This window comes from Enterobacter sp. GD03975 (genome assembly GCF_029838645.1).
Classification (GTDB): Bacteria; Pseudomonadota; Gammaproteobacteria; order Enterobacterales; family Enterobacteriaceae; genus Enterobacter; species Enterobacter quasihormaechei.
On record NZ_JAOBZC010000011.1, the window covers coordinates 1 to 57,368 of the forward strand.

Here is a 57,368-nt window from a genome sequence, read left to right on the forward strand (position 1 = left end):
CCGGCGACGCGCAGGCGCGACAGCCCAGCTCGGCGGCCTCCTGCAAGGAGAGCTCGTGGTTGGCGAAACGCGCGCCGATGGTCTGCACCTTACCCGCATCTTCCCCCACGGTCGGCGGCAGCGTCGCCCCGCCCGGCACCAGAATGGTCGGCAGGTCGTGCATCGAAGCCAGCGCAATCATGGTAGCGGGCAGCCCCTTATCGCAGGTGGCCACGCCGATCACCGCCCGGCGCGTGGGCAGGGAGCGGATCAGACGACGAAACACGATCGCCGCGTCGTTGCGGTACGGCAGCGAGTCGAACATGCCGTGCGTGCCCTGAGAGCGCCCGTCGCACGGATCGCTGACGAAGGCCGCAAACGGGATCCCGCCGTTGCGGGTGATCTCCTTCGCCGCCGCCTGCATCTGCATGCCGATCTCCCAGTGTCCGGTGTGGTAGCCCAGCGCAACCGGGCGTCCGTCCCCGGCGCGAATACCGCCCTGGGTACCGATAATCAGCACCTCTTTGCCGGTCAGCTTATTGACGTCCCAGCCCATCCCGGCGTTCTGCGTCATGCCGAACAGGTTGCCGCTGGGGGATTCCATCAGCATCTGCGGGGTCAGCGGCAGCGCGCCCTGCGGTCCCGCCGCATGGGTGATCACCGCATAAAACGCATCGTCCTGTGGGGTGAAAATTTTCTCAATGGTCATCGGTATCGTCCGGCTCAGCAGAGCTTGAGCTGTTGTAACAGGGTTTTCAGCTGCGCCTTACGCGGCTCGTCCAGCGCTGACGCGGGCGGTAGCACGTGCGTGGAAATCGGGCGGCCGCAGAGCACAATCGCCTCTTTAATGACGTTCACAAACGGCGTATCCAGCTGATACATCTGCGGGATTTGCAGCAGAGTCTGATGATACTCAGCCGCTTTCGCCACGTCTTTATCCCGCCAGGCTTTCAGAAGATTCACCGACACCTGCGGAGCAAAGTTGCCGCTGGCCGAAATCGCCCCGTCGCCGCCGAGCAGCAGGGTATTAAACAGATGATCGTCGTAGCCGCACAGCACGGTGAAGTGCGGATGAGCGGCTTTAACGGTGAGGATCATGCTGCGCAGGTGGGCGACGGAGTCGATGGTGTCTTTAATGCCAATAATATTGCTGCGCGAGTCGGCGAGGGTTTTGACCAGCGCCGGAGTCAGATCCTGCCCGGTCAGCGCCGGGAAGTTATAGAGCATCACCGGCAGCGCGACGCTGTCGGCCACCTGCTCGAAATAGCGGATCAGGTTAGCTTCCGACACCTTCCAGTAGTAGGGGTTGATCACCACGATGCCGTCCGCGCCCGCCTGCTGCGCGTGCTGGCTGAGTTCAATGGTTTCCCGGGCGTTGGTGCCGCCGGTGCCGATCAGCACCGGCACCCGACGATCGACGTGATCGATAGCAAAGCGGGCAATGGTCTTACGCTCTTCGGCGCTAAGCTGGGAGAACTCGCCGCCGCTGCCCAGGAAGAACAGGCCGTCAACGCCCGCTGCGATCAGATCGTCGATCAGCGCGGCGGTACCCTCCTTATCAAGCTGGCCGTCGGCGGTAAAAATGGTGGAGACAGGGGGAATGATCCCCGTGAACAACGCGGACTGCGGCATGAGATCTCCTTGTTGAATCATTTTGTTCTATATTATAGAACAGCGTTCATTAATTTAACGATCATACTATGACGCAGAAAAAGGGGAGGTAAATGGGAAGGGAAGAAGGAGTGTAGGAAGTTTAAGCTGGATCACATATTGTCCGCTAACCCCTCACCCCGGCCCTCTCCCCAAAGGGGAGAGGGTTAGGGTGAGGGGTAAAGAATTACTCCACCAGCATTTTAACAACCACTTTCCTGACCTTAGCAGGCTCCCCCACCGCGCACAGCGGCTTATGCACTTCGCCCGGGTAAAACACCACGAAATCCCCTTCGCTCAGCACCACGGTTTTCTCCTGCCCGCCTTCCGGCAGGAACGCGATGTCTTTGTCCGCCAGCCAGTCGGTGTCCGGGGTGCCGTGCGGCAGGGTGCTGAACGTCATCCCTTCCTGACCTTTCAGCACAATCTGGATATCCAGATAGCGCGCGTGGTACTCGGCGCGGCGCTCGGCGAAAGGCTGGGTCATGTCTTCTGACACCAGATAAAACAGGCGGTCGCCGTTGATGTCGTGCTTGCCGGTCGGCGTCGCGTCGGTAACGTGCGCCTTAACGTGCTCAATGGCCTGGCGCAGTTCTTCTGGTAGCCAGGACTGGAGATGATGAATGTTGCCCACGATCATGGTATAGCCCTCAAATTAAAACAGCGTTTCATTTCTATCTTTTATACGAAAATTGTTCTCCCCCCGCCAGCCCTTTTTAGGCAACTTTTGCGCAAGCGCATGTTTATCGGGAAATGTGTTAATTTGCTGTTAATCGCAGTCAGGCATTTATGCAGTGGTTATGCATAACCTCACCCGACTCTCGCCATTGAATCAATATAACCCATTGAAATTACAGCCTAAAACATAAAACCTGCGGCCACGTCACACTTTACCACTCTGGTTATTTCCTTTATAACGCCATAATTATTTATTGATTTTTCTTAAGTCCAAAATAGTTAATTGCATTAATTGCATAGCCATTCTTATCTTGATATTTTATCTTTTAAAATCAGAAGCATAACTAAATATGTCTAAATGTGCAATTCTACAAAATAATAACAACCTCAAATAATGCCACCCGTTTCCGCTTAGCTATTCATCCTTCGATAATAACAATTTAATCATTATCTGATGCGAATCATGCAAATGAAAACAAACGCCTTAATATCGTTTTTCGCGTGAGCAATGTCACAATAACCGTTATTTAAGCGCCTACTATGAATCACGAAATCAATTGAGCTTAGCCGCCATTTAATTAAACACATCACATGGCGCATGCCCTTTTTATTCTGAAAAAACAGTTAAAGGAATAATTATGGAAAAGCATTACGTCGGTTCTGAAATTGGTCAATTGCGTAGCGTTATGCTGCACCGCCCTAATTTAAGCCTGAAGCGGTTAACCCCCTCAAACTGTCAGGAGCTGTTATTTGATGATGTACTGTCGGTTGAACGGGCGGGTGAAGAGCATGACATCTTCGCAAACACGCTGCGCGAGCAGGGTGTGGAAGTCCTGCTGTTGACCGACCTGCTCACGCAAACGCTTGATATTGCAGAAGCGAAAGCCTGGCTTCTTGAAACGCAAATTTCCGACTATCGCCTCGGTCCAACCTTTGCCGGCGACGTGCGCGGCTGGCTGGCGGATATGCCGCACCGCGAACTGGCGCGGCGATTAAGCGGGGGATTAACCTACGGCGAAATTCCGGCAGCCATTAAAAATATGGTAGTGGATACCCACACGGCGAATGATTTTATTATGAAGCCGCTGCCGAACCACTTATTTACCCGCGATACCTCCTGCTGGATTTATAACGGCGTGTCCATTAACCCGATGGCGAAACCCGCCCGCCAGCGTGAAACCAATAATCTGCGCGCGATATATCGCTGGCATCCGGCATTTGCCGACGGCGATTTTATTAAGTATTTCGGCGACGAGAATATTAATTACGACCACGCCACCTTAGAAGGCGGTGACGTACTGGTGATTGGCCGCGGGGCGGTATTGATCGGCATGTCCGAGCGCACGACGCCGCAGGGCGTGGAGTTCCTCGCCAACAGCCTGTTTAAACACCGTCAGGCCGAACGCGTGATTGCCGTTGAGCTGCCAAAACACCGCTCCTGCATGCACCTCGATACGGTGATGACCCACATCGACGTGGACACCTTCTCCGTCTATCCGGAAGTGGTGCGCAAAGACGCCCAGTGCTGGACGCTCACCCCAGACGGACGCGGCGGCCTGCTGCGCACGCAAGAAACCGACCTGCTGCACGCCATTGAGAAAGCCCTCGGCATTAACCAGGTCCGCCTGATCACCACCGGCGGCGACGCCTTTGAAGCCGAACGCGAGCAGTGGAACGACGCCAATAACGTCCTGACCATCCGCCCGGGCGTGGTGATCGGCTACGAGCGTAACGTCTGGACCAACGAGAAGTACGACAAAGCGGGCATCACCGTGCTGCCGATCCCCGGCGACGAACTGGGACGCGGTCGCGGCGGCGCGCGCTGCATGAGCTGCCCACTGGAACGCGACGGAATTTAAGGAGCCATCATGGAACGAAAACCCACTCTGGTTGTGGCCCTGGGCGGCAACGCGCTGCTCAAGCGCGGCGAGCCGCTGGAAGCGGATATTCAGCGTCAGAACATTGAGCAGGCCGCCCGCACCATCGCCGGATTAACAGAACAGTGGCGCGTGGTGCTGGTGCACGGCAACGGGCCGCAGGTCGGGCTGCTGGCATTGCAGAACAGCGCCTACGACAAAGTGACGCCCTACCCGCTGGACGTTCTCGGCGCGGAAAGCCAGGGGATGATCGGCTACATGCTCCAGCAGGCGCTGAAAAACAATCTGCCGCAGCGCGAGGTGAGCGTTCTGCTCACTCAGGTAGAGGTGGACGCCGCCGACCCGGCCTTCAGCAACCCGACCAAATACATCGGCCCGGTGTACAGCGAAGCGCAGGCGAAAGCGCTGGCCGCAGAAAAAGGCTGGACGTTCAGGGCCGACGGCGCCTATTTCCGCCGCGTGGTGCCCTCTCCACAGCCGAAGCGCATCGTCGAGAGCGACGCCATTACGGCGCTGATCCAGCGTGACCACCTGGTGATCTGCAACGGCGGCGGTGGCGTGCCGGTAGTGGAAAACGCCAACGGCTATCGCGGCGTTGAGGCGGTGATCGACAAAGACCTCTCCGCTGCCCTGCTGGCGCGCCAGATCGAGGCCGATGCCCTGCTGATCCTCACCGATGCCGACGCGGTGTACCTCGACTGGGGCAAGCCGACCCAGCGCCCGCTGGCGCAGGTGACGCCGGAACTGCTTAAAGACATGACGTTCGACGCCGGATCGATGGGGCCGAAGGTCGCCGCCTGCCGCGAATTTGTTGAGGCCTGCGGCGGGATTGCCGGGATCGGCGCGCTGGCCGACGGCGCGGAGATCCTGACGGGCGAGAAAGGCACGCTGATTCGTAACTGAACTCTCATTTAAAAAGGATTTACCCATGACCATCAACCTGAAAAACCGCAACTTTCTTAAACTGCTGGACTACACCCCGGCGGAGATCCAGTACCTGATCGACCTTGCCATCGAGCTGAAGGCGGCCAAAAAAGCCGGGCGCGAAAAGCAGACGCTGGTCGGAAAAAACATCGCCCTGATCTTTGAAAAAACCTCCACCCGCACCCGCTGCGCCTTCGAAGTGGGCGCGTTTGACCAGGGCGCGCAGGTTACCTACCTCGGCCCAAGCGGGTCGCAGATCGGTCACAAAGAGTCGATGAAAGACACCGCCCGCGTGCTGGGCCGCATGTATGACGGCATCGAGTACCGCGGCTACGGCCAGGCCATCGTCGAGGAGCTGGGCGAGTACGCGGGCGTGCCGGTGTGGAACGGCCTGACCGACGAGTTCCACCCGACGCAAATTCTGGCGGATCTGATGACCATGCTGGAGCACTCCCCGGGCAAAACCCTGCCGGAGCTGAGCTTTGCCTACCTGGGCGACGCGCGTAACAACATGGGCAACTCCCTGATGGTCGGCGCGGCCAAAATGGGGATGGATATCCGCCTCGTCGCGCCCAAATCCTTCTGGCCAGAAGCCGGGCTGGTTGAGCAGTGCCGCGCCATCGCCAAAGAAACGGGCGCGCGCATCACCCTTACCGACGACGTGGAAGAAGGCGTGCACGGCACCGATTTCCTCTACACCGACGTGTGGGTCTCCATGGGAGAGCCGAAGGAGGCCTGGGCCGAGCGCGTCAGCCTGATGAAGCCGTATCAAATCAACGCGGACGTCATGAAGGCCACCGGCAACCCGAACGTCAAGTTCATGCACTGCCTGCCGGCATTCCACAACGAGCACACCAAAGTGGGCCGCGAAATCGAGGTGGCGTACGGCCTGAAGGGGCTGGAAGTGACGGAAGAGGTCTTTGAATCACCGAACTCCATCGTCTTCGACGAAGCAGAGAACCGCATGCACACCATTAAAGCGGTCATGGTGGCGACACTCGGCGACTAATCACCGCCCGGCGCGCCGCGGGGTGCGCCGGGTTTCAGGAGAACATCATGGGCAAGTTCAAGTTTCCCTCCGCTTACACCATTCTCTTTTTTCTGATTGCCGTGGTTGCCGTGCTGACGTGGATTGTTCCGGCCGGGCAGTACCATATGGCGATGAACGAGGCGCTCGGCAAAGAGGTGCCGGTCGCCGGCACCTATGCGCACGTGGCATCGCACCCGCAGGGGCTGGTGTCGGTGCTGATGGCCCCGATAGCCGGGCTGTACGATCCGGAGTCCGGCCAGGCCGGGGCGATCGACGTCGCGCTGTTTATTCTGATCATCGGGGGATTTCTCGGGATCGTCACCAAAACCGGGGCAATTGACGCCGGGATCGAGCGCGTCACCACTAAGCTGCGCGGACGCGAAGAGTGGATGATCCCGATCCTGATGGCGCTGTTTGCCGCAGGTGGCACCATTTACGGCATGGCCGAAGAGTCGCTGCCCTTCTATACCTTACTGGTGCCGGTGATGCTGGCGGCTCGGTTCGATCCGGTGGTTGCCGCGTCCACCGTGCTGCTCGGGGCGGGGATCGGCACGCTCGGCTCTACTATAAACCCGTTCGCCACGGTGATCGCCGCCAACGCCGCCGGGATCCCCTTCACCAACGGGATCATGCTGCGCATCGCGCTGCTGGTCATCGGCTGGATCATCTGCGTGGCGTGGGTGATGCGCTACGCCCGTAAGGTGCGCAAAGATCCGTCGCTGTCGATCGTGGCGGATAAACAGGAAGAGAACCGCGCCCATTTTCTCGGCAACAAGGGCGAGCAGTCCCTGGAATTTACCCCGGTGCGCAAACTCATCCTGGCGATCTTCGCCCTCGCCTTCGCGGTGATGATCTACGGCGTGGCGGTGCGGGGCTGGTGGATGGCAGAGATCTCGGCAGTGTTCCTCGCCAGCGCCATTATCGTTGGGCTTATCGCCCGCATGAGCGAAGAGGAGCTGACCTCAACCTTTATCAACGGCGCACGAGATTTGCTGGGCGTCGCGCTGATTATCGGCATCGCGCGCGGTATCGTAGTAATGATGGATAAGGGCATGATTACCCACACCATTTTGCACAGCGCCGAGGGGATGGTTACCGGATTATCGACGGTGGCGTTCATTAACGTGATGTACTGGCTGGAGGTGGTGCTGTCGTTTCTTGTGCCTTCTTCGTCCGGCCTGGCCGTTCTGACGATGCCGATCATGGCACCCCTTGCCGATTTCGCTAACGTCAACCGCGACCTGGTGGTTACGGCTTACCAGTCGGCGTCCGGCCTCGTTAACCTTGTCACCCCCACCTCTGCCGTCGTGATGGGCGGGCTGGCTATCGCCCGCGTGCCCTACGTGCGCTATCTGAAATGGGTCGCGCCGCTGCTGGGGATTTTGACGGTGGTGATTATGGTGGCGTTAAGCCTGGGCGCGTTGTTGTGATTTGCCGGATGGCGCTGCGCTCATCCGGCCTACGGATCGGTGCGGTGCCACCGGTTATTTCGGGAATTGATATGGGAACTATGATGGATTACGAAGAGTACTCTCCCAAAGAGCAACTACAGCTAACGGTCTGCCAGCGTCTGATCGCGGAAAAGAGCTATCTCTCTCAGGAAGAGATCCGCCGCGACTTGCAGGAGCGGGGTTTTGAGACCATCAGCCAGTCCACCGTTTCACGTCTGCTCAAGCTGCTCGGCGTCATAAAAATTCGCAATGCCAAAGGGCTAAAGATTTATTCGCTGAATCCCCAGCTGCGCCCTGCCCCCGACGCCGCGCGCACCGTCTCCGAAATGGTGGTCAGCGTGGAGCACAATAGCGAATTTATCCTTATTCATACCGTCGCCGGATATGGCCGCGCGGTGGCGCGTATTCTGGATTATCACCAGTTACCGGAAATTTTAGGCGTGGTGGCGGGAAGCAGTATCGTCTGGGTCGCGCCCCGGGTGGTGAAGCGTACCGCGCTGGTGCATAAGCAAATTAATTATTTACTCAGAATGCATTAATATTCATAAAGAACCGTTTGCATTGAGTAAAGCGTGCATTAAATCGCTTGATCCCAAAAACGAGGTGCGTATAATGGCCGACAATTTGCCGGGAGGAAGCATGGTCAAGCGTGTACGACATAACGTCTTACCGCGTCTGAAATCAGACGCTGGCCTGCCGTTTTTCTTCCCGTTGCTAAACCTATTCCCAGAGCCCCTCATTTGAGGGGCTTTTTTTTGCCCGGCGTCAGGAGATAAACATGAATCCGCTTTATCAAAAACACATCATTTCCATAAACGACCTCAGCCGCGAAGAGCTGGAACTGGTTCTGGAAACCGCGGCAAAACTGAAGGCCAATCCGCAGCCGGAGCTGCTGAAGCACAAGGTGATCGCGAGCTGTTTCTTTGAAGCGTCGACGCGCACCCGCCTCTCCTTTGAAACCTCCATGCACCGCCTGGGCGCGAGCGTGGTGGGCTTCTCGGACAGCAGCAACACGTCGCTGGGCAAAAAAGGCGAAACCCTGGCGGATACCATTTCAGTGATCAGCACCTACGTGGACGCGATTGTGATGCGCCACCCGCAGGAGGGCGCGGCGCGCCTGGCAACCGAGTTTTCCGGCGGCATTCCGGTGCTGAACGCCGGTGACGGCGCCAACCAGCATCCGACGCAGACCCTGCTGGATCTGTTCACCATTCAGGAGACGCAGGGCACGCTTGAAAACCTGAACATCGCCATGGTCGGCGACCTGAAGTACGGTCGCACCGTCCACTCCCTGACCCAGGCGCTGGCGAAATTTAGCGGCAACCGCTTCTTCTTCATCGCCCCGGACGCGCTGGCGATGCCGCAGTACATCCTCGACATGCTGGACGAGAAAGGCATTGCGTGGAGCCTGCACGCCAGCATCGAAGAGGTGGTGGGCAACGTGGATATTCTCTATATGACCCGCGTGCAGAAAGAGCGTCTGGATCCGTCCGAATACGCCAACGTGAAGGCGCAGTTCGTGCTGCGCGCCAGCGACCTCGACGGCGCGCGCGACAACATGAAGGTGCTGCACCCGCTGCCGCGCATCGATGAGATTGCCACCGACGTGGATAAAACGCCGCACGCCTGGTACTTCCAGCAGGCCGGGAACGGCATCTTCGCTCGCCAGGCGTTACTGGCACTGGTTCTGAATCGCGAATTAGCTCTGTAAGGGGAGACGACCATGACACACGATAACAAACTCCAGGTTGAAGCCATCAAGCGTGGCACCGTGATTGACCACATCCCTGCGCAGGTGGGCTTTAAGCTGCTGACGCTGTTCAAACTGACCGAAACCGACCAGCGCATCACCATCGGCCTGAACCTGCCGTCCGGCGAAATGGGCCGTAAAGATCTGATCAAAATCGAAAACACCTTCCTGACCGACGAACAGGTCAACCAGCTGTCGCTGTATGCGCCGGACGCCACGGTTAACCGCATCGACGATTACGACGTGGTGGGCAAATCCCGCCCGAGCCTGCCGGAGCGTATCGAAAGCGTGCTGGTCTGCCCGAACAGCAATTGCATCAGCCACGCCGAGCCGGTCTCCTCCAGCTTTGCAGTGAAAAAGCGCGCCAATGACATCGCGCTCAAATGCAAATACTGCGAAAAAGAGTTTTCCCATTATGTGGTGCTGGCCAACTAATTGAGGTTGGTAATGAAATCCCGGCTGTTATAATGGCCGGGAACATTCTTAACGCTGTAATTCTGGAGAAAAAATGAGCAAAGTACTCGCGACGGAAAATGCACCAGCGGCCATTGGCCCATACGTTCAGGGCGTTGATCTGGGCAGCATGATCATCACCTCTGGCCAGATCCCGGTAAACCCGAAAACCGGTGAAGTGCCGGCCGACGTGGCGGCGCAGGCGCGTCAGTCGCTGGAAAACGTGCAGGCTATCGTTGAATCTGCGGGCCTGAAAGTGGGTGATATCGTCAAAACGACGGTGTTCGTGAAAGATCTGAACGACTTCGCCACCGTTAACGCCACGTACGAAGCGTTCTTCACCGAGCACAACGCCACCTTCCCGGCGCGCTCCTGCGTGGAAGTAGCGCGTCTGCCAAAAGACGTGAAAATTGAAATTGAAGCGATCGCCGTACGTCGCTAATTTATTTCAATAAATAAAAGGCAGCGCTCGCTGCCTTTATTATTGCGACCATTTTTACTCTCTGTACGAAATGACATATTACTTGTCCGATTATTAGAATCCCCCCGCCTAGTAATATTCTCTTTTTTATGGATGAGTAATGAAACTTTCAAAAATCGCACTTGCGCTCGCAACATTGACCGTTGCGTCTTCCGCATTTGCCCACGGATATATTGAATCTCCTGCCAGCCGCGCCTATATGTGTAAGCTGGGTCAAAATATTGATTGCGGAGCCGTACAGTATGAACCGCAGAGCGTAGAGAAAACCTCCGGCTTCCCGACTGGGGCAGAGCCAGCAGACGGACACCTCGCCAGCGCGGGTATCTCACAATATTCTCAGCTGGATAAGCAGAGCCTGAATGCGTGGACTAAAAACCCAATGACCGCAGGCCCGCATGAATTTGTCTGGCACCATACTGCGCCGCACAAAACCACCAACTGGCGTTATTACATTACCAAACAAAACTGGGACCCAAATAAGCCGCTCACTCGCGATCAGTTTGAATTAACCCCGTTCTGTACAATTAACGGAAATAGCCAGGCGCCAGCCGTAACTAAATCCATGACCTGTAATGTTCCTGAGCGCACGGGCTATCAGGTCATTTACGGCGTATGGGAAATTGCAGATACTTCAAACAGCTTCTATCAGGCTATCGACGTTGATTTCGGCAATGGCGGCAACGTGACCCCGGACGAAACGCCTGCGATCGTATCCGAGTGGAGCAAAACCCTGAGCGGCCAGATTGCCGGTAATAACCTGAACGTGGGTGATAAGGTTATCGCACGCTTCTTCGACGCCCACGGCGAAGTGACCGCCATGCGCACCGAGATGACCATCGGCTCTGCTGAGCAGGGCGACGCTAACCAGTGGTCCTACGATCTGGCGCAGAAGATCAACACCGCGCAGCACGACGTGCGCGTCGGCGTGAAGGATGAGGCCGGTGACATCAGCCCGGTTCACGGCGCCAACAGCGTCTTCGTGAAAGACGGCAGCACCTTACAGTCCGTTGCTATCTCTTATGAAGAGCAGAAAGCGCAGGTGAGCGAGAGCATCGCCGTTACCGATCTGCAATACAGCAAAATCGAACATGGCAACGCGACCGTGACCTTCCACGTTAACACCCAGGGCGACGTGAATTTTGAAGCACACGTGATGAACCACCACGGTGCGGAAAAAGGCTACCTGAAGCAGGACATGAACAACAGCAATCAGGACGTCACCATGACCCTGACCGACGTGACCGCCGGCCACCACATGCTGAAATACTACGCGACCAATAAAGACGGCACGATGTTCGCGCAGGACGTACTGAACCTGATGCTGGAAAGCGATGCAGCCGCGGACAGCACCGGCCACCACGACTTTACCTTCCCTGACAATATCGCGTCTTACAAGGCAGGTACCGTGGTGCTTCAGCCTAAAGACGGTAAGACCTACGAATGTAAGCCTTTCCCGTACAGCGGCTACTGCGTGCAGTACAGCCCAACCGCAAACCAGTATGAGCCAGGCGTTGGCGCACACTGGAAAGAGGCATGGGTTCTGAAGAACTGAGTAGCCTTTACGCCCGGCGGCACTTCGTTTGCCGGGCCTACACGCCACCGGGCATGTGTGTTACTGATTCCGCGTGGCGCGTAGCAGCGTCTCCAGCGGATAGACCGCCGCAATCACCACTTCGTCCTGAATCTTCGCCGCGCTGTCCAGCTCGCTCTGGATCGAGGCTATCTCTTTGTCGTCCAGCGTCCCCTGACGCGCCACCAGATCCGTCAGCCTCAGGCCAATCGAGGCCAGCTTATCCACCTCCTGAATCACCGGCTTAATAGCCTTCAGCTGATAGCTGTTTTCGCTCAAGGCCAGCACGTCGCTGGTGTTGTTCTGCCAGCGGTTAAAGACGTGGCGCAGCGCCTCGGCGCTTTCCGTGTCTTCCGCGTCGCTGACCAGACGGTCGGCCCATTTATTCATCTGACGCACGGTAGCACTTTCAGCGTTTAGCGCGTCCGCGAGCCGGTTAAGCGGCTCGAACTGATGATAGTTTCCGGCCTGGAACTTGAGATGCTGGCGGGTGTAATACTGCGCCGGCTCGAGCGCCTGAGCGAGGATTTGCAGCGGCAGGGTATCCGCATTATTTGCCAGCCGCGTGAACTGTACCTGCTGCTGGGTATGCTGCTGTAGCCCAACCGACACCGTGGACCAGCTGTCCATCGCCTGTAGCCGGGTATACATGTTGTCGACGTCGTTCACGTCCTTCGCCGACCACAGCCGCTCCGCCACCGCAAAGGCGCGCGGCCACAGGCGGATATCCAGCACCGGCGCGACCACGTTTTCCGCCCACAGCGCGGCTTCACCGCCGAGCAGATTGGCCTCGTTCGCCGGGTCCGGCACCACGGACGGTATGCCTTTTGGCACCTCGTCCAGACGCGTTCCGTCAATCGGGTAGCGCGCGTTGCCCACCAGGAAATAACCGCTGAGCTTATCGTTCGCAACTGAAACGACCGGGCGCGTTTCACCCATCCAGGTGTCAACGGTAAACGTCACCTGGTTGTCGCCTCGCCACTGAATGTTATTCACCGCCCGACGCGATTTCCCGGCAAAATCAATGAATCCGCGCCAGCCAGCATCGCCTTTCACCAGCGTAAAGCTGCCTTCCACCGGCTTGCCCTTCAGGCGCGGCATGGAGAAAGTCCAACTCTGAGCGCTGTCGGTGTCCGCTATCACATCCACGCCATTCAGCCCCTGCGGCACGATTTCGTTGCGGTAGTGATAGGCGGTGGACTGCGGCTGGTCGAGGTAGAAGCCGGTTGAGAGAATGCCCTTATAGCCGTTCTGCGCCACCTGCCCCAGCGCGTCCTGCCCCTGCCAGGACTGGATCAGAATGCTTTTCGGCAGATCGGGATGGTAGATCTCGTCCCAGCCGACCATCTGGCGGTGGTGCTTCTCAAGGATCGTCTCCAGCTTGCGGTTGAAATACGCCTGCAACGCGTGGCTGTCCGCCAGTTTGTTGTCGCGCATAAATCGCTGGATCGCCGCGTTCGCCTTCCACTGGCTGTCGTCCACTTCATCGCCGCCGATATGCAGATACGGATCGGGGAAGATCGCCGCCAGTTCGCTGACCATCGCGTCGGCAAAGGTGTAAGTCGCCTCTTTGGTGGGATCCAGCACCGGCTTCAGCACGCCCCAGTGGCGCTCCATGGCGTACGGCCCCGGCGCGCTCATCAGTTCCGGATAGGCGACGGCGATCGCTGAGGCGTGGCCCGGCATATCGATCTCCGGCACCACGCGTATGCCGCGTTCGGCAGCGTAACGCACAATCTCGCGCATCTGCTCAGGGGTGTAGAACAGCCCGTCGCTGGCAAGCTGGGTTAATTTTGGATAACGCTTCGAGGTAAAGCGCCAGCCCTGATCGTCTGTCAGATGCCAGTGCAGGACGTTGAGCTTAGCCGCGGCCATACCGTCGATCTGGCGTTTGATATCGGGTATCGGGATGAAATGGCGCGCCGAATCGAGCAGCAGCCCGCGCCACGGGAAGCGCGGCGAATCTGCAATGGTAACCCACGGAATCGAAGTGTTTTCGGCACCGTTCTGCATCAGCTGGAGCAGGGTTTCCATTGCGCGCAATGCGCCAAAGCGGGTGTTAGCGGAGATGTTCACGCCGTTGGCATCGACCTTCAGCGTATAGCTTTCATCGCTGTCCGGCAGCGGCTGCGGCTTCACCTTTTTAGCGATGGCGATGCGGATGGTCGGCTTGTCAGGTTTTTCGGCCTGCGGCTGTAGCGTCCAGCCGGTTTGCAGCGCAATGCGCTGGCGCAGGCGGTTGACCGCATCCCCCAGATCGTCGCCGCTGACGCTCACGGAGAGTTGATTGTTAAGCACCAGCGCGCCCTGAGTCGTCGGGCGTTCCACCTTCGCAGGCCAGGGCATCAGGGGAAGGTCGCCTGCCGGCGCGGCAAAAGCGGAGGCGCCGAGCATAAGCCCGGCGGTTAAGAGACTGTACCGTAACATGAATGATCCTTATCTGACGGGCCAAATAAAGGCAAAACATTCTGTTAACATGCGTACAAATTGTCGTCAAGCGAATGCGCCGACGGAGATCACAGGTTGTTGAATTTGGGAGGAAAGCCAGATGCCGGGTGGCGGCTTCGCCTTACCCGGCCTACGTCTGGATTGTGGCAAAATGAGCTTACTGCCACCCATATCGACGCGCATAGAATCCTTTCACCATCTGCGTCAGCACCATATAGCCCGCGAGGATCGCCACCAGCCACGGGAAGTAGCTCAGCGGCAGCGCCTGAAGTTGCAGGTAACCTGCAAGAGGCGAGAACGGCAGCGCGATCCCGAGCGCCATCACAATGCCCGTCATCACAATCAGCGGCCACGCGGCACGGCTCTGAATAAACGGAATGCGGCGGGTGCGGATCATGTGCACAATCAGCGTCTGGGACAGCAGCCCTACCACGAACCAGCCGGACTGGAACAGCGTCTGGTGTTCCGGCGTGTTGGCGTGGAACACAAACCACATCAGGCAGAAGGTCAGAATGTCGAAGATGGAGCTGATCGGCCCAAAGAACAGCATAAAGCGCCCCAGATCGGCGGGGTTCCAGCGCTGCGGCTTCTGGATCTGCTCGTCGTCCACGTTATCAAACGGGATCGCTACCTGAGAGACATCGTACATCAGGTTCTGGATCAGCAGGTGCAGCGGCAGCATCGGCAGGAACGGCAGAAACGCGCTCGCCACCAGCACGCTGAAGACGTTACCGAAGTTGGAGCTGGCGGTCATTTTGATGTACTTCAGCATGTTGGCGAAGGTGCGACGCCCTTCGATGACGCCCTCCTCCAGCACCATCAGGCTCTTTTCCAGCAGGATGATATCCGCCGCCTCGCGGGCAATATCCACCGCGCCGTCCACGGAGATGCCAATGTCCGCCGCACGCAGGGCCGGCGCATCGTTGATGCCGTCGCCCATAAAGCCCACCACGTGCCCTTCACGACGCAGCAGCGTCACAATGCGCTCTTTGTGCATCGGCGTCAGGCGGGCAAACAGCGTGGTGCGCTGGGCAAGCTGCGCCAGCTCGTCGTCAGAAAGCGTTTCGATGTCGCTCCCCACCACCACGTCGCCCGCGTCCAGCCCCACTTCGGAGCACACTTTGGCCGCCACCAGCTCGCTGTCTCCGGTCAGGATTTTGACGGTAATACCGCTCGCCTTCAGCGCCTTCAGCGCGGGGGCGGTGGTCTCTTTCGGCGGATCGAGGAAGGCGATGTAACCTTCGAGGATCAGGTCGGATTCGTCGATACGCTGATAGTCACCCTCGCGCGCGGGCAGGAATTTGCTCGCCACCGCCACCACGCGCAGCCCCTGACGGTTCAGGCTATCGGTGACGCGCTTGATGCGGCGCAGCATGGTGTCGTCCAGCGGCACGATCTCCCCGTTATGGCGCACCTGCGTTGAAACGTTCAGGATCTCCTGCAACGCCCCCTTGCAGATCAGCTGATGCACGTCCGGCTGCTCGCTCACCACCACCGACATGCGGCGGCGCTCAAAGTCGAACGGGATTTCGTCCACCTTCTGCCAGCGCCCAGAGAGCATGCGGGCAGACTCTTCATCCACGCCTTCCAGCACCGCCACGTCGAGCAGGTTTTTCAGCCCGGTCTGGTAATGGCTGTTCAGCCACGCGCTGTACAGCACGCGCTCGCTGGTCTTCCCGGCAATATCGGTATGATTCTCCAGCACGATTTTGTCCTGGGTCAGGGTGCCGGTTTTATCGGTGCAGAGAATGTCCATCGCGCCAAAGTTCTGGATGGCGTCGAGGTGTTTGACGATCACCTTTTGTTTAGAGAGTTTGACCGCCCCGCGCGCCAGCGTGGAGGTAACGATCATCGGCAGCATTTCCGGCGTCAGGCCGACGGCCACGGAGAGCGCGAACAGCGCCGCTTCCCACCAGTCGCCTTTGGTGTAGCCGTTGATCAGCAGGACAATCGGCGTCATGACCATCATAAAGCGGATCAGCAGCATGCTGACGCGGCCAATGCCTTTCTGGAACGCATTCGGCTCGCTCTCCTGCTCGCTGACGCGCCCGGCCAGCTGCCCAAACCAGGTGTTGCCGCCGGTGGCGGTGACAATTGCCTGCGCCGTGCCGCTGACCACCGTGGTGCCCATAAAGCACAGGGTGTCGCACTCGAGCGGGTTCATCTGCTGCGGGTCGCGGGTCCGCGCGACCTTCTCCACGGGCAGGGATTCACCGGTCAGTGAGGCCTGGGCGACGAACAGATCCCGCGCCTGGATGATGCGTAAATCCGCCGGGATCATGTCCCCCGCCGCCAGCTTCACCAGATCGCCCGGCACCAGCTGGTCAATGGGCAGCTCAACCCAGGCGTTTTCGCCGAGATCGTTAATCACGCGCGAGACGGTCGCGGTGTTGCTGACCATCGCCTTCAGGGCGTCCGCCGCTTTGGTGGAGCGCGCTTCCTGAATAAAGTTAAGCAGCGTGGAGATGCCCACCATCAGGGCGATCACGCCTGCGGCAAACAGATCTTCAGTGGCGTAAGAGATAATTCCGAGCACCGTCAGCAGCAGGTTGAACGGGTTGCGATAGCAGAGCCACAGGTGGACCCACCAGGGAGAGGGTTTCTGCGCCGGGATTTGGTTGTCGCCATGTTCCGCGCGGCTTTTTAACACTTCTTGCGCGTTCAGCCCTTCCGGGTGGCCGCCAAAGGCGCGCCAGACTTCGTTTTCATCCATCGCCGCCACGTTCAGGCAGCGCTCGGTCAGGGAAGCGGGAATCGTCGCTCCCGCCATGGTGTTGGCATTTGGCAGCGGATCGCGCGCAATCAGGCGGCGTGGCAGATGGCGGCTCAGCTGAGTAAACAGCTGCCGGGTGATATTTTTCAGCATAGTCATTCCCCCGCATCCGCAAAGGCGGACGCAGTCTTTCCCGCAGGCGTGGCAAAGCCTTACCTGTCAGGCACTTTATTTAACAAGCAGGAACGTATGAACGTTGCTGCCTCACGCCGGTGAGACAGCAAAAGGCTGGCTTACCGGAAAGAAGGTTTTCTCCTGGTCAGGAGAGGTACGGGATCGGGATCCATGTGGCCTCCGGTAAGTAAAAAGTAGAGTGTCGGCACGCAGTATAGAGATTTATCCATACCGTTTGTGGCTAATCGGGCGGTATTATAACGCCCTGCAAATAAACCAAACGTAAACCAGACTTTGCCCATAGCGAATTCGCAGGATAGCATTAGGCTCAATTGACCATTTTATCGTTGTTACAGGGAATACAGCATGCAGAACCGCCTTACGATTAAAGATATCGCGCGTTTAAGCGGCGTGGGGAAATCGACCGTCTCACGCGTGCTGAACAACGAAAGCGGTGTCAGCGAGCGCACCCGCGAGCGCGTCGAGGCGGTGATGAATCAGCACGGTTTTTCCCCTTCCCGCTCCGCGCGCGCCATGCGCGGGCAGAGCGATAAAGTGGTCGCCATTATTGTCTCGCGTCTGGATTCCCTCTCCGAAAACCTCGCCGTGCAGACCATGCTTCCCGCCTTTTACGAGCAGGGCTACGATCCGATCATGATGGAGAGCCAGTTCTCCGCGCAAATGGTGGAGGAGCATCTGGGTATGCTTCAGCGCCGCAACATTGACGGCGTGGTGCTGTTCGGGTTTACCGGCCTGAAAGAGGACGTGCTGAAGCCCTGGCAGCCGTCGCTGGTGCTGCTGGCGCGCGACGCCAGCGGGTTTGCCTCCGTTTGTTACGATGACGAAGGGGCGATAGTGATCCTGATGCAGCGCCTGTATGAACAGGGCCATCGGCATATCAGCTATCTCGGCGTGCCGCATGCCGACGTCACCACCGGCAAGCGTCGCCATGAAGCGTATCTGGCGTTTTGTAAAAAAAACAACCTCCCTGCCGTGGCCGCGCTGCCGGGGCTGGGCATGAAGCAGGGATATGAGCAGGTCGCCAGCGTGCTAACCCCGCACACCACCGCCCTGGTGTGCGCCACGGATACCCTTGCATTAGGCGCGAGCAAATATTTGCAGGAGCAGCGCATCGGGGAGCTGCAATTAGCGAGCGTGGGAAACACGCCGCTGATGAAGTTCTTACACCCGGAGATTATCAGCGTTGACCCCGGCTACGGCGAGTCTGGCCGTCAGGCTGCCGCGCAGCTGATCGAGCAGATCAACGGTCGTGCAGAGCCACGTCAGATCGTTATTCCTGCCCACCTCTCATAACCTCCTTGAATGGATTATTGTGATCTCCGCCCGATTTCGGGAACGTTCCCATTTTCGCCGTCACGCTGAAAGAGTAGGCTTGCGCTCAGGTCATTACCCCTATCAACCGGTCATGAGGTTTCATGATGAGTAAAGTCAAACAAGCAGATATCGATCGGCTTATCGTTCTTGTCGGCGGACGCGAAAACATCGCCACCGTCAGCCACTGCATTACCCGCCTGCGCTTCGTGCTGAACGATCCGGCCAAGGCCGATCCAAAGGCGATTGAAGAGCTCAAGATGGTTAAAGGCTGCTTCACCAATGCCGGGCAATTCCAGGTGGTGATTGGTACCGAAGTGGGCGATTACTATCAGGCTCTGCTGGCGACTACCGGGCACACTTCCGCCGATAAAGAGCAGGCGAAGAAGGCGGCGCGCCAGAATATGAAATGGCACGAGCAGCTGATTTCCCACTTCGCGGAGATCTTCTTCCCGCTGCTGCCGGCGCTGATCAGCGGGGGCTTAATTCTCGGCTTCCGTAACGTCATCGGCGACGTGCCGATGAGCGACGGCAAAACCCTGGCGCAGATGTACCCGGCGCTGCAAAGCATCTATGACTTCCTGTGGCTGATTGGCGAGGCGATCTTCTTCTATCTGCCGGTCGGGATTTGCTGGTCGGCGGTGCGCAAGATGGGCGGCACGCCTATTCTGGGCATCGTACTGGGCGTTACGCTGGTCTCTCCGCAGTTAATGAACGCTTACTTACTTGGTCAGCAGGTGCCGGAAGTGTGGAACTTTGGCCTGTTTACCATCGCCAAGGTGGGCTATCAGGCGCAGGTGATCCCGGCGCTGCTGGCGGGTCTGGCGCTGGGCTTTATTGAAACGCGCCTGAAGCGCATCGTGCCGGATTACCTCTATCTGGTGGTGGTCCCGGTCTGCTCGCTGATCCTGGCGGTGTTCCTGGCGCATGCCTTTATCGGTCCGTTTGGCCGCATGATTGGCGACGGCGTGGCCTTCGCGGTCCGTCACCTGATGACCGGCAGCTTCGCGCCAATCGGTGCCGCGCTGTTCGGCTTCCTGTACGCTCCGCTGGTGATCACCGGCGTGCACCAGACCACGCTGGCCATCGATATGCAGATGATTCAAAGCCTCGGCGGTACGCCGGTCTGGCCAATTATCGCCCTGTCTAATATCGCGCAGGCGTCTGCGGTCACCGGCATCATCATCGTCAGCCGTAAGCACAACGAGCGTGAGATCTCCGTTCCGGCGGCTATTTCCGCCTATCTCGGCGTCACCGAACCGGCGATGTACGGCATCAACCTGAAGTACCGCTTCCCGATGCTCTGCGCGATGATCGGCTCTGGTCTGGCGGGCCTGCTGTGCGGCCTGAATAGCGTGATGGCGAACGGGATTGGCGTCGGCGGCCTGCCGGGTATCCTCTCCATTCAGCCCGCTTTCTGGCAGGTATTTGCGCTGGCCATGGCGGTGGCGATTATCATCCCAATGGTGCTAACCACCGTGGTTTACCAGCGTAAGTTCCGTCAGGGCACGTTGCAGATTGTTTAATTCCCTCTTTCGGGGCGCAGTTGCGCCCCTTCGCATTTGCAGGAAAGCACTATGAATACCCTTCCTCACTGGTGGCAGAACGGCGTTATCTATCAGATTTACCCAAAGAGTTTCCAGGACACGACCGGCAGCGGCACGGGCGATCTGCGCGGCGTGACGCAGCGCCTGGACTACCTGAAAACCCTCGGCATTGGCGCCATCTGGCTGACGCCGTTCTACATCTCCCCGCAGGTGGATAACGGTTACGACGTGGCGAACTACACCGCCATCGACCCGACCTACGGCACGCTGGACGACTTTGACGAGCTGGTTGCCGAGGCGCACGGTCGCGGCATCCGCATCGTGCTGGATATGGTCTTTAACCATACCTCCACGCAGCACGCCTGGTTCCGCGAATCACTGAACAAAGAGAGTCCGTACCGCCAGTTTTACATCTGGCGCGACGGTACGCCGGACGTGCTTCCCAACAACTGGCGCTCGAAATTTGGCGGCAACGCCTGGCGCTGGCACGCTGAAAGCGAGCAGTATTATCTGCATCTCTTCGCGCCGGAGCAGGCGGATCTCAACTGGGAAAACCCGGCGGTGCGTGCCGAGCTGAAAAAAGTGTGCGAGTTCTGGGCCGATCGCGGCGTGGACGGTTTGCGTCTCGACGTCATCAACCTGATTTCGAAAGATCAGACCTTCCCGGACGATCCCTTCGGCGATGGTCGTCGCTTCTACACCGACGGGCCGCGCATTCACGAATATCTTCAGGAGATGAGCCGCGATGTCTTTACCCCGCGCAACCTGATGACGGTGGGCGAGATGTCTTCCACCTCGCTGGAGAACTGCCAGCAGTACGCGGCGCTCGACGGGCGCGAGCTGTCGATGACCTTTAACTTCCACCACCTGAAGGTGGACTATCCCGGCGGCGAAAAGTGGACGCTGGCGAAGCCGGACTTCGTGGCGCTGAAAACCCTCTTCCACCACTGGCAGCAGGGAATGCACAACAAAGCGTGGAACGCGCTGTTCTGGTGTAACCACGATCAGCCGCGCATCGTGTCGCGTTTTGGCGACGAAGGTGAACACCGCCTGGCGGCGGCGAAAATGCTCGGCATGGTGCTGCACGGCATGCAGGGCACGCCGTACATCTATCAGGGTGAAGAGCTGGGTATGACCAACCCGCACTTCAGCCGCATCACCGACTACCGCGATGTGGAAAGCCTGAACATGTTCGCCGAACAGCGGGCTAACGGCCGCGATACCGATGAACTCCTGGCGATTCTGGCGAGTAAATCCCGGGATAATGGCCGTACGCCGATGCAGTGGGATGCCTCGCACGGCGCGGGCTTTACCGCAGGCGAACCGTGGATTGGCGTCTGTGATAATTACGAAACGGTGAACGCCAGCGCGGCGCTGGACGACCCCGGTTCGGTGTTCTACACCTATCAGTCGCTGATTCGCCTGCGCAAATCTCTGTCGGTGCTGACGTGGGGGGATTATGAGGATCTCCTGCCTGAACACCCTTCCCTGTGGTGCTATCGCCGCCAGTGGCAGGGGCAAACGCTGATGGTGGTGGCGAACCTGAGCCGCGAGCGCCAGCAGTGGCAGCCGGCCCCGGTAGAGGGAGCATGGCGGGTGGCGCTCAGTAACTATGAAGAGGCTCCCTCCCGACCCGATACGCTGCAACTGCGCCCGTTTGAAGCCATCTGGTGGGTGCAGGAATAAATATCAGGAGGGACAGCATGCTGTCTCTCTTTTTTTATGTTTAGCGATACGCTAAATGTACGACGATAGCTTTTACATCATGGCATGCCAAAAATAAAAATAGCCCTGCTAATTAATAACCTCGGCAGGACATGATGAAAAAGACAATTATTAAAGTAACGTGTATTAGCGCATTATTATTGAGCACACAGGGATGGTGCGGAAATACGTCCGTCGACCTTCGCTTTGGCCATAATACGCGCTCTGACGTAAATGATTCACGTATTAAGGTTATGCATCAGGCGGATAACGGTTTTTACTTTTCCGTTGAAGCTGCACAAAACCACAACGATACTTTTTTTGGTGATACCGACCGAAATAACCCTGATGACAAAGGATTAACGGAGGCGGCACAGGAGATTGAAACGCGCTGGCGCTTCAATCTGGGCAATGGCTTTGCCGTTGCGCCTGGCATGGTGACGGTTTTCACCCCCAGTAATACCCACTATCGCCCCTTCATTCAGGGCTGGAAAGCGTTCGATAACGGTCTGAACCTCTCTGCCCGCTATCGTTATAACACCATTAATGACGCACACAGCGACAAAGAACTCGACGGCAGCGGCTATACCCGCCGTCAGTCACACCAGTTCGACATTTGGTTCGCCTATAACATTGGCAAATTCGGTATGTCCTATAACCCACGCTTCCGCTGGCAGGATAACGTCGATCAGGGAACCGGGGATGACACCTACTGGGAACATACCGTCGCGTTCAACTACAGCCTTGACGACGGCTGGACGCCTTACGTTGAGCTGGTGTCACTGGATAAAACCTATATCAACAATGACGGCAACCATGAAAATGATTATGCCGTACGTCTGGGGATAGTGAAGCAACTCTGACGGCCTGGCTACACCGTATCGTGCTGTAGCAACCTACAGCCGATACGGTCCACGGCGCTTAACAGTTCAAGCTGTCCTTCCCGCTGATACAGCGATACCGCGTTAATGTCGATCACTAGCGGCCAGCATAGCGATGAGATCGCCGCCAGCGTCGACCCCTCGCGGGTAATCGCAATAATCTTTAACCCTTTTCGTAGCGCGTTACGCGCCATTTCAATCAGCGACTGCGTCTCCCCGGATTTACTGATCAGTACCAGCGTCCCCTTCGATACCCGTGTCAGCTGGTGCATATCATTCAAAATGAGGTGCGGCAGACTCGCCAGGGATAAAAAACGCGACAGGTAGTTGAGGCTGGTGAGTGAAGCACCGCGCGCGTACAGATAAATATGGCTGGAATGGGTGAGCAGCCTGGACACCTCCGCCACAATATCGTCCGCCTGCGGCCCAGCGTCGGGTGCGGCAGGCGCTGGGGTAAAATGATCGCGTAAAAAACGATACCGAAGCTCGGTATAGCTTTTATAGCCCATTTTTTTACACACTCGATTAACGGATGTTGTCGTTGTAAAGGTATCCCGGGCAATCTCTTTTGCCGATATATTAGAAATATTAGACGCATGATACTGAATGTATTCAAATATCAAACGTTCACTTCCCTGAAATGAATTCATATATTACACCCTGTTTAATCCCGGCATGATATTAACATAACAGAAAAATAGCCTCTGGAAGACGCTTCACATAATGCAGCGTCGCGTATCACGATACGTAATTAGTATTAGCAAACATTAAAAACTGTTTTAGGTTCTGTTTATACTTTCCCGGTTTTCACATCCAGGGAATTATGAAAATGACGAAACAAAAAGTTGTCGCGGTGACGGCCTGCCCGACAGGTATCGCACACACCTTCATGGCGGCAAATAAAATTATTGCATGGGCTAAAGAGCATAATATTGAGGTTAAGGTCGAAACGCAGGGCAGCGACGGCGTAAAAAATCGCTTAACAAAACAGGATATCGCCTCCGCCACGGCCATTATTCTGGCCACCGACGTTCCCATTCAGGATGCCGAACGTTTTGAAAATATTCCCCATCTTCAGACCCGCACGCAAGCGCTGATCAAGCATACCGATCGCTATCTGCGTCAGGCCTTGGCCATGGAAAAAAACGTCACCGCCTCCTCCGTAGCAGACGACGAGCGCCAGCATTCAGCTTACCAGATTTTTATCGGCCATATTATGGCGGCCATCAGCTATATGCTGCCGGTTGTGGTCATGGGCGGGCTGATGATGGCGACGGCCAAAATCACCGGCCAATTTATCAACATCGACCATTCGCCGTTCAGCGTGTTGGATAAAGTGGGCTTTATGACCATTAAGTTCATGTATCCGGTTTTCGCCATGTACCTGGCATTTTCCATTGCCGGAAAACCGGCGCTGATCCCCGGACTTATCGGCGGCATCATGTCAGACGAGGTCTACAAACGCTTCTTTGATATTGAAGGCTTTATGCCGTCCGGCTTTTTCGGCGCGATTGGCATCGGCTTTTTCGTCGGCTATCTGGTGCGCTGGCTGAATGATTCCATTCACGTCCGCCAGCAGCTCACCACCATCAAAACTATGCTGGTCGTCCCGCTGATCACCGGCATTACGCTGGTGATGGTCATGGAATATTTGATTAACCCGATTTTTGGCTCGCTTAACCAGCTGATGGTGGTCTTTTTTACCTCGGCAGGTGACACCGGGCGCGGATTCTATTCCGCGATGATCGCCGCAGGCACCGCGTTCGACCTGGGCGGCCCGGTCAATAAGGCTGCGGGTTCAGTCGCGCTCGGCCTGAATGGCATGAGCGAGACGTTTGATTTAACCGCCCGCGAACTCTCCATCGTGATCCCCTCCATTGGCGTCGGCTTTGCCGCTTTTCTTAACGGCCGCTTTGGGCTACCGGATGTCTTTAGCCAGGAAGAGAAAACCGTTGGCAGCACCTCGTTATTGCTGGGCGTGATTGGTATCTCGGAAGGCGCTATCCCGTTCATCCTGAAAAACCCACGCCTGATCCCGGTGTTCATGACCGGTGCCGTCGCCGGCGCGCTGGTCGCCATCACCCTTGGCGTGAAGCAGACGCTGCCGCTGCCAGCCATCTGGGGCTGGCCGCTGGCGACCAACGTGGCGGGCTACCTGGCGAGCGTCTTTACTGGCGCACTGATTTGCGCTCTGGGCGTGCTCTATGTCAGCCCAAAGAACGCCAGCTAAGGGGAAGGTCATGAATCAGATCCACGTCATTGCCCATACGCACTGGGATCAGGAGTGGTATTTCACCCGTCAGGACAGCATGGTGCTGGCGTCATATAACTTTGCGGACGTCATCGACACGCTGGAGCAGGACCCCGCTTACAGCTGCTACCACCTTGACGGGCAGATGGCGGTAGTGGAGGATTTTCTCGCCATCAATCCCGATTATCGCGCCAGGCTGGAAAAACTGGTCAAAGAAAAAAGGATCTTTGTAGGGCCGTGGTATACCCAGACGGACACCTACAACGTGCATGGCGAATCCATTATTCGCAATCTCAAGTACGGCATCTTCGCCGCCCGTAAGCTGGGGCATGCCATGCAGGTTGGGTATCTTCCGGACACCTTCGGTCACAATGCGCAAATGCCCACGATTTTACAGGGCTGCAATATCGACAACATCGTCTTCTGGCGCGGCATCGATCACGACAGACAGGCGAAAAGCAGCCAGTTCCTGTGGCGGGCGCCGTCAGGTGCGACCGTTATTGCCTGCGCGATGGCATTCGGTTACGGCGCGGCTAAAAACATCTCTTCAGACGCGGGTCATTTGCAGGGAAAAATCTTCCCGATGGTCAATCTCCTGCGCTCGCGGGCCGGAATAAATGACCTGCTGCTGCCCTGCGGCGGCGATCAGGTCAGTATCGACCCGGGGCTGCCGAAAATTCTACAGATCGCCAGCGCACGCTCCCCCAATGAAGACCGGTACGTTATCAGTTCGCTGGAGCGCTACGTCGACATTCTGCGCGCGCAGCGTGAACAGTTTGAACGCTGGGAAGGAGAGCTGAAATCGCCGCGCTATACCCGCATCCATAAAACGATCGGCTCCGTGCGCTACGACATCAAAAAGAAAAATGATGATGTTGAGCAGTTCATCCTGCGACAGCTGGAGCCGACAATCGCCATGGCGCGTCATCAGGGGCTCCCGGTGAACCTCTCGGTGGTCGATACGCTCTGGAAGAAGCTGTTGCGAAGCCACGCCCACGACTCTATCGGCGGCTGTAATAGCGATACCACCAACCGCGACATTCTGCATCGGCTGGAGCAAACCGAACAGCTGTGCCACAGCCTGTGGAACCTGGTGGTAAAAACCCTGAGCGCCGCCTGCGCTGGGGAAGGCGACCTGCTGATTTTCAACCCGCTGGGCACCCCAACGCGACGCGTGGTGATAACCACACTCTATAGCCGGGCTGAAAATATCGCCCTGAAATATCAGGGACAGGCCATCCCCTTCGACGTCCTGAAAAGAGACGTTCTGCCAGGCGGAACGGCAGTCTCCCTTAACGCCGAAGGCGAATGTGAAACGCCCCTTCCCCCTTATTATCGCTGGCACGTTGCTGTGAAAACACCGGTTCTGCCGCCGGTCGGCTATCTCAGCATTAACGTTGAAGATGACCCGGCGCCTTTCCGGCAGCCTGAACAGACAACGGGCAGCGAGATAGAGAATGCGCATTATCGATTAACGCTGGACGACGGAACGCTCACCCTGCACGACAAACGCAGCGGCAGATGCATCCCCTCGTTCTTTACCCTTGAAGACTGTGCGGATGCGGGCGACAGCTACGATTTCTCACCGCTCGCGGGCGATACGCCGACGCGATGCGACCATTTCACGCTTGTCGACTGCCTGAAAACGCCGCTTGTCGAAAAGCTGATCGTTGAAGCCACCCTGTTTCTTCCGCCGGATCTCGCCGGACGCCAGGGTACTGCCCGAACGCCGTTACCCCTTCGTATGGAGTGCACATTACGCGAAGACGATCCGAACCTGTATGCGGACAGCTCGCTGGAAAACAACCACTGCGATCACCGGCTACGTTTACTAATCGGCAGCGATATTCACACCCGGCACGCTATCGCCTCGCAGCCCTTCGCGATAATCCAGCGCGAAACGGGGTATGACGAAGAAAACTGGCGAGAACACTATCGCGAAATGCCCGTGGATATCGAAACCAGCGAGGGAATCATTGCTGTTGCGGAAGCGGGCAAAGCGCTGGTGGTGAATAGCCGCGGCATGAAGGAGTTTCAGATAATCGGCAGCGCACCGGCTGCCATTGCCCTGACGTTGTTTAAATCCACGGGCGTGCTCGGGCGCAACGATCTCGAATGGCGGCCGGGCCGGGCGTCCGGCATAAATAATACGGTGGTCGAGACCCCCGATGCGCAGCTGCTGAAACCGTTGTGCTTCTCGTTCACCGTCGCGCTGGCCGACAGTGCCGATCATCTCACGCTTCGCCAGCTGGAAAATCAGGCAGCGGGACAGCCTTTCACCTATCAGCGGCAAACGCTGCATACGCTCGATCACCGCCTTGAGCGCTTTTCGTTGCGTCTGCCCGACCGCAGGCTTCCGGCAGAATTCTCATTATTGAGCCTGCCGGAGCCGCTCATTCTCTCTGCCCTGCCCCATGCGCAGCAGGCCCCTGGCACGGTCGTCCGGGTGTTTAACGCCGGCACGCAGTCGGTTCCCGTCCCGACAAGTCTGGCGGGGCTTCGTCAGATCAACTATCTGGAAGAGCCCGTGCAACCGGTAACGGCGATCTCCCCTTCCGCGACATGCGATTTTTTGATTGAGGCTTAATATGAACTTGCTTGCATTGACGCACCCCGATCTGGTTTTTATCAATCCGCCGCACCGTACGCCTGAAGCGCTGATCCGCTGGTTGGCCGAGCCGCTCGCCAGGCAAAAAATCATTAACGATGAAGCGGCATTTATCCAGAGCGTTTTACAACGCGAAAGTGAAGGCCCTACCGCGCTGGGCGAGGCGCTCGCGGTCCCTCACGGAAAAGCCGAGACGGTGCAGCAGGCGGCGTTTTGTCTGGCGCTCTTTGACGACCCGATAAGCTGGCCGGGCCTGGAAGGTGATGAAGCGGTCAGAATGGTCTTTCTGCTCGCCATCCCACCAGCGGAAGCAGGCAGTACCCATATGCAGCTGTTGACGTCGCTCACCAGCCTGCTGACGGAAGACCGGGTGCGGGAGCAGCTTCTGGCGGCGCGCACTCGGGAAGAGGCATTGTCCGTCCTGAATGCTGAAGAACCGCCAGAACAGGACGATGGCCCCGACCGCTCCTTTCTCATCCCCGTGGTGCTGGGCAGTATCGCTACCGCAGCCTTTTTACAGGCAGGGTTGAGCTGGATCTGCGGGGCGAGTTAACCGTGAAGCGCTCAGCTCACGCCGTGCTGAGCGCTTGTTTTTGTTGAATAATTAATCAGATTTTTCCTGCACGTATTTACAATTGCTCCAGCGCCCGCCGTTTGTACTCTCGTCTTTTTACTTTGTTCTGAATCAAAAAAATCGCAAACATGTTTGATGCAAATCACTATATGTAGCACTTAAAATGCCTCCCAACCCAACATATTGTATCTATCGTCTACAATTCCAACAACAAGACGGCGCTTACGCTGGCCGGAATTGTGGATAACACACGCTGGGAACGCGGGAAGCCTTTGGCGCGGCGGGAAATACGCCCGGTGAATACTTCCCCACCTTTGTGGATAACCTGTTTTTAAAATGGAGTGATCATGACACCGCATGTGATGAAACGTGATGGCTGTAAAGTGCCGTTTAAATCAGAGCGCATTCAGGAAGCCATCCTGCGTGCAGCTAAAGCAGCGGGAGTCGATGACGCAGATTACTGCGCCACCGTCGCAGAAGTCGTTAGCAGCCAGATGCATGAACGCAGCCAGGTCGATATCAACGAGATCCAGACCGCGGTTGAGAACCAGCTGATGGCGGGGCCATACAAGCAGCTGGCGCGCGCCTACATTGAGTACCGCCACGATCGTGACGTCCAGCGTGAGAAACGCGGTCGCCTGAACCAGGAGATCCGCGGTCTGGTGGAGCAGACAAACTCTTCGCTGCTCAATGAAAATGCCAATAAAGACAGTAAAGTGATCCCGACCCAGCGCGACCTGCTGGCCGGTATCGTCGCCAAGCACTATGCCCGTCAGCATCTGCTGCCGCGCGACGTGGTCTCGGCGCACGAGCGCGGTGAGATCCACTACCACGATCTCGACTATTCGCCGTTCTTCCCGATGTTCAACTGCATGCTGATTGACCTGAAAGGCATGCTGACCCACGGCTTTAAGATGGGTAATGCCGAGATTGAACCGCCGAAGTCTATCTCTACCGCGACGGCGGTTACGGCGCAGATCATCGCCCAGGTAGCCAGCCACATTTATGGCGGGACCACCATCAACCGCATCGATGAAGTGCTGGCCCCGTTCGTGACCGAGAGCTTCAACAAGCACCGTAAGACGGCGGAAGAGTGGCAGATCCCGGACGCGGACGGCTATGCGCGTTCCCGCACCGAGAAAGAGTGCTACGACGCGTTCCAGTCGCTGGAATATGAAGTGAATACGCTGCACACCGCCAACGGGCAGACGCCGTTTGTCACCTTTGGGTTTGGCCTGGGCACCAGCTGGGAATCGCGCCTGATTCAGCAGTCTATCCTGCGCAACCGCATCTCTGGCCTCGGCAAAAACCGTAAAACCGCGGTGTTCCCGAAGCTGGTGTTCGCCATCCGCGACGGCCTGAACCACAAGTTTGGCGATCCGAACTACGACATCAAACAGCTGGCGCTGGAGTGCGCGAGCAAGCGCATGTACCCGGACATCCTGAACTACGACCAGGTGGTAAAAGTCACCGGTTCGTTTAAAACGCCAATGGGCTGCCGCAGCTTCCTCGGCGTGTACGAGGATGAAAACGGCGAGCAGATCCACGACGGGCGTAACAACCTGGGCGTGATCAGTCTTAACCTGCCGCGCATCGCCCTGGAAGCCAAAGGTAATGAAGAGGCCTTCTGGACGCTGCTGGACGAGCGCTTGCAGCTGGCACGTAAGGCGCTGATGACGCGCATCGCCCGCCTTGAAGGGGTCAAAGCCCGCGTTGCGCCCATCCTCTATATGGAAGGTGCCTGCGGCGTGCGCCTGAAAGCGGACGATGACGTGTCTGAGATCTTCAAAAATGGACGCGCGTCGATCTCTCTCGGCTATATCGGCATTCACGAAACCATCAACGCGCTGTTCGGCGACAAGCACATCTATGACAGCGAGGCCCTGCGCGAGAAAGGCATCGCGATTGTGCAGCGACTGCGCGATGCGGTAGACCAGTGGAAAGAGGAAACCGGCTACGGTTTCAGCCTGTACAGCACGCCGAGCGAAAACCTCTGCGACCGCTTCTGCCGCCTGGATACCGCCGAATTTGGCATTGTTGAAGGGGTGACAGATAAAGGTTACTACACCAACAGCTTCCACCTCGACGTGGAGAAGAAGGTGAACCCGTACGACAAGATCGACTTTGAGGCGGCCTATCCGCCTATCGCGAACGGCGGATTTATCTGCTACGGCGAGTATCCAAACATCCAGCACAACCTGAAGGCGCTGGAAGACGTGTGGGACTATAGCTACCAGCACGTGCCGTATTACGGGACTAACACGCCAATCGACGAGTGCTATGAGTGCGGCTTTACCGGTGAGTTCGAGTGCACCAGTAAAGGCTTTACCTGCCCGAAATGCGGTAACCACGATGCAGCCCGCGTCTCCGTGACCCGCCGCGTGTGCGGCTATCTCGGCAGCCCGGATGCCCGTCCGTTTAACGCCGGCAAGCAGGAAGAGGTGAAGCGCCGGGTGAAACATCTGGGGAATGGGCAGATCGGTTGAGCCACTGCCGCATTTATGCCCGGTGGCGCTACGCTTACCGGGCCTACAATCCGCACTCACACTGTACCCGGCTTGGTTAACCGCTATGAACTACCATCAGTACTACCCCGTCGATATCGTCAACGGCCCCGGCACCCGCTGTACCCTGTTCGTTTCAGGCTGCGTTCACGAGTGCCCCGGCTGCTACAACAAAAGCACCTGGCGCCTGAACTCGGGTATGCCGTTTACCGCTGAAATGGAAGACCGCATCATCGACGACCTGAACGACACGCGCATTAAACGCCAGGGGATTTCCCTTTCCGGCGGCGATCCGCTCCATCCGCAAAACGTGCCGGATATACTGAAGCTGGTGAAGCGCATCCGCCGCGAGTGCGCGGGAAAAGATATCTGGGTCTGGACGGGATATAAGCTGGATGAGCTGAATGCGCAGCAGAAGGAAGTGGTGGATCTGATTAACGTGCTGGTGGACGGCAAGTTCGTGCAGGATTTAAAAGATCCGGCTCTAATCTGGCGCGGCAGCAGCAACCAGGTTGTGCATCATTTGCGGTAAATGAAGGCGGATATCCTTTATCCGCCTGGCTTCAAAACCGGCTCAAACTCTCCATCGCCTCAGCCTTAAACGCTGCAAAATCCTCGCACTGGCACAGGCGCGCCATCGCGCGCTCGCGCAGGAAAGTGACGAAAATGTCGTAAATCGCCATTGCCTCTTCGTATTCGCTTTTGCTGATGGCGAGCAGGAAAATGACGTGCGCCGTTTCATCCCCCCACTGAATGCCCTGCGGGGCAAGCACGGTGTAGACCACCGTTTTTTGCGCCAGCAGGCCGAGGGAGTGCGGCAGCGCGATGCCGTCCCCGAGCATGGTGCTGACAATTGCTTCACGCTCGATGACCGAATCCAGAAACTCCGCGCCGACAAAGCCTTCGCCTTCAAGCTGCCCGCACAGTTCGCGGAACAGCGTTTGCCGATCAACGGGCTTGTCGAGAATGCGGAAATGGGTCGCGTCGAAGTATTTCTCCAGCATCCACGGGCGGGTGCGGTCCACCAGAACCAGCTTGCCGATCTGCTCCAGCTGATAATCGGTCGGGAACGGGGCGATTATCACCACCGGCTTGGATTTTTCGCTCACGCGAGCGGTGGAGATCACAAAGTCTTCACCGATGGCATCCGCAAGCTCGTACTCGCGCAGAGTGAGCGTGCGCGTCACCTCAATCTGCGGGTATTTACGCTGAAGTACCGCCTCGATCATGCGCACCATCGCGTTACCGGCGTCGCACACCAGCAGCACGCGCGGCTGGCGCTGGTAGCCAATGTTGTAGTGGCGCTCCAGCCCCACGCCGATGTGCAGCACCAGAAAACCAATCTCGTTCTCGCTGATCGCATACGGCGTGTATTTCCCCCAGCTCGACACCGCCGCGAGGGTCATATCCCACGCCATCGGGTAGTGCTGCTTGATGTTGTCCAGCAGCGGATTGGGGATCATGATTTGATAGCGCACGCGGGTGATCATGGTTTTGATGTGCGTGAGCAGATCGGCGTGCAGCTGCGCATCGCTGAGCAGGTTGTAGTTATAGTGGGTGTTGATGTAGCGCAGGATATAGTTGACCAGCGCTTCGTCGTCGTCGGCGTTAATCGCGCTGGGGGCAATCTCCTGTATCTGCCGCGCCGCGATGTGCACGCACAGCCAGCTCTCTTCCGATGGCGCAAGCGCCTTGCCCGCCAGCTCCTGGATGGCTACCGCGATATCCTTCGCCGCCTCACGCACGTTCTCTTCCACGTCTTCCGCGTGGAATTCCGGCAGCGGATACCCCTCGCTGATGCGCCGCACCGACACCGCGCAGTACAGGCGCAGGAACAGCTCGCCTTCGTCGGTCAGACGAATGTGATGGCGCGTCAGCGCATCGTGCAGCACCGGCACCATCTTTTCCGCCACGCCCGCGTTCAGCGCCACGTCGGTCACCAGCGGGTTCAGGCTGTCCTGCTGCGCCAGTTCCCACAGGAGGTCGGTCAGGCAGGCGCGGATCGCCATCTCGCTGCCAAACAGCTTCATGCCGTGGCGCGGGCGGGTTTCCAGCGTCAGGTTGTATCGATGGAACCACTCGCGCACTTCCACCATGTCGCTCTGCAAGGTGGCGCGGCTGACGAACCACTCGTCGGCCAGATCCTCCAGCTTAAGGGAAAATGCCGAGGTGAGAAAACGCACCACCAGATAGTGCACACGCTCCGGCCCGGTTCGCGGAATGCGCAGCGCGCGCGGGTGGGAGGCCTGCAATTGTTGGTAGCGCTGGGCGTCATCAATTTTAAGCTGATAGCCGCTGCCGCGGCTCAGGATAAACTGCGCCCCGTGGCCTGCCAGCAGCGCGTTAAGGGCAGTGATGTCCGCCCGGACGGTTCGCGTGGAGACCGACAGCCGCTGCGCCAGCTCGTCCTGCGGCAGCGTCTCGTTTTGCAACAGATCGAAAAGTTGCGCTAAACGTTGGTTCGGAAATCGCACGTCGTTGTCCTCTTACTGCTCAGGGTGAAATGACCATCTGGGATGGGCTGCCGACCGGGGTATAGTCTGGCTCGGCGCTCAGCTTGCCGTCCGGCGCCACGCGGAAACGGGTAATGTTGTCGCTGCGCTGGTTCATGACGTACAGCCAGCGCCCCTGCTTATCGAGCGTCAGGGTGCGCGGATAGTCACCCCGCGTCCAGACATCGTCCTGATGCGTCAGCGTCCCTTCTGCCGTTACGGTAAAGTGCCCGATGCTGTTATGCAAACGGTTAGCGACATACAGCTGTTTACCATCGGCGCTTAGCGCCAGCCCGGCAGCAAAACTGGTGCCTTTGTAACCGTCCGGCAGGGCTGAAACGGTTTTACCCTCTTTTAGCCTGCCGCTGCTGTCCAGCGCATAATGGGTGAGCGTAGAGGCCTCTTCGTTAATCAACCACAGGGCATCGCCTTTCGGCGTAAAGACGAAGTGGCGCGGGCCGGCGCCTTTCGAAGAGGCGCTGATAAACGGCGGATCGTTTGGGATCAGCTTTCCTGCTCGATCGTCAAAACGGTACTGATAGATACGATCCAGACCAAGATCGGTGGAAAAAACGTACTTCCCGCTCGGATCGGCGGCGATCATGTGCGCATGCGGGCCGTTATGATCGCTGATCGCGAAACTGCCCTCAACGGCAGCTTCCGGCTTCGCCGCGCCCGGTTCGCCCTGGTCCTGATGCGTGTCCATGGCGTCGCCCAGGCTGCCGTCTGCGTTAACGGGGAGCACCGCGACGGTTCCGCTGACGTAGTTCGCTACCAGCAGATGCTTGCCGTTTGGCGTCAGGGAGAGATACACCGGCCCGGCACCGCCGGAGGCCACCTGATTCAGTTCGCTCAGCGCGCCGTCATCGCCGATGCGCAGCGCCTGCACCACGCCCTGCTCCACTTCGCTTGCCAGATACAGCGTTTTACCGTCTTGCGAAAGGGTCAACTGCGCCGCATTCGGCAGTTTGCTCACCAGCGTTTTGTTATCGAGCGCGCCGGTTTGCGGGTCAACGGTAAAACGGTACAGCCCTTCACCGTTCGGATTATAGGTACCCACCCAGGCGTATTGCGTCTGGGCGACAGCGGCGGTGGCGAGCATTGAGAGTGAAGCGACGAGCAGGTTACGGGTGTGCATGGTGGCTCCTTTAGGTGTGTGCGGTGTTTCGCCCCTCACCCTAACCCTCTCCCCAAAGGGGAGAGGGTTAGGGTGAGGGGACAGGCTTTTACTTCACCAGCTTCTTCGTCATTTCCAGCAGCGTACGCACATCTTCTGGACGCGTATCACCGCTGGCTTTGTCGATAATTGAACTGTAGATGTGCGGTATGATTTTGCTCACGCCCGCGTCGAGGGCAATCTGCAAGATCGCCTCAAAGTTCTCCAGATCGATCCCCCCGGTCGGCTCCAGCCAGAAGTCGTGGCGGGCACAGGCTTCCGCCACCGCCTGGTATTCGTCACGGCACTTGAGGCCGCCCATCGGGAAGTACTTGATCGAGCTGCCGCCGAAGTCTTTCAGCAGGGCAATCGCCGTTTCAACCGGCACGATGCCGTCCGGCGCTTTGCTGCTCAGCGGGCCGGTGGAGATTTTCACCATGCCTACGGTCCCGGTCGGGGAGACCAGGCCGTTGACCACCGATTCATTCTGCCCCAGCAGCGCGCGGCTGGCGGCCACACCGGTAAAGACCTGGTTGACGTGCTGCGGCTGCACCTGGCGGGAGATTTCACTCACCATCGCCGACTGGTTCGGATCGCCCGCGCCCAGCCCCACGGAGAGCGCGTTATCAATCAGCGCCGCGTATTCACGCATATCCGCGACCGCGCTCGCCACGTCCGGGTAATTTTTGGAGAGCACGCCCACCAGCACGTGACCTTCCGCCGCCTCGTAAATGGCGCTGGCGTTGGCTTTCGAGCCGGCCAGCACGTTCAGGCAGACGCGGTCACGGTAAAAATTGGGGATCAGTTTCATGCGTTTTTCTCCTGTCCTAACACTTCGCTAATGCGGCGGTACACGATGTTCAGCTGGTCAGCACTCACGCTGCGCACGTCCGCTTCGATAATCCCTTCGTTGGCCTTGTAGCCACGGAAGTAAATGGCGTATTCCCCCTGCTTCAGCTGGGCGACAAGGTCGCCGGTGCCAACGCCGGTGGTGGCTTCGTCGAACTTAATCTCGGTGCGGGCGATGTCGCGACCGGCGCTGTCCCAGACCACGCGCGCGGTGACGCCGTTCAGGGTATTGAGCGCGTCGATAAACGGCGTCATCTTCGCCACCATCTCAGCACCGCTCTCTTTGGTAGCCGTCAGGTAGTGTTCGATGGCGCAGGTCAGGCCGAGGATCCCCTCTTTACCCACCTTCATGGCGCGGCCAATGCCCGCCGTCTGGCGCTTCACCCACTCAACGTACTGGGTTTTGCCGATCACCAGGCCGCTGGTTGGCCCCTCGATCGCCTTCGCGCCGCTGTAAATCACCAGATCCGCGCCGGAACGGTAGTACGCGTGCAGATCTTCTTCCGCCGCGGCATCAACGATCAGCGGCAGATCGTGTTTACGCGCCACGACCGCGGCCTGCTCGACGCTGAGCATGCTTTTCTGCACACAGTGGTGGGACTTGATGTAGAGGATCGCCGCGGTGCGCGGGGTGATGGCCGCCGCCAGCTGGTCGGCGGAGCATTCGTTGGCGTAGCCCGCTTCCACCAGCTTGCCGCCGCCCAGCGCCACCATGGTGCCGACCGGCGCGCCAAAGTTAACGTTATGGCCTTTCGGCAGGACGATTTCATTGTTCTCGATTGGCGTGACGTGCAGGTTTTCCAGCAGCCAGTCGCTGTCTTTCACCAGCACCGCCGCCACGGACTGGGCAATGCCTGCCGACGCGCAGGAGACCACCGTCGCGCCTTCCACATCCAGCAGCTTCGCGATGTATTCCCCGGTTTTGTTAACCAGATCCTTCATCTCGAAATAGTGATTCATGCCGTCCATTGCCGCCTGCACCACCTCCGGGCGCGGCGTGGAAACGCCCAGCGCCGTCATGCGGCCAGAGGTGTTGATAACCTGCTTTAAATTATACTTCTCATAAATCGAAGGCATGTTCCGTGCTCCCTTGTTCGGTCATGTAGCCCTTGCCCGCGCGGATCGCGGCAAGCGGCACCAGAATGTGTTCAGCTTGCAGAGTGTCGTTTTCAGCGTCCGTCAGCACCGTCGGCTGGCGTTTAATCGTGAATAGCGTCAGGTCGGCGTCGAGGCCAGGCTGAATGCGGCCCTTGCGCGTCAGGCGCAGGCCGTCTGCGGCGTTCGCGGTGACGCAGTCAATCACCTGCGGCAATGACATGCCGATGGCGAGGAATTTCGACATCACGCTTGCCAGCGAGCCGACCGGGCCGTTGATGCGGTTGCGGCAGTAGATATCCGAGCTGATGGTGTGCGGCAGAATGCCCATCGCGATGGCGCGTTTCGCCACCTCAAAGCTGAAGCTCGCCGTGCCGTGGCCGACGTCCAGACGCACGCCGCGCTTCAGGGCGGAGGTGATTGAGGCGCGCAGCTCGCCGGAGGGCGTCAGAATGCGGTTAGGCTTGCCGTTGTAGCAGTGGGTAATGATATCGCCCGAACTCAAGAGTTCAGCGATTTCATCGAGGTTCGGCGGGTTATTGCCGATGTGCACCATCAGCGGCAGGTCGCCGTTATCCTTTTGAATCGCTTTTGCGCGCTCCAGGGGCGTGATGCCATTCTCGCCGACCACGCTGCTGCTCATGCGCGCCTTCAGGCCGACGATAAAATCCGGGTGGCGCTTCACCGCCTGCTTCACCGCATCGGCGTCAATGTTCGCCATGTTGGCCAGCTCGTTCTGGGCAATCAGCCCCACGCGGGAGATGTTCAGCAGGGCAAAGACGTCGGTGGAGGCTTTGCGGGTGATTTGGTAAAAATCGTCCACGTCGTCGGCACCGGTACTGCCCGCGTCCACCACGGAGGTGACGCCGGTGGCAATGCCCACGCTATCCGGCTCGTCGTGGTAAATCGGGGAGTTCGGGTAGCAGTGAACGTGGGAGTCAATCCAGCCCGCGCTGACGTACACGTCACCGTTAAGCTCAACCGTTTTACGGGCGGGAGCGTCAATTTCGCCCGTCGCGGCGATCTTCCCGTCCTGAATGGCGATATCGGTCAGGGTATCGTCGGCGAGGCGCGCACGGCGCAGGAGTAAATCAAACATGGGGTTCTCCTGATAGGGCGGGCGCTGATGCGCCCGCGGGTATTAAAGGGCGACCGGGAACAGCCAGCCCAAAATCATTGCGCCGAGGATGGCGCCACCGGTAATCGGCTTCTGCCAGATGTAGAACAGCAGCGCGCCCACCAGCGAACCGACGCCGATTGGAATGGAGGCGGTCATGGCGCTGAGGATAATCAGCGGCCCGAGGAAGCGGCCGGAGGCGTTACCCGCGCCCATCATCACGTCTGCCCCGTAGGTGGAGTTGCTCTGGTTGATGGTGAACTTACGCGCCAGGATGATGACGTAGCCAATCGCCAGACCAATCACCAGGCCGGTAATCAGCGAGGCAATGAAGTTGGTCACCGGGAACATGATCCCCGCGCCCAGCAGCAGCGCCGGTACGCCGAGGCCCACGCCGGTCTGGATCGCCCCACCGATATCAAGAATACCGACCAGCGATCCTTCGATAATGCGGGCGAACAGGAAGCTCGCGCCGAACGCCGCCACCGCGCCGTAGACGCCGGTATCGATTCCCGCTTTCAGCATCGCCACGAAGGCCACTTCGTTAAACGCGCCGATGCCGTAGAGGTAGTACATGTGCGTCCCGGCGAAGACGCCGGAGGAGAGCAGGCCAACGAAGATCGGGAACGACCAGTCGGCATACCAAAAACCTTTATTCTGTTCCATGTCGAGGCTCCTGTTATTTACCGCTGAGCGAGTTGTGGATCATGTCGAGCCAGTTCGGCACGGTCAGATGGAAGGATTCGATCATCTTCATGTCGAAGCCGCGGAAGAAGCCGCTCAGCACGAACAGCAGCACGATTGCTGCCATCATCACTTTGGTGACATGGTTCCAGCCGCTCTCCTCAACGCCTTTACCGATCAGGATGCCGAGAACCAGACCCGGTACGGCGTTCCCCATGATCAGCTGCGCCGCGCCGCCAAAGATGGTGGCCCAGAAGCCCGATTTTTTACCCGCGTCGATAGCCGCCAGCCAGAAGATCACCGGCATTACGGTGTTGACCAGCAGGTTCGCGGCAGGCACCAGCACCTTCACGGCGGTGACCTGAAGTGCGGCCGGCACGGAGGAGGCGGTCAGGTTAAGGAAGGTCACGACGATCATGCCGATGATGCCGCAGGCAATCGCCATTTTGCGGGGATCGTGCAGCGTTTCGCCGACGTTACGGTTTTTGATCATCAGCGCGGCAGCACCCCAGTTCGGGATGATGCGGTGGTCAACGTCCTGTGTGAAGGCACCTGCGGCCACGGAAGAGGCCCAGGCGTTAAAGAAGAAGCCTAATCCAAAGGAGAAGTGGGAGGCCGGATCCCCTTCGCAGGAGTTCAGCTCCCCCAACGTACGAAACGCGCCCATACCCTGAGTGGTAGGCGCATGAAACATGCGTGCAGCCCCGGCTCCCACACCGACGCCAACCAGGCCGCCAATGATGAGCGATTTTATTAATATAATTAAGAACATCAGTCTGCCCTTTTATGAATAATCAGCGTTGCGTGACGAAATCCACCTGGTCGAGATTGATGGCAGTCACGTTGACGGTCACATCCAGCTCCACGCTGTAGGTGCGTCTTTCCCGGCGCAGAAAGAAGAACAGAAACGCTTCTTTTCGCACCGCTTCTTGCGCCTGAACAACCTGCACATCCTGTGGCTCAATACGCAGTAAGATATGCGGTGAGGCTTTCATCACCGCGGCCTGAACGTGGTTGAGCGCGTCGGCAAAGGCGCGCGCTTTGGCGTCGCCCTTCCCCTTCACTCTCACCGTGGTTGTGAACTGTTCTTTCATGCTTATGCGCCGTGCTTCTTCTGCCACGCCTGTACCAGACGCTCGCCCAGCTCTTCTTTATCCATAAAGCCAAAGCCCAGCACGTTGCAGCCTTCGTTGATGGCGGTCACGCCCTCATCCACGGAGCGCATGCCGTATTTGGCCTTGTAGCCATATTTGGTTTGTGCGGTGATGGCGCCCGCGCCGCCGCTGCCACAGAAGGAGATGCCGAAGGTGGCATTTTCCGCTTTCATCACGTCACCGAGCTTCATGTCTGCCGCCATGCCCGGCACGACAACCGCGCGTCCACCGGCTTTTTCCACACCCGCAGCCACTTTCTGACCTTTACCCAGGCGATCGCCAATCACGACTGTAATCTGTTCCATGTGTTGCTCCTTAAAGGTTGTCTTTCGCGACTTCGAAGTGAACGGAGAGCAGCCAGGCCTCTTCATCAGGAAGGTTGCCAAACTGCGCTACCACTTCACGGGCAAGTTGCATTGAATCTGGTGAAATTTCGTCGAAAAGCTCTGCTTCAACCTCCGGCAGCGGCTCGCCGGTCACGGACCGGTGCGCCATTGCGCGAACGTGGGAGGTCAGCATCTGCTCCTGTACCGCGTTGGGGATGATGTTGTGCCGGGCCAGCAGAGCATAAACCTGCTGAAGCATGGTGTTCGCGAGCTGCTCAGTCTGCACCGCCTGTTCCCCAACGTCGTTCATTACCGCTCCGTTACTCACTCGTCTTACCCCGTTAATGGCTCTGGAATAAAACTAACGTTGCAGGTGCAGGGTTTGTAGCGAGTTGTTTTCCACTTCGAAGTGGAAAGGCGAGCCGCGGCAGTGATCTGTGCCACATAAATGCGGTGAATTTGGATAAATCGCTGTATTTGCGTGATGAATATCACGCTATCTGGCGGCAAATAAGGGGTATGCAAAGCGGAAAAGATTACGAGCGGGCTCGTAGAAATGTGACGTGGATAAGGTTTTCTTATGGGGGTTGGGTAGAGTGGCTGCGGGTGCTTGAGACTGACCGTCTCAGGCATGGGACGGAAAGGAGCAAGGATGCGGGGGCGCGTAATGCGCCTCCGCATACGGAGAAAGGACGTACAGCTCAGGCACCCAATTAACGATACTTTTTGTGATACGCGTTGCGGGTCGCCGCAAACTGGTCGGCCGCCGCCTGGGCTTCTTTGACTTTGCCTTCGTTAGCCAGCTTCAGCGCGCCGTCGATCTGGCTTACCAGCACGTCAAAGCCGTGACGATAGTCTTTCATCTCGGCGCTGTCCGCCGCTTTGCTTTCCAGTTTCGGCGGCGTCGCTTTTTGCGCGTCCAGCGCCGCTTCACGCATTTTGGTCAGCGCGTCCTTCATCTCGGCGGCATTGTCGGTTTTCTGCACCACCTTCAGATTTTCACTGAGGATGTCCATGTTGTCTTCGAGATCGGCAGCAAACGCGGACGAGCCAAGAACCAGCGTTGAAGCCGCGACGATCGCTAACAGGTGTTTACGCATTGCTCACTTCCTTTTTTATTATTAAACACGCTTTTACGGGTATTACTGACCGGCGATTTTCATCTCCGGCAGCAATACAGAACCACACTGAATATTGCTGCGTGTTTCAATATCGTTACCGACCGTAACAATATTGCGCCACATGTCCTTGAGGTTGCCGGCGATGGTTATTTCGCTCACCGGATACTGAATTTCACCGTTTTCGACCCAGAAGCCTGCCGCACCGCGAGAATAGTCTCCGGTGATGCCGCTCACGCCCTGCCCCATCAGCTCGGTCACCACCAGGCCGGTGCCCATCTCTTTCAGCATCTGCTCAAAGTTCAGGCCCTGTCCGGCAATGCGCCAGTTGTGGATCCCACCCGCGTGCCCGGTGCTTTTCAGCCCCAGCTTGCGCGCGGAGTAGTTGGTCAGCAGCCACTGGGTCAGCACGCCGTCTTTAACGATATCCCGGCGTTCCGTGCGCACGCCTTCGCTGTCGAACGGCGTAGACGCCAGCCCTTTCAGCAGGTGCGGATGCTCTTCGATGGTCAGCCATTCCGGCAGGATCTGCTTGCCCAGCGAGTCGAGCAGGAAGGTCGATTTACGGTACACCGAACCGCCCGCAATCGCCCCCACCAGATGACCAAACAGGCCGGTCGCCACTTCATTGGCAAAAATGACCGGGGCTTTCATGGTGGAGAGCTTACGCGGTGAGAGGCGTGACAGCGTGCGTTCGGCACACTCTTTGCCCACCCACTCCGGAGACTGCAAATCCCCCAGCGCGCGGCCAATGGTGTAGGCGTAGTCACGCTCCATGTCGCCGTTCTCTTCGGCGATCACGCAGCTGGACAGCGAGTGACGGGTTGAGCAGTACCCCTGCAACATGCCGTGCGAGTTACCGAACACTTTAATGCCGTAGTGGCTGTTAAAGCTGCCGCCTTCGGTGTTGGTGATGCGTTTGTCGGCCTGCAAAGACGCCTGCTCGGCGCGCGAGGCCAGCTCAATGGCTTCGTCCGGGGTCACTTCCGCCGGATGGAACAGATCGAGATCCGGCGCGTCAAACGCCAGCAGCTCTTTATCGGCCACGCCAGCGTAAGGATCCGGCGAGGTGTAGCGGGCGATATCCAGCGCCGCCTGCACCGTCCGGGCGATGGCATCCGGGCTGAGATCGGTAGACGACGCGCTGCCTTTGCGATTCTGGTGATACACGGTGATCCCCAGCGCGCCATCGCTGTTAAATTCTACGTTCTCCACTTCGCCATAGCGGGTGCTCACGCTAATGCCGGTGGTTTTGCTGACCGCCACTTCGGCGCCATCTGATTTGCCTGAAGCGAGCGTCAGCGCGGTGGAGACGGCTTCTTCCAGGATCTTACGCTGCGCTTCAACTTGTGAGGTTACTTTCATCGCAAATGCCATACTGTAAGAGAGAGTTAAGTGAAGTCTAACAGAGAACCGTTTTTCAGTGCGCGTCTTAACTGGTAACATTAGCCTCTTTTTTTAAGGAGCCTGACATGACTAAGCAGCCCGAAGACTGGCTCGACGACGTTCCCGGTGATGACATCGAAGACGAAGATGATGAGATCATCTGGGTCAGTAAAAGTGAAATTAAACGTGACGCCGAAGAGTTAAAACAGCTTGGCGCAGAAATGGTAGAACTGGGTAAAAACGCGCTGGATAAGCTCCCGCTCGACCAGGATCTGCGTGATGCCATTGAACTGGCACAGAAAATCAAGAAAGAAGGGCGTCGCCGCCAGCTTCAGCTTATCGGTAAACTGCTGCGTCAGCGTGACGTAGAGCCGATCCGTCAGGCGCTGGATAAGCTGAAAAACCGCCATAACCAGCAGGTTGCGCTGTTCCATAAGCTGGAGCAGATCCGCGATCGTTTGATCGAGCAAGGTGATGACGCGGTACCAGAAGTGCTGAACCTGTGGCCGAATGCCGACCGCCAGCAGCTGCGATCGCTTATCCGCAACGCGAAGAAAGAGAAAGAAGGGAATAAGCCGCCGAAGTCAGCGCGCCTGATTTTCCAGTATCTGCGCGAGCTGTCTGAGAACGAAGAGTAATCTGTGCGGGTTTGCGCCGGATGGCGGCGTAAACGCCTTATCCGGCCTACAAGGTCGTGCGAAGAAATGTAGGCCCGGTAAGCGCTAGCGCCACCGGGCTTTTTTTTACGCTGCGGCTGCGGCTTTCTTCGCCAGACCGTCCAGCAGCTTCTGATGGATCCCACCAAACCCGCCGTTGCTCATCACCAGAATGTGGTCGCCAGGCTGTGCGGCTTTCACCACCATATCCGCTAAGACATCCACGTCCGCACTCCAGTGCGCCGGCTGAATGCAGGCATCGGCCACCTCGGCCACCTGCCACGGAATATGCTGCGGTTGCAGCAGGAAGACTTCATCGGCACGCCCTAAGGACGGCGCGAGATCGTCTTTGCAGATCCCCATTTTCATGGTGTTTGAACGCGGTTCCAGTACGGCCAGAATGCGCGCGGTGCCGCCGACTTTGCCACGCAATGCGGCAAGCGTCGCCAGAATGGCGGTTGGGTGGTGCGCGAAATCGTCGTACACCGTCACGCCGTGGGCTTCGCCACGCAGTTCCAGACGACGACGGGCGTTGATAAACGTGCCCAGCGCACTGGCGGCATCCGCAGGCAGAACCCCCACATGACGCGCCGCCGCTATCGCCATTAGGCCGTTGTGCATGTTGTGTTCGCCCACCAGGCCCCACTTCACTTCACCGACTTTCTCACCGTCGAGCAGCACTTCCCACTCGGAAGCATCGGCGTTGAGCTTTTTCGCCTGCCAGTGGCCCTGTTCGCCTACCAGCTCCTGCTCGCTCCAGCAGCCCATCGCCAGGGTCTGCTTCAGGTTGATGTCGTTCTCCGGCAGGATGATACGACCCTGGCCCGGCACGATGCGCACCAGGTGGTGGAACTGTTTCTGGATCGCCTTCAGGTCGTCAAAGATATCCGCGTGATCGAACTCAAGGTTATTGAGGATCAGCGTGCGCGGGCAGTAGTGCACGAATTTGGATCGCTTGTCGAAGAATGCGCAGTCGTATTCATCCGCTTCAATCACAAAGAACGGGCTGTCGCCCAGACGCGCGGAAACGTCAAAATTCCCCGGCACGCCGCCGATCACGAAGCCCGGCTTGTAACCGCAGGCTTCGAGGATCCAGGTCGCCATGCCGGCGGTGGTGGTTTTGCCGTGCGTCCCGGCAACGGCGACCACCCAGCGGTCGCGCAGGACAAAATCATGCAGCCACTGCGGGCCAGACATGTACGGGATATTGCGTTCCAGCACCGCTTCAACGCATGGATTCCCACGGGTCATGGCGTTGCCAACGATCACCAGATCCGGCTGCGGCTCCAGCTGGCTGGCGTCGTATCCCTGAATCAGAGAAATTCCCTGCTTCTCCAGCAGCGTGCTCATCGGCGGATACACATTGGCGTCCGAACCTGTCACTTCATGGCCCAGCGAGCGCGCCAGCATTGCCAGTCCGCCCATGAAAGTGCCACAAATCCCCAATATATGAATGCGCATACGTCACTATCCTTCTTCAATGTGGCGCACATTTTACCCACATGTCAGCGGCTGTGAAACGCATTTCAGGTAAATCCGTATTTTGCTGGCGCGATTCACCTCTGCGCTAATATTTGAATGTTTGTTAAGATTGTTGGACATCAACCGCTTTACTCAACATAAGATGCAGGGAAAGTGTTATGAAAACGTTAGGTGAATTTATTGTCGAAAAGCAGCACGAGTTCTCTCATGCTACGGGTGAGCTCACTGCTTTGCTGTCGGCAATAAAGCTGGGCGCTAAGATCATCCACCGCGATATCAACAAGGCCGGTCTGGTCGATATCCTGGGTGCCAGCGGTGCCGAGAACGTTCAGGGTGAGGTTCAGCAAAAACTCGACCTGTTCGCCAATGAAAAACTGAAAGCAGCACTGCGCGCGCGCGACATCGTTGCGGGTATCGCCTCTGAAGAAGAAGATGAGATCGTCGTCTTCGAAGGGTGCGAACACGCGAAATACGTTGTTCTGATGGATCCGCTCGACGGCTCCTCCAACATCGACGTTAACGTTTCTGTTGGTACCATTTTCTCCATCTACCGTCGCGTTACGCCGGTTGGCACACCGGTGACGGAAGAAGACTTCCTGCAACCGGGCAGCAATCAGGTTGCTGCCGGCTACGTGGTGTATGGCTCGTCCACCATGCTGGTGTACACCACCGGCTGCGGCGTACACGCCTTTACCTACGATCCGTCACTGGGCGTGTTCTGCCTGTGCCAGGAGCGTATGCGCTTCCCGGAGAAGGGCAATACCTACTCCATCAACGAAGGCAACTACATCAAATTCCCGAACGGCGTGAAGAAGTACATCAAATTCTGCCAGGAAGAGGATAAAGCCACGCAGCGCCCGTACACCTCGCGCTATATCGGCTCGCTGGTGGCGGATTTCCACCGCAACCTGCTGAAGGGCGGGATTTACCTTTATCCAAGCACGGCAAGCCACCCTGACGGGAAGCTGCGTCTGCTGTACGAGTGCAACCCGATGGCGTTCCTGGCCGAGCAGGCGGGCGGCAAGGCGAGCGACGGTAAAGAGCGTATTCTGGATATCGTGCCGGAAAGCCTGCACCAGCGCCGTTCGTTCTTCGTCGGCAATAACCATATGGTGGAAGACGTTGAACGCATGATCCGCGAATTCCCGGACGCGTAAGGCGTAAAAAGGGGAGCCTGACAGGCTCCCCTTTTTTTATCATGCCGTTTGCGCCGTCAGCCTGAAGGAGGCCATCGCCTCCATCAGCTCGCGCGACTGCGCCTCCAGGGAACGTGTTGCCGCAGAGGATTGTTGAACCAGCGCCGCGTTTTGCTGTGCCGTTTCATCCATCTGATTAACGGCGATATTCACCTGCTCAATGCCGCGGCTCTGCTCCTGAGACGCCGTTGCAATTTCTCGCATCAGTTTGGTCATACGCAGCACTTCGGTGGCGATCTCGTCCATCGTCTCACCGGCCTGTTGCGCCAGCTCGCTGCCCTCGTTCACGTGGGTTTGCGAATCGCTGATAAGCGAGCGGATCTCCTTCGCCGCAGCGGCACTGCGGCTGGCGAGATTGCGCACCTCACCCGCCACGACCGCAAAACCCCGTCCCTGCTCGCCCGCACGCGCCGCTTCTACGGACGCGTTCAGCGCCAGAATATTGGTCTGGAAGGCGATCCCGTCGATAACGCTCAGGATATCGGCGATGCGCGCCGCGCTGCCGGAGATATCGCGCATCTTCTCAATGACGTAGCAGACCATTTCGCTGCCGCGATCGGCGGTGTCGGAGACCGACTGCGCCAGCTGGTGCGCCTGCCCGGCGTTTTCGGCGTTACGTTTCACCGTGGCGGTGATCTCTTCCATGCTGGCGGCCGTCAGCTCCAGCGACGTGGCGGTGGATTCCGTGCGCTGGGCAAGGTTCAGGTTCCCGGCCGTCAGCTCGCGGCTGCCGGTATCAATCTGCGAGCTGGCGTCGCGCACGCGCAGGACGGAGCCCATCAGCGACTGACGCATCTCTTCGATGGCCGCGTTGAGACGATTAAATTCCTGGCTCGCAGGCGCGTTCAGGGCGTAGGTTAAATCCCCTGCCGCCACGTGTTCCAGCTGGGTAATTGAGGCTGAAAGCGGCTTGAGCAGCATATGGCGCAGCACCAGCCAGGCCAGCACGATAATGCCTGCCGTCAGCAGCGCCGCGACGATAATCAGGATCAGCACGCGGGTTTTACTCGCCTGCACGGCGCTCACTTCCGCTTTGCCGCGCGCCTCGCTCCACGCCTGGAACGCCTGCATATCGTTATCAAACTGCTTCGCCACCGGCACCAGCTTGCTTTCCAGCAGATTGTAATAGCCGTCCGCGCTTTGCTCGTTCAGGGCGTTCAGCATCGGGGTGATGCCCTGCTGGTTGTACACCGCCAGGCTCGCGGCGACCTTATCCAGCAGCTTTTGTCCCTGTTCATCCGCCACGCCACCGCCGATCACGCCCTTCAGCGTTTTCTGTGCCAGCGTCACTTCCTGATTAATGGTTTTGACCGCGTTGGCCGCATCGTCCAGCAGGCCGACCTCCATCATGCGGACGGCCTGACCCGCTTCGTTACGCGCGCGCAGGATCAGCGTATAGCCGGCATTCAGCTGCACCATCTGTTCACCCTGAAGGTGATTGATGCGCTGGAGAGAAGCGGAGCTTTGTGTAAGGGCATAAATGCCGATGCCGCTGACAATCAGCAACAGAAGGGTCATAACGGCCAGTAAAGAGAGCAAGCCGGTACGAATCGATAGCGTTTTAAGCATGATGTTATTTCCGGTAGCGAGATATTTCTGGGCATAAAAAAAGAGTATCGGCCGCTACCGGAAAATGTTTAGACTTTAAGCAATTTCAGCACGTTATCGCCCTGTTACAGAGGTGTTTACACGGGTAACAGGCGAGCTTTGGCGGTTCTCCCACAGCACCGTCAGGCCGCGCTGGAGCGCGATAAAAATAAACAGCAGAATGCCAATGGCGATTTTGGTCCACCAGGAGCTGAGCGTGCCGTCGAAGTTGATGTAGGTCTGAATCAGCCCCTGGATCGCCACGCCAAATAGCGTGCCGAGCACCGTCCCCACGCCGCCGCTGAGCAGCGTGCCGCCGATGACCACCGAGGCAATGGCGTCCAGCTCAACCCCCACCCCCGCCAGCGCATAACCTGCCTGGGTGTACACCGAAAACACAATCCCCGCGAGCGTGGCAAGGCCGGTCGAAAGCATGTAGATGCGGATAGTGGTGCTGCGCGTGGAAATCCCCATCAGGTTCGCGGACGTGGCGCTGCCGCCAATGGCATACACCTGATTACCAAACCGGGTACGGTGGGCGAGGAAGATCCCGATCACCACCACGCCCAGCATCAGCAGCCCCATCGCGCTCAGGCGCCCTCCGCCGGGAATTTTCCACGCCAGGCTCGAGAGCGTGTCGTAGATCGGGTGGTTAATCGGAATCGACTCCTCCGACACCAGATAGCTCACGCCGCGCAGGAAGAACATCCCGGCAAGGGTGATGATAAACGCCGGGATTTTCAGCGCGTCGATTAAAAGCCCCATAAAGGCGCCGAACGCGCAGCCCATGGCCAGCACCAGCGGGAACGCCAGCAGAGGCGAAATGCCCCAGAAGCCAATGGCCTTGGCGAGGAACACGCCGGTAAAGGCGATCACCGACCCAACGGAGAGGTCGATCCCGCCAGAGAGGATCACAAAGGTCATGCCGACGGCAATAATCCCGAGAAACGCGTTATCGGTCAGAATGTTGCAAATCACCCGCGTGGAGGCAAACCCCGGGAACTGGGTCAGGCAGTAGAGGTAGCCCAGCACGAACACGCCCAGCGTGATCGTTAACGGCAAATTACGTTTTATCATGACCGCGGATCCCCTTAATGAGAGTGATAAAGCGCGGCGACTGCACGATAAGCACGATAAGCACCACGACCGCTTTGACGACCTGATTGAGCTCCGGCTGGAAGCCGGAGAGCAAAATACCGGTATTCATACCCTGAATAATCAGCGCCCCCACCACCGAGAGCAGCAGGTTAAACCGTCCGCCCATCAGCGATCCGCCGCCGATCACCACCGCGAGGATCGCGTCCAGCTCCAGCCAGAGCCCGGCGTTGTTGGCATCCGCCCCACGAATATCGGCGGCCACGATCACCCCGGCAATCGCGGCGCAGACGCCGCTCAGGACGTAGGTCAGCATCACCATCAGCCGGGTATTCACCCCGGCGTTTTTCGCGGCCCGAATGTTAATCCCCACCGCTTCAATGAACATCCCGAGCGCCGTTTTGCGGGTGAAAAGCCAAAAGATAACCAGCGTCACGAGGGCAACGATCACCGGCGTCGGGAAGTACAGGACGTTACCGCTGCCGATCCACGCCAGGCTCGGGGAGCTAAAGGTGACGATTTGACCGGAGGTAATAAGCTGCGCCACGCCGCGCCCGGCCACCATCAAAATCAACGTCGCGACAAACGGCTGGATCTTGAGTACCGCGACCAGAATGCCGTTCCACAGCCCGGCTAATACGCCGGACCCCAGCGCGGCGAGCAAAACTACCGGAAGGCTGTGCCCGGCAACGGTCATCGAGGCGGCGGTGGCGCCCGCAATCGCCATCACCGCACCGACGGAGAGGTCGATCCCGCCGGTGGCAATCACCAGCGTCATGCCAATCGCCAGCAGCGCCACGGGCGCGGCACGGTTTAAGATGTCGATCGGGCTACCAAACAGGCGGCCATCCTGCACGACGATCTGGAAAAAATGCGGGGCTACCAGGCTATCCACCAGCAGCACCAGCAGCAGCGCCACGATTTGCGGCGTGCCGGTCGGCCAGCTGAAGCGGCGCTTCGCTTCGCCAGTTTGCGAAAGAGAACGGGACATCACATTTGACTCCTTACGCCGCGATGGCATTCATGATCGCCGGAACGGACAGCTTATCCAGCGGGATCTCTGCCACCTGCCTGCGATCGCGCATGATGATGACGCGATCGGCATAGCCAACCAGCTCCTCCAGCTCAGACGAGATCACCAGCAGCGCCAGACCGTCGGCACACAGCGTTTCGATAAGCCGGATGATTTCGGCGTGCGCGCCCACGTCGATGCCGCGCGTGGGCTCGTCGAGGATCAGGAACTGCGGTTTGGTCAGCAGCCAGCGAGAAAGCAGCACCTTCTGCTGGTTGCCGCCGGAGAGAAACTCAATGGGCTGTTCGGCGCTCGGGGTACGTATACCGAGCTGGCGGATAAAGCGCTCGGCAATGGCGTTTTGCTCTTTACGCGGGATCGGACGCAGCCAGCCGCGCTGGGCCTGTAGCGCCAGAATGATGTTTTCCCGCACCGAGGCGGCGGCAATAATTCCGTCCGTTTTCCTGTCTTCCGGGCAGAAACCCACCCCGAGGCACGACGCCTGATGCGGCGAGCGTAGCGTTTGCGGTTTGCCTTTGATCAGCACCGTTCCGCTGTCGGCGGGCCTGATCCCGAAGATCACTTCGGCGGTTTCGGTGCGTCCGGAGCCTAACAGACCCGCCAGACCCACAATTTCGCCGGGGCGCACCTCCAGATTAAACGGCGCGATGGTTCCTTTTTTGCCGTAGTCGTGAAAGGCGGCGATCGGTTTTTCGCTCAGCAGCGTGCGGCCCGCGCGCTGGAGTGCGTTGGTCTCCAGCTCGCGGCCCAGCATCATTTTGACCAGCTCAATCTGCGGCAGCTCGCGGGTTTCCCGGCAGCCGACAAAGCCGCCGTTGCGCAGCACCGTGATGCGGTCGCTTACCTCGTAAACCTGATCGAGGAAGTGCGTAACAAAGATCAGGCTCACGCCCTGATCGCGCAGCTGGCGCATCAGGGTAAAAAGCATCTCCACTTCCTGGGTATCGAGGCTGGCGGTGGGTTCATCGAGGATCAGCACTTTCGCCGAGAGATCGATAGCGCGACAGATCGCGACGATCTGCTGCATCGCCACGGAAAAGCGGTTCAGCGGTTCACGCACGTCGAGAGAGAAACCATAAGACTCCATCAGCTTCGTGGCGCGCGCTTCCATCTCTTTGCGGCGCAGCAGGCCAAAACGTCTGGGCTCGCGGCCTATAAACAGGTTGTCCGCTACCGACATGTTTGGCAGCAGGTTCACTTCCTGGTAGACAGTGCCGATCCCCAGCTGCTGGGCATGCGCGGTATTCTTTGGCGAAATCGCATTACCTTCCAGCCAGATAGCGCCGCGATCGGCGTGATAAACACCCGTCAGGGTTTTAATCAGCGTCGACTTCCCCGCGCCGTTTTCGCCGAGCAACGCCATGATCTCCCCTCGCCGCAGGCTGAAATCAACGTTATCCAGCGCCTTAACGCCTGGGAAAAATTTACTCAGGCCCTCGGTGCGGAGGATTTCCTGGTGTTGTTCGGTGGTCATGATTTCCCCCTGCATTAAGCCGGATGACGCTACGCTTATCCGGCCTACAAATGAGCGTATCGTAGGCCGGGTAAGCGCAGCGCCACCCGGCAATGTCACTGATCAGTAGCCCATATTTTTCTTCTTCTCTAACTCTTCTTTCGCCGTGTCCGGCAGGTAGAGCGTGGATTTGGTGACCGTCACTTTTTCAGGCACCGTGCCGTCTTTCTTGAATTTCTCCAGCGCATCGAATGCCGGGCCCGCCATGTTTGGCGTCAGCTCAACGCTGGCGTTCGCTTCGCCGTCAATCATTGCTTTGTAGATGTCCGGCACGCCGTCGATCGAGCCGGTAAGGATATCTTTGCCCGGCTTCAGGCCCGCTTCTTTGATGGCCTGAATGGCGCCGATCGCCATGTCGTCGTTGTGGGCGTAAACCATGCAGATATTTTTGCCGTTATTTTCTGCCTTGATGAAGCTTTCCATGACCTCTTTACCCTTGCTGCGGGTGAAGTCGCCGGACTGAGAACGAACGATCTTAATGTTTGGCGCGCTGGCGATGGCCTGCGCGAACCCTTTCTTGCGGTCGATCGCGACGCTCGCACCAACCGTTCCCTGCAACTCAACCACGTTACACGGCTTGCCATCCACCTGCTTCACCAGCCAGTCACCAATCAGTTTGCCTTCCAGCACGTTATCGGCGGTGACGGTGGTCATATAGAGAGATTTGTCTTTTACGTCGATGGAACGGTCGAGCAGGAAGACAGGAATTTCAGCATCTTTGGCTTCCTTCAGCACCGGCTCCCAGCCCGTCGCGACAACCGGGGCGATAAAGATGGCATCCACGCCCTGGGCGATAAATGAGCGCACCGCTTTAATCTGGTTCTCTTGCTTTTGCTGACCATCGGCGATTTTCAGCGTAATACCGCGCTTTTCAGCCTCACTTTTCGCCACGTTCGTTTCAGCGGCGCGCCAGCCGGATTCAGATCCGACCTGCGAAAATCCAACGGTTAACGGTGCGGCCATCGCCATAGACGACATGGCTGCCGAAACTGCTGTAACAAGAAGTAAGCGCTTCCACATATGAACGTCCTCGTAGGGTAGGTTATTGTTGGTTAAAAGATGTTCTGCGGATGAACTATAGCCAATGGAATATGTTACGGATTGCGTTACGTCACACTTCAGAAAAGTGAATAAAACGTTAATCACAAGTTTGTAATCGCTTTCATTTCCACATTTAAAATGCGGCTGAGTTTATGGATTATCCTGTCATGGAAACGGTCTGAAAAGTGAAGGCGCGGGGGAGATAAGACGAAAACAGGCGAAGACTTTCAGCGCCAGTTGGCTATAATACTTGCCACTTGTTTACCATCCATTTTGAAGGACACCGACATGAGCTTACTCAACGTCCCTGCGGGTAAAGAACTGCCAGAAGACATCTACGTGGTTATCGAAATCCCGGCCAACGCAGATCCAATCAAATACGAAATCGACAAAGACACCGGCGCGCTGTTCGTTGACCGTTTCATGTCTACCGCCATGTTCTATCCGTGCAACTACGGCTACATCAACCACACCCTGTCTCTGGACGGTGACCCGGTTGACGTACTGGTCCCAACGCCATACCCATTGCAGCCAGGCTCCGTCATTCGCTGCCGTCCTGTTGGCGTGCTGAAAATGACCGACGAAGCGGGTGAAGATGCGAAACTGGTTGCCGTACCGCACACCAAGCTGAGCAAAGAATACGATCACATTAAAGATGTGAACGACCTGCCAGAGCTGCTGAAAGCGCAGATCGCCCACTTCTTCGAGCACTACAAAGATCTCGAAAAAGGCAAATGGGTTAAAGTTGAAGGCTGGGATAACGCAGAAGCGGCGAAAGCAGAAATCATCGCCTCTTTCGAACGTGCAGCTAAGAAGTAATTCGGCTTAACGGCTGGGGAGCAACTCCCGCTCCCCGCTTAACTTTTCAAACCTTCAATTCCCATCTCGTGCTCCATATCACTCATTTCTGCTTCACTGACATACCTTCTTTATCAGATGAAATATACGGAGTTTGCCGTTAAACTCGGCCTGCTAAATGTCGCGTTTTTTCCTATATACGGAGCGGTTTATGTTAAAAAAACTCCAGTTATCTAACGTCGGTCCGGCTCCTGAAATGGCGTTAGAGTTTGGCGATCGGCTAAATCTCATCACTGGCGATAACGGCCTGGGTAAAAGTTTTCTCCTGGATATAGCATGGTGGTCGTTAACGCGCAGATGGCCCTCAGAAATTAATCCTGCGATGAACACAGGAAAAAAAATCCTGCCACGTGCAGCTGGCGATGCGACGATTACATTTAGCTTTAGCGCAAAAAAGAAACAAGAAAAATACACCAGTAGTTTTCAGCGTCGTGAACAATCATGGACCGGCCGACAGGGCCGCCCCGCTAACCCAGGGCTGGTCCTGTATGCCATGACAGATGGCAGTTTTGCCGTCTGGGATCCCGCCAGAAATTACTGGAAAACAAAAGATAACGTCGATATCCAGGAACGACGTCCAGCTTATGTTTTTACCCCCCAGGAGGTTTGGCAGGGACTGAGAGCGGAGGATGGAAACATTCTTTGCAATGGCATTATCGCTGATTTAGCGTTGTGGCAAAAAGAAAATGGCAAGGCAATCTCTCTTTTCAACAAGGTATTACAGGCGCTTTCTCCTTCTGAAAAAGAGACGCTCGTCATGGGGGAGCTCGCTCGAATCAGCCTTGACGATGCTCGAGATATGCCCACTGTGCGTATGCCATACGGCCAGGATGTTCCTGTTATCCACGCCTCATCAGGCATTCGACGAATTCTTGCACTCGCCTATTTCCTTATTTGGGCATGGCAGGAACATCAGTATGCAGCCAACATTCTTGACGAAAAATCGACCCATCAAATTGTGTTTTTAATTGATGAAATTGAGTCTCACCTACACCCTAGCTGGCAAAGAAGTATTGTTCCCGCAGTACTGAATGTAATGAAAGAACTGACAGAACGTCCAGACGTTCAGCTTATTGCCGCAACGCATTCTCCACTAGTAATGGCATCAGTGGAACCCGTCTTTAAAGCAGAGAAAGATGCCTGGTTTGATTTAGACTTCATTGATCAAAATGTCGTGCTTTCAAAACGAGACTTCATTCGTCAGGGTGATGTCTCAAACTGGCTGACCAGTGAGGCTTTTGATCTGAATATGGCACGTTCACTGGAGGCTGAAAAAGTTCTCAGTGAAGCAGCTAAAATTTTATCCAGTGATAAAATAACGCTGACGCAGGCACAGAGAATAGACAAGAAACTTCGTTCGGTATTAAGCGATACCGATCCATTCTGGATGCGTTGGCGTTACGTTGGCGAAAAAAAGGGGTGGTTATAATATGTTATGCGTTACCCCACAGCCAGAACCCGAAGAATTTGATGCGAAAGTACGCCAAAAAGGGTTATTGCATCTGGCCGCTAACAATATTGATGTCACTCAGCCTCTTCCAGAAGGGACAAAAATCAATAGTTATTGGTTGGATTGTCTTGACGATCTCTATAACAGCTACAGCGGCGTTTGTGCCTACGTCGCCGTGCATTTTGAGCGAGTTACCGGCAATGGTTCAGTGGATCATTTTGCTGCAAAATCACTACGTGCTGATTTAGCCTATGAATGGGCCAATTACCGCCTTTCCTGCTCCCGGATGAATAGCAGGAAAAATAAGTATGATGACGTCCTGGATCCGTTTGATGTAAACGATGGTGATTTTTGCCTTGAACTGGTATCGGGTGCTATTTACCCTAACCCCTCATCTCCACGTCTTGCTGAAGTCACGGCGACTATTACCCGACTTAAGCTAGATGCCACTGATTGTCGATCGTTAAGATCAAAACATTTTGATTTATATCGAACCGGAGATATATCGGCGAACTATCTTAGACGAATGTCACCTCTGGTCTGGTATGAAGCAAACCGTCAGGGGCTGTTATGAACAACGCCACCTTACGGTGGCGTTGTCGTTTTTCAGAACTGGTCTCTGTCTAACCAGTTACCGCTTTCAATCAGCGTTAACCCGTCGACCGAACGTTGGTACACGTACATCCATGCACTGCCGTAAGGCGTCTGGATCAACTGGCGAGCGTATTCACCGCCCCTGGTGCGCAAGGCATCAAGTTCGGCCAGCGTAGCATTATCAATACGATAAACCTCACCCTGTACCGTTCCGTTCCCCGGAACCGCGCCTGGATAGTGGCCCAGACTGTACAGCTGATAGTTTTCGATTGTGTAATTTCCCAGCAACTGGGCGTTGGTCATCCAGTGGCTGTTGCCTTGCTTGGTTCGTAAACTGCCGTAAACAAATATTCGCATTGCTAAAACTCAAACTGATAGAGCAGATCAAGTGCCTGGTCTACGCCGGACACTGCTTCCAGATATAGCTTAGGCATCAGGCGGTAACGTAACGTGAGTGTAGCCAGTGAGTCAAAGATCCCCACGCCATATTTTACCTGTAGACCCGGCAGTACATAGCCGCTGACCACTACCTGCGAAGAGTCACCCACGCCCTGAGTGTCCAGCGCCAGATTGCTTACGCCAAACGTCTCGCCGATTTTACCCACAACCTGACCACTTTGTGCAACCCCCAGACCGACTAACATTGACGTCATTGCCGCACCATCGCCCTGCTGGCTATCCAGACCCTGTCCGCGCAGCAGGTAAGAGAGCGCTTCCTGTTGCGACATGGCCGGGTCAGAGAAGATCTCTGCCTTAGGTTCATCGGCGGAGCCCGTCACGCGCACGCCCGCAATCACATCATCTTCGGTGGCTTCCGGGTTACGGATCGCTTCGATATTCAGGACCGGCTGATCCGGAGGACCGGAGAACAGCAGCTCACCTTTACGCACAATCAAATCCTGACCGTAGGCATGGAAGCGCCCTTCAGGAATATTGATTTGTCCATTCAGGCCCAGCCCCTGCTGATCCTGCGCCACTTTCAGGTCACCCGTGAGTCTCGCCTTCAGCCCAAACGCGTCCAAACGCACGTTATTCCCCACGTGCACGATAAGATTACTATTGATCGGTATGCCAGCGCTCTTCTGTTCAACAGGTTTCAGATTTTCATTGAGCATAACTTCATCACTGGAGACGCCAACCGCGCTTTCCGGCACCTCGTGAACCACGATGCGCGCCCACGGGACGTCGACGCGGCCGTCCAGCGTGAAGAGGCTTGGCGTGGCCTCAAAGACCACGTCTGGCGATACGTCCAGCCGCACCATCGGCGGTACCGTGATACGCACCCTGCTGCCTTTGGCCGCAATACGGGCGCGCCAGTTATCCAGCTGGCTCCAGTCTGCGTCGCCGCTCAGGTTGATTTGTCCCTGCTGCGTCAGCACTGAACCACTGAGGGTTGAGCTTTGGCCGTTAAAGTTCATCGCAAGCTGGCTTGGCTGCATATCGAACGGCATAAAGTTACCGTCGATGTCCACGCCGCTTAGCCGCATCTGGCCAAACAGCTGCGGGCTTTGCGCATCTCCCGCCAGGCGCAGGTTGGCGCTGAGCATGCCCGCCGCTTTTTCACCCCGCGAGAAAATCGGATTCACCATCGCCAGGTTGAAGTTGCGAATATTGACGTTGCCGCCGAGGTTGCGCCGCCCTTGCGGATCGGTAATTTGCACCTGGCCGTCAAGCTGACCGTTGTTGGTCAGACGAATAAGCCACCCCAGCTCCGCGCGGTTGTTACGCAGGTCGGCATTCAGATTCAGGGTGTCGAACGCCACCGGCAGCGGCGCGTCATTGACCTCCTGCGTGACCTTCACGTTACGCCCGGAGAGACTCACGCTGCCCTGCGGCAGGCCCTCTTTGGTGGTGTCCCACGCAACGTCCGCTTTACCGCTAAAGACCCCGCTCGCCTGGGTGGTTTCCGGCATAAACGGTTTCAGCATGGCCAGGTCAAAACGGTTGAGGTTGATCTGCGCGCGTCCTTCCGCGCCCGCATCAATGGTCTGCGGCACGCACAGCTCGGCGTTCGGGTTGGTCCAGCAGTGCGGCCCAATGCTGATTTTCTGCTCTGCGTTGCGGTAGTCCAGCGCGATGGATCGGGACAGCACCAGCGGGCCAACCGGCGTGCTGAAGCGGGTGTTGTCCAGTTGCCCTTTCCAGCGCGTCGCGTTGCGGTCAAAGCTGCCGGTCAGGTGCAGCTGCCCGGAGACAGGCTCGCCCTGCACGCGCAGCTGGAGATCGTGCTGCTTCTCGTTACCTTTCGCCGCCAGCGTCACCAGGCTGATGTTCACGTCCGGCTGAGAAATACGCTCCACGCGCAGGTCGAGGCTACCGCCGATCTGATCGGTGGATTTCACGTCCCCTTCGACGCGCACGCGAGCAATGGAGAGTTCCTGCCAGCGCAGGTTGTTAGCGGTAATGTCCGCCAGCAGCTGCGGCGCTTCCACCGTACCGCGAACCTTCACTAACCCTTTCGCCGTACCGCCAAGGCCCGGCAGGGCGTTATCAAGGTTTGGCGCGTCGATGGTGGCATCCAGATCGAGGTCTTTTATCCCCAGCTCGCCTTTGATATCCGCCGTGTTGCGGCCCAGCGCCACGTGCAGGCCCGGGATCACCCACTGGAGATAGCTGTTGCCCTTAACCGAGCCCTCTACATTGACTTTGTTCTGCTTTACGTTGCCGGTCAGCTTGATTTCCGGCACGTCCATCTGCCAGGTGCCGCCGTACAGGCTGCCGCGGGTTTTGATCAGGCCGTCGAGTTTTGACGGCCAGTCCGGTACCTCTTTGGCGGTGTTGATCCCGGTCAGCTTCAGCTCGCCGCGCCAGCTGATCGCCTGCTGCCAGTCGAGCAGTGCGGTCAGCTCGGTTTTTCCTTCCAGGGCTGCCACGGTCAGCTTGTCGAGGTTTACCTGCAACTCGTTA

49 protein-coding genes and 2 pseudogenes (1 of these 51 running past the window's edge) are annotated in these 57,368 nt (G+C 57.5%); 24 read left to right on the forward strand and 27 right to left on the reverse strand.

What is annotated here, in order from left to right; genetic code table 11:
• From yagF to N5C09_RS16375, 3 genes and pseudogenes are all read right to left on the reverse strand, one after another.
• Positions 1 to 688 (reverse strand): annotated as a pseudogene (gene yagF / locus N5C09_RS16365) (xylonate dehydratase YagF); the annotation flags it as partial.
• A gap of 14 nt (positions 689 to 702) precedes the next feature.
• Positions 703 to 1,611: a 2-keto-3-deoxygluconate aldolase gene (yagE, locus tag N5C09_RS16370; RefSeq protein WP_279749457.1), complete on the reverse strand. Its 909-nt coding sequence runs from the start codon at positions 1,609 to 1,611 to the stop codon at positions 703 to 705.
• A gap of 205 nt (positions 1,612 to 1,816) precedes the next feature.
• Positions 1,817 to 2,269 carry a YhcH/YjgK/YiaL family protein gene (locus tag N5C09_RS16375; protein WP_279749458.1) on the reverse strand — a complete coding sequence of 151 codons (453 nt, stop codon included), beginning with the start codon at positions 2,267 to 2,269 and terminating at the stop codon, positions 1,817 to 1,819.
• Positions 2,270 to 2,945: 676 nt separating this feature from the next.
• Between N5C09_RS16375 and arcA the strand changes: the two genes are divergently transcribed.
• From arcA to N5C09_RS16400, 5 genes are all read left to right on the forward strand, one after another.
• Positions 2,946 to 4,166, forward strand: a complete 1,221-nt coding sequence (gene arcA / locus N5C09_RS16380) for an arginine deiminase (RefSeq protein WP_008501384.1) — start codon at positions 2,946 to 2,948, stop codon at positions 4,164 to 4,166.
• A 9-nt stretch (positions 4,167 to 4,175) separates the two neighbouring features.
• Entirely contained in the window at positions 4,176 to 5,087 is a 912-nt protein-coding gene (locus tag N5C09_RS16385) for a carbamate kinase (RefSeq protein ID WP_279749459.1), read from the forward strand.
• Between the two features lie 25 nt (positions 5,088 to 5,112).
• Positions 5,113 to 6,117: an ornithine carbamoyltransferase gene (gene argF / locus N5C09_RS16390; RefSeq protein ID WP_107534550.1), complete on the forward strand. Its 1,005-nt coding sequence runs from the start codon at positions 5,113 to 5,115 to the stop codon at positions 6,115 to 6,117.
• Between the two features lie 47 nt (positions 6,118 to 6,164).
• A complete protein-coding gene (locus N5C09_RS16395; protein WP_107534549.1) occupies positions 6,165 to 7,568 on the forward strand; it encodes a YfcC family protein in 1,404 nt (467 codons plus the stop codon).
• Between the two features lie 80 nt (positions 7,569 to 7,648).
• The gene (locus tag N5C09_RS16400) at positions 7,649 to 8,128 is read left to right on the forward strand and encodes an ArgR family transcriptional regulator (RefSeq protein ID WP_028015317.1); all 480 of its coding nucleotides are present in this window, start codon (positions 7,649 to 7,651) and stop codon (positions 8,126 to 8,128) included.
• Here N5C09_RS16400 and N5C09_RS16405 read toward each other — a convergent pair.
• Positions 8,125 to 8,249 (reverse strand): annotated as a pseudogene (locus N5C09_RS16405) (hypothetical protein). The gene N5C09_RS16400 and the pseudogene N5C09_RS16405 sit on opposite strands and share 4 nt — an antisense overlap.
• Between N5C09_RS16405 and N5C09_RS16410 the strand changes: the two are divergent.
• The 5 genes from N5C09_RS16410 (at position 8,229) to gbpA (ending at position 11,825) form a co-directional block, all read left to right on the forward strand.
• The gene (locus tag N5C09_RS16410) at positions 8,229 to 8,333 is read left to right on the forward strand and encodes a pyrBI operon leader peptide (RefSeq protein WP_022646880.1); all 105 of its coding nucleotides are present in this window, start codon (positions 8,229 to 8,231) and stop codon (positions 8,331 to 8,333) included. The pseudogene N5C09_RS16405 and the gene N5C09_RS16410 sit on opposite strands and share 21 nt — an antisense overlap.
• 34 nt (positions 8,334 to 8,367) lie before the next feature.
• A complete protein-coding gene (gene pyrB, locus N5C09_RS16415; RefSeq protein WP_063867237.1) occupies positions 8,368 to 9,300 on the forward strand; it encodes an aspartate carbamoyltransferase in 933 nt (310 codons plus the stop codon).
• Positions 9,301 to 9,312: 12 nt separating this feature from the next.
• Positions 9,313 to 9,774, forward strand: a complete 462-nt coding sequence (gene pyrI / locus N5C09_RS16420; protein WP_010427352.1) for an aspartate carbamoyltransferase regulatory subunit — start codon at positions 9,313 to 9,315, stop codon at positions 9,772 to 9,774.
• A 73-nt stretch (positions 9,775 to 9,847) separates the two neighbouring features.
• A complete protein-coding gene (gene ridA / locus N5C09_RS16425) occupies positions 9,848 to 10,234 on the forward strand; it encodes a 2-iminobutanoate/2-iminopropanoate deaminase (protein WP_003863373.1) in 387 nt (128 codons plus the stop codon).
• 139 nt (positions 10,235 to 10,373) lie between these two features.
• A complete protein-coding gene (gbpA, locus tag N5C09_RS16430) occupies positions 10,374 to 11,825 on the forward strand; it encodes an N-acetylglucosamine-binding protein GbpA (protein ID WP_279749460.1) in 1,452 nt (483 codons plus the stop codon).
• 60 nt (positions 11,826 to 11,885) lie between these two features.
• On the opposite strand, the gene N5C09_RS16435 is transcribed toward gbpA, so the two are convergent.
• Together N5C09_RS16435 and mgtA are read right to left on the reverse strand one after the other, a co-directional pair.
• On the reverse strand, positions 11,886 to 14,270 hold the full coding sequence (locus N5C09_RS16435; protein WP_279749461.1) for a family 20 glycosylhydrolase: 2,385 nt from the start codon (positions 14,268 to 14,270) through the stop codon (positions 11,886 to 11,888).
• 178 nt (positions 14,271 to 14,448) lie between these two features.
• Complete coding sequence (gene mgtA / locus N5C09_RS16440) at positions 14,449 to 17,157, reverse strand: magnesium-translocating P-type ATPase (protein WP_279749462.1); 2,709 nt, start codon at positions 17,155 to 17,157, stop codon at positions 14,449 to 14,451.
• A 387-nt stretch (positions 17,158 to 17,544) separates the two neighbouring features.
• On the opposite strand from mgtA, the gene treR reads away from it, so the two are divergent.
• The 4 genes from treR (at position 17,545) to N5C09_RS16460 (ending at position 22,624) form a co-directional block, all read left to right on the forward strand.
• Entirely contained in the window at positions 17,545 to 18,492 is a 948-nt protein-coding gene (gene treR, locus N5C09_RS16445; protein ID WP_063867230.1) for a trehalose operon repressor TreR, read from the forward strand.
• A 125-nt stretch (positions 18,493 to 18,617) separates the two neighbouring features.
• Positions 18,618 to 20,036 carry a PTS trehalose transporter subunit IIBC gene (gene treB, locus N5C09_RS16450; RefSeq protein WP_279749512.1) on the forward strand — a complete coding sequence of 473 codons (1,419 nt, stop codon included), beginning with the start codon at positions 18,618 to 18,620 and terminating at the stop codon, positions 20,034 to 20,036.
• Between the two features lie 51 nt (positions 20,037 to 20,087).
• The gene (gene treC / locus N5C09_RS16455) at positions 20,088 to 21,743 is read left to right on the forward strand and encodes an alpha,alpha-phosphotrehalase (RefSeq protein ID WP_279749463.1); all 1,656 of its coding nucleotides are present in this window, start codon (positions 20,088 to 20,090) and stop codon (positions 21,741 to 21,743) included.
• Positions 21,744 to 21,877: 134 nt separating this feature from the next.
• Positions 21,878 to 22,624, forward strand: a complete 747-nt coding sequence (locus N5C09_RS16460) for an oligogalacturonate-specific porin KdgM family protein (RefSeq protein ID WP_063450980.1) — start codon at positions 21,878 to 21,880, stop codon at positions 22,622 to 22,624.
• Positions 22,625 to 22,632: 8 nt separating this feature from the next.
• Here N5C09_RS16460 and N5C09_RS16465 read toward each other — a convergent pair whose 3' ends face one another.
• Positions 22,633 to 23,292: a MurR/RpiR family transcriptional regulator gene (locus N5C09_RS16465; RefSeq protein WP_279749464.1), complete on the reverse strand. Its 660-nt coding sequence runs from the start codon at positions 23,290 to 23,292 to the stop codon at positions 22,633 to 22,635.
• A gap of 179 nt (positions 23,293 to 23,471) precedes the next feature.
• On the opposite strand from N5C09_RS16465, the gene N5C09_RS16470 reads away from it, so the two are divergent.
• From N5C09_RS16470 to nrdG, 5 genes are all read left to right on the forward strand, one after another.
• Positions 23,472 to 24,872 (forward strand): fructose PTS transporter subunit IIB, encoded by a 1,401-nt coding sequence (locus N5C09_RS16470; RefSeq protein ID WP_279749465.1) that lies wholly within the window; start codon positions 23,472 to 23,474, stop codon positions 24,870 to 24,872.
• 10 nt (positions 24,873 to 24,882) lie between these two features.
• Positions 24,883 to 27,480 carry a glycoside hydrolase family 38 C-terminal domain-containing protein gene (locus N5C09_RS16475; RefSeq protein WP_279749466.1) on the forward strand — a complete coding sequence of 866 codons (2,598 nt, stop codon included), beginning with the start codon at positions 24,883 to 24,885 and terminating at the stop codon, positions 27,478 to 27,480.
• Between the two features lies 1 nt (position 27,481).
• Positions 27,482 to 28,054: a fructose PTS transporter subunit IIA gene (locus N5C09_RS16480; RefSeq protein ID WP_279749467.1), complete on the forward strand. Its 573-nt coding sequence runs from the start codon at positions 27,482 to 27,484 to the stop codon at positions 28,052 to 28,054.
• A 368-nt stretch (positions 28,055 to 28,422) separates the two neighbouring features.
• Positions 28,423 to 30,561, forward strand: coding sequence for an anaerobic ribonucleoside-triphosphate reductase (nrdD, locus tag N5C09_RS16485; RefSeq protein WP_063450878.1), 2,139 nt, complete (start codon positions 28,423 to 28,425; stop codon positions 30,559 to 30,561).
• An 85-nt stretch (positions 30,562 to 30,646) separates the two neighbouring features.
• Positions 30,647 to 31,111, forward strand: coding sequence for an anaerobic ribonucleoside-triphosphate reductase-activating protein (gene nrdG / locus N5C09_RS16490; protein WP_279749468.1), 465 nt, complete (start codon positions 30,647 to 30,649; stop codon positions 31,109 to 31,111).
• 31 nt (positions 31,112 to 31,142) lie between these two features.
• Here the strand turns inward: nrdG and N5C09_RS16495 are convergent, their stop codons facing one another.
• The 12 genes from N5C09_RS16495 to pmbA all read right to left on the reverse strand — a co-directional run bounded on the left by N5C09_RS16495 (position 31,143) and on the right by pmbA (position 41,947).
• Positions 31,143 to 33,053: a PRD domain-containing protein gene (locus tag N5C09_RS16495; protein ID WP_112792390.1), complete on the reverse strand. Its 1,911-nt coding sequence runs from the start codon at positions 33,051 to 33,053 to the stop codon at positions 31,143 to 31,145.
• Positions 33,054 to 33,072: 19 nt separating this feature from the next.
• Positions 33,073 to 34,209 carry a lactonase family protein gene (locus N5C09_RS16500; protein ID WP_279749469.1) on the reverse strand — a complete coding sequence of 379 codons (1,137 nt, stop codon included), beginning with the start codon at positions 34,207 to 34,209 and terminating at the stop codon, positions 33,073 to 33,075.
• Between the two features lie 88 nt (positions 34,210 to 34,297).
• Complete coding sequence (locus tag N5C09_RS16505) at positions 34,298 to 35,038, reverse strand: KDGP aldolase family protein (RefSeq protein ID WP_279749470.1); 741 nt, start codon at positions 35,036 to 35,038, stop codon at positions 34,298 to 34,300.
• Positions 35,035 to 36,153, reverse strand: coding sequence for a DgaE family pyridoxal phosphate-dependent ammonia lyase (locus N5C09_RS16510; RefSeq protein ID WP_063867205.1), 1,119 nt, complete (start codon positions 36,151 to 36,153; stop codon positions 35,035 to 35,037). The genes N5C09_RS16505 and N5C09_RS16510 overlap by 4 nt, the downstream gene beginning before the upstream one ends.
• Positions 36,137 to 37,270, reverse strand: coding sequence for an amidohydrolase/deacetylase family metallohydrolase (locus N5C09_RS16515; protein ID WP_279749471.1), 1,134 nt, complete (start codon positions 37,268 to 37,270; stop codon positions 36,137 to 36,139). The genes N5C09_RS16510 and N5C09_RS16515 overlap by 17 nt, the downstream gene beginning before the upstream one ends.
• Positions 37,271 to 37,312: 42 nt before the next feature.
• On the reverse strand, positions 37,313 to 37,954 hold the full coding sequence (locus N5C09_RS16520; RefSeq protein ID WP_003856081.1) for a DUF4310 family protein: 642 nt from the start codon (positions 37,952 to 37,954) through the stop codon (positions 37,313 to 37,315).
• A gap of 13 nt (positions 37,955 to 37,967) precedes the next feature.
• Positions 37,968 to 38,744 (reverse strand): DUF4311 domain-containing protein, encoded by a 777-nt coding sequence (locus tag N5C09_RS16525; protein ID WP_006810337.1) that lies wholly within the window; start codon positions 38,742 to 38,744, stop codon positions 37,968 to 37,970.
• Positions 38,745 to 38,766: 22 nt separating this feature from the next.
• Positions 38,767 to 39,066 carry a DUF4312 family protein gene (locus tag N5C09_RS16530; protein ID WP_006810338.1) on the reverse strand — a complete coding sequence of 100 codons (300 nt, stop codon included), beginning with the start codon at positions 39,064 to 39,066 and terminating at the stop codon, positions 38,767 to 38,769.
• Between the two features lie 2 nt (positions 39,067 to 39,068).
• Positions 39,069 to 39,431: an SFCGS family glycine-rich protein gene (locus N5C09_RS16535; protein ID WP_006179053.1), complete on the reverse strand. Its 363-nt coding sequence runs from the start codon at positions 39,429 to 39,431 to the stop codon at positions 39,069 to 39,071.
• 10 nt (positions 39,432 to 39,441) lie between these two features.
• A complete protein-coding gene (locus N5C09_RS16540) occupies positions 39,442 to 39,780 on the reverse strand; it encodes a PRD domain-containing protein (protein ID WP_102750472.1) in 339 nt (112 codons plus the stop codon).
• 385 nt (positions 39,781 to 40,165) lie between these two features.
• Positions 40,166 to 40,552, reverse strand: coding sequence for a cytochrome b562 (gene cybC, locus N5C09_RS16545; protein WP_063867201.1), 387 nt, complete (start codon positions 40,550 to 40,552; stop codon positions 40,166 to 40,168).
• A gap of 42 nt (positions 40,553 to 40,594) precedes the next feature.
• Entirely contained in the window at positions 40,595 to 41,947 is a 1,353-nt protein-coding gene (pmbA, locus tag N5C09_RS16550) for a metalloprotease PmbA (protein WP_107534531.1), read from the reverse strand.
• 95 nt (positions 41,948 to 42,042) lie between these two features.
• On the opposite strand from pmbA, the gene yjgA reads away from it, so the two are divergent.
• The gene (gene yjgA, locus N5C09_RS16555) at positions 42,043 to 42,594 is read left to right on the forward strand and encodes a ribosome biogenesis factor YjgA (protein WP_063450888.1); all 552 of its coding nucleotides are present in this window, start codon (positions 42,043 to 42,045) and stop codon (positions 42,592 to 42,594) included.
• 105 nt (positions 42,595 to 42,699) lie between these two features.
• Here yjgA and mpl read toward each other — a convergent pair whose 3' ends face one another.
• Positions 42,700 to 44,073 carry a UDP-N-acetylmuramate:L-alanyl-gamma-D-glutamyl-meso-diaminopimelate ligase gene (gene mpl / locus N5C09_RS16560; RefSeq protein ID WP_102750474.1) on the reverse strand — a complete coding sequence of 458 codons (1,374 nt, stop codon included), beginning with the start codon at positions 44,071 to 44,073 and terminating at the stop codon, positions 42,700 to 42,702.
• Positions 44,074 to 44,252: 179 nt separating this feature from the next.
• On the opposite strand from mpl, the gene fbp reads away from it, so the two are divergent.
• The gene (fbp, locus tag N5C09_RS16565; RefSeq protein ID WP_063450890.1) at positions 44,253 to 45,251 is read left to right on the forward strand and encodes a class 1 fructose-bisphosphatase; all 999 of its coding nucleotides are present in this window, start codon (positions 44,253 to 44,255) and stop codon (positions 45,249 to 45,251) included.
• A gap of 39 nt (positions 45,252 to 45,290) precedes the next feature.
• Here fbp and N5C09_RS16570 read toward each other — a convergent pair whose 3' ends face one another.
• The 5 genes from N5C09_RS16570 to ytfQ form a co-directional block, all read right to left on the reverse strand.
• Complete coding sequence (locus N5C09_RS16570; RefSeq protein ID WP_279749473.1) at positions 45,291 to 46,859, reverse strand: methyl-accepting chemotaxis protein; 1,569 nt, start codon at positions 46,857 to 46,859, stop codon at positions 45,291 to 45,293.
• A 93-nt stretch (positions 46,860 to 46,952) separates the two neighbouring features.
• Positions 46,953 to 47,954: a galactofuranose ABC transporter, permease protein YjfF gene (gene yjfF / locus N5C09_RS16575; protein ID WP_193036933.1), complete on the reverse strand. Its 1,002-nt coding sequence runs from the start codon at positions 47,952 to 47,954 to the stop codon at positions 46,953 to 46,955.
• Entirely contained in the window at positions 47,941 to 48,966 is a 1,026-nt protein-coding gene (ytfT, locus tag N5C09_RS16580; protein WP_165498418.1) for a galactofuranose ABC transporter, ATP-binding protein YtfT, read from the reverse strand. The genes yjfF and ytfT overlap by 14 nt, the downstream gene beginning before the upstream one ends.
• A 10-nt stretch (positions 48,967 to 48,976) precedes the next feature.
• A complete protein-coding gene (gene ytfR, locus N5C09_RS16585; RefSeq protein ID WP_279749474.1) occupies positions 48,977 to 50,479 on the reverse strand; it encodes a galactofuranose ABC transporter, ATP-binding protein YtfR in 1,503 nt (500 codons plus the stop codon).
• A 102-nt stretch (positions 50,480 to 50,581) separates the two neighbouring features.
• On the reverse strand, positions 50,582 to 51,538 hold the full coding sequence (ytfQ, locus tag N5C09_RS16590) for a galactofuranose ABC transporter substrate-binding protein YtfQ (RefSeq protein WP_112792401.1): 957 nt from the start codon (positions 51,536 to 51,538) through the stop codon (positions 50,582 to 50,584).
• Between the two features lie 309 nt (positions 51,539 to 51,847).
• Between ytfQ and ppa the strand changes: the two genes are divergently transcribed.
• The 3 genes from ppa (at position 51,848) to N5C09_RS16605 (ending at position 54,441) form a co-directional block, all read left to right on the forward strand.
• Positions 51,848 to 52,378: an inorganic diphosphatase gene (gene ppa, locus N5C09_RS16595; protein WP_006810347.1), complete on the forward strand. Its 531-nt coding sequence runs from the start codon at positions 51,848 to 51,850 to the stop codon at positions 52,376 to 52,378.
• Positions 52,379 to 52,568: 190 nt separating this feature from the next.
• On the forward strand, positions 52,569 to 53,846 hold the full coding sequence (locus tag N5C09_RS16600; protein WP_102750479.1) for an ATP-binding protein: 1,278 nt from the start codon (positions 52,569 to 52,571) through the stop codon (positions 53,844 to 53,846).
• A 1-nt stretch (position 53,847) separates the two neighbouring features.
• On the forward strand, positions 53,848 to 54,441 hold the full coding sequence (locus N5C09_RS16605; protein ID WP_279749476.1) for a hypothetical protein: 594 nt from the start codon (positions 53,848 to 53,850) through the stop codon (positions 54,439 to 54,441).
• Positions 54,442 to 54,473: 32 nt separating this feature from the next.
• Here N5C09_RS16605 and N5C09_RS16610 read toward each other — a convergent pair whose 3' ends face one another.
• Together N5C09_RS16610 and tamB are read right to left on the reverse strand one after the other, a co-directional pair.
• Positions 54,474 to 54,818, reverse strand: a complete 345-nt coding sequence (locus tag N5C09_RS16610) for a gamma-glutamylcyclotransferase (protein ID WP_045307822.1) — start codon at positions 54,816 to 54,818, stop codon at positions 54,474 to 54,476.
• A gap of 2 nt (positions 54,819 to 54,820) precedes the next feature.
• Positions 54,821 to 57,368 carry the 3' portion of an autotransporter assembly complex protein TamB gene (tamB, locus tag N5C09_RS16615; RefSeq protein ID WP_279749477.1) on the reverse strand. The gene runs 1,229 nt beyond the window's last position, so 2,548 of the gene's 3,777 nt are visible here — the last part of the coding sequence; the start codon falls outside the window, past its right edge; it ends in the stop codon at positions 54,821 to 54,823.

What these genes read in the sequence shown, in the direction of transcription:
- N5C09_RS16460 (WP_063450980.1), top strand. Translation starts at nt 21,878, where the DNA reads ATGAAAAAGACAATTATTAAAGTAACGTGTATTAGCGCATTATTATTG.
- nrdD (WP_063450878.1), top strand. Translation starts at nt 28,423, where the DNA reads ATGACACCGCATGTGATGAAACGTGATGGCTGTAAAGTGCCGTTTAAA.
- ridA (WP_003863373.1), top strand. Translation starts at nt 9,848, where the DNA reads ATGAGCAAAGTACTCGCGACGGAAAATGCACCAGCGGCCATTGGCCCA.
- arcA (WP_008501384.1), top strand. Translation starts at nt 2,946, where the DNA reads ATGGAAAAGCATTACGTCGGTTCTGAAATTGGTCAATTGCGTAGCGTT.
- N5C09_RS16375 (WP_279749458.1), bottom strand. Translation starts at nt 2,269, where the DNA reads ATGATCGTGGGCAACATTCATCATCTCCAGTCCTGGCTACCAGAAGAA.
- N5C09_RS16605 (WP_279749476.1), top strand. Translation starts at nt 53,848, where the DNA reads ATGTTATGCGTTACCCCACAGCCAGAACCCGAAGAATTTGATGCGAAA.
- ytfQ (WP_112792401.1), bottom strand. Translation starts at nt 51,538, where the DNA reads ATGTGGAAGCGCTTACTTCTTGTTACAGCAGTTTCGGCAGCCATGTCG.
- N5C09_RS16570 (WP_279749473.1), bottom strand. Translation starts at nt 46,859, where the DNA reads ATGCTTAAAACGCTATCGATTCGTACCGGCTTGCTCTCTTTACTGGCC.
- gbpA (WP_279749460.1), top strand. Translation starts at nt 10,374, where the DNA reads ATGAAACTTTCAAAAATCGCACTTGCGCTCGCAACATTGACCGTTGCG.
- pyrI (WP_010427352.1), top strand. Translation starts at nt 9,313, where the DNA reads ATGACACACGATAACAAACTCCAGGTTGAAGCCATCAAGCGTGGCACC.
- pyrB (WP_063867237.1), top strand. Translation starts at nt 8,368, where the DNA reads ATGAATCCGCTTTATCAAAAACACATCATTTCCATAAACGACCTCAGC.
- mgtA (WP_279749462.1), bottom strand. Translation starts at nt 17,157, where the DNA reads ATGCTGAAAAATATCACCCGGCAGCTGTTTACTCAGCTGAGCCGCCAT.
- N5C09_RS16515 (WP_279749471.1), bottom strand. Translation starts at nt 37,270, where the DNA reads ATGTTTGATTTACTCCTGCGCCGTGCGCGCCTCGCCGACGATACCCTG.
- argF (WP_107534550.1), top strand. Translation starts at nt 5,113, where the DNA reads ATGACCATCAACCTGAAAAACCGCAACTTTCTTAAACTGCTGGACTAC.
- N5C09_RS16525 (WP_006810337.1), bottom strand. Translation starts at nt 38,744, where the DNA reads ATGTTCTTAATTATATTAATAAAATCGCTCATCATTGGCGGCCTGGTT.
- N5C09_RS16465 (WP_279749464.1), bottom strand. Translation starts at nt 23,292, where the DNA reads ATGAATTCATTTCAGGGAAGTGAACGTTTGATATTTGAATACATTCAG.
- yagE (WP_279749457.1), bottom strand. Translation starts at nt 1,611, where the DNA reads ATGCCGCAGTCCGCGTTGTTCACGGGGATCATTCCCCCTGTCTCCACC.
- N5C09_RS16385 (WP_279749459.1), top strand. Translation starts at nt 4,176, where the DNA reads ATGGAACGAAAACCCACTCTGGTTGTGGCCCTGGGCGGCAACGCGCTG.
- ppa (WP_006810347.1), top strand. Translation starts at nt 51,848, where the DNA reads ATGAGCTTACTCAACGTCCCTGCGGGTAAAGAACTGCCAGAAGACATC.
- N5C09_RS16480 (WP_279749467.1), top strand. Translation starts at nt 27,482, where the DNA reads ATGAACTTGCTTGCATTGACGCACCCCGATCTGGTTTTTATCAATCCG.
- treC (WP_279749463.1), top strand. Translation starts at nt 20,088, where the DNA reads ATGAATACCCTTCCTCACTGGTGGCAGAACGGCGTTATCTATCAGATT.
- cybC (WP_063867201.1), bottom strand. Translation starts at nt 40,552, where the DNA reads ATGCGTAAACACCTGTTAGCGATCGTCGCGGCTTCAACGCTGGTTCTT.
- treR (WP_063867230.1), top strand. Translation starts at nt 17,545, where the DNA reads ATGCAGAACCGCCTTACGATTAAAGATATCGCGCGTTTAAGCGGCGTG.
- N5C09_RS16600 (WP_102750479.1), top strand. Translation starts at nt 52,569, where the DNA reads ATGTTAAAAAAACTCCAGTTATCTAACGTCGGTCCGGCTCCTGAAATG.
- N5C09_RS16470 (WP_279749465.1), top strand. Translation starts at nt 23,472, where the DNA reads ATGACGAAACAAAAAGTTGTCGCGGTGACGGCCTGCCCGACAGGTATC.
- yjfF (WP_193036933.1), bottom strand. Translation starts at nt 47,954, where the DNA reads ATGATAAAACGTAATTTGCCGTTAACGATCACGCTGGGCGTGTTCGTG.
- pmbA (WP_107534531.1), bottom strand. Translation starts at nt 41,947, where the DNA reads ATGGCATTTGCGATGAAAGTAACCTCACAAGTTGAAGCGCAGCGTAAG.
- fbp (WP_063450890.1), top strand. Translation starts at nt 44,253, where the DNA reads ATGAAAACGTTAGGTGAATTTATTGTCGAAAAGCAGCACGAGTTCTCT.
- N5C09_RS16535 (WP_006179053.1), bottom strand. Translation starts at nt 39,431, where the DNA reads ATGGAACAGATTACAGTCGTGATTGGCGATCGCCTGGGTAAAGGTCAG.
- N5C09_RS16500 (WP_279749469.1), bottom strand. Translation starts at nt 34,209, where the DNA reads ATGCACACCCGTAACCTGCTCGTCGCTTCACTCTCAATGCTCGCCACC.
- N5C09_RS16400 (WP_028015317.1), top strand. Translation starts at nt 7,649, where the DNA reads ATGATGGATTACGAAGAGTACTCTCCCAAAGAGCAACTACAGCTAACG.
- mpl (WP_102750474.1), bottom strand. Translation starts at nt 44,073, where the DNA reads ATGCGCATTCATATATTGGGGATTTGTGGCACTTTCATGGGCGGACTG.
- yjgA (WP_063450888.1), top strand. Translation starts at nt 42,043, where the DNA reads ATGACTAAGCAGCCCGAAGACTGGCTCGACGACGTTCCCGGTGATGAC.
- N5C09_RS16395 (WP_107534549.1), top strand. Translation starts at nt 6,165, where the DNA reads ATGGGCAAGTTCAAGTTTCCCTCCGCTTACACCATTCTCTTTTTTCTG.
- N5C09_RS16510 (WP_063867205.1), bottom strand. Translation starts at nt 36,153, where the DNA reads ATGCCTTCGATTTATGAGAAGTATAATTTAAAGCAGGTTATCAACACC.
- N5C09_RS16505 (WP_279749470.1), bottom strand. Translation starts at nt 35,038, where the DNA reads ATGAAACTGATCCCCAATTTTTACCGTGACCGCGTCTGCCTGAACGTG.
- N5C09_RS16530 (WP_006810338.1), bottom strand. Translation starts at nt 39,066, where the DNA reads ATGAAAGAACAGTTCACAACCACGGTGAGAGTGAAGGGGAAGGGCGAC.
- nrdG (WP_279749468.1), top strand. Translation starts at nt 30,647, where the DNA reads ATGAACTACCATCAGTACTACCCCGTCGATATCGTCAACGGCCCCGGC.
- N5C09_RS16610 (WP_045307822.1), bottom strand. Translation starts at nt 54,818, where the DNA reads ATGCGAATATTTGTTTACGGCAGTTTACGAACCAAGCAAGGCAACAGC.
- treB (WP_279749512.1), top strand. Translation starts at nt 18,618, where the DNA reads ATGAGTAAAGTCAAACAAGCAGATATCGATCGGCTTATCGTTCTTGTC.
- N5C09_RS16520 (WP_003856081.1), bottom strand. Translation starts at nt 37,954, where the DNA reads ATGGAACAGAATAAAGGTTTTTGGTATGCCGACTGGTCGTTCCCGATC.
- N5C09_RS16475 (WP_279749466.1), top strand. Translation starts at nt 24,883, where the DNA reads ATGAATCAGATCCACGTCATTGCCCATACGCACTGGGATCAGGAGTGG.
- N5C09_RS16435 (WP_279749461.1), bottom strand. Translation starts at nt 14,270, where the DNA reads ATGTTACGGTACAGTCTCTTAACCGCCGGGCTTATGCTCGGCGCCTCC.
- N5C09_RS16410 (WP_022646880.1), top strand. Translation starts at nt 8,229, where the DNA reads ATGGTCAAGCGTGTACGACATAACGTCTTACCGCGTCTGAAATCAGAC.
- ytfR (WP_279749474.1), bottom strand. Translation starts at nt 50,479, where the DNA reads ATGACCACCGAACAACACCAGGAAATCCTCCGCACCGAGGGCCTGAGT.